Raw genomic sequence first — 57,671 nt, 5'->3', positions numbered from 1 at the left:
CGGTCCGTGCCGTCGACCGCGCCCCCGGCCGGACCAGCACCGCCCCCGCGTCGAAGGCCACGCACGCCACCAGGACGAGCGCGACCGCCTCCGCGAGGTCGGACCGCGAACCCGCGACCGGCACGGGCGTCTTGCCCACGACGTCCTGGGCGAGCGCGGCGATGCCCATCGCCATGTAGACGAACAGCCAGAAGGTGCCCTGGAGCAGCTTGCGGTGCCGGCCCAGGATCATCGCGGAGAGCCGGGCGCCCGCGTAGACGGTGAGCACCAGCTGGAGCCAGAACACCTGGTCGCGCAGACCGGTACCGGGCTGGAGCGCGACGAAGGCCGGCATGAGGACGGTGAGGCTGAGCACGAGGGGCAGTGCCAGGACACGGCGGAGCGCGCCGCGCGGTGAGCCGCCGGTGGCCTCGGCGGGCCGTCGCGCAGTCAGAGTTACCGCCGACATAAGCCCCCCTCTACGTTTAGTTCACAGAGTCTACGGATTTATGTGCGAGTGGCGGGCGGAATCCCTAGGGTGAGGGGACAGGGGGGTACAGGGGGTATCGAGGGGGGTAACTCTTGCGCGATCTGCGGACGTTCACGCTGACCGGGTACGACAAGGGGCGCGGGATCGCCGTCCAGGCTCTGTGGTTCTGCGTGCTGAACACGCTGTTCATGGCCTGGTTCTGCCCGGCGCGAGTACGGGTCGCGCTGCTGCGGGCCTTCGGCGCCGAGATCGGCGAGGGCGTGCTCATAAGACACCGCGTCCGGGTCCTGTGGCCCTGGAAACTGACCGTCGGCGACCACACCTGGATCGGCGAAGGCGCCTGGCTGCTCAACCTCGAACCGGTGACCCTCGGCTCCCATGTCTGCGTCTCCCAGGAGGCGCTGCTGTGCACGGGCAGCCATGACCACCGCAGCACCGACTTCCGGTACCGCAACGCGCCCATCCGCGTGGAGGACGGCGCCTGGATCGCCACCCGCGCGACCGTGCTGGCCGGAGTCACCGTCGGACGGCATGCCGTGGTCGCCGCCGGGACCGTCCTGGCGCGCGACCTGCCGGAACTCACCCTGCACACGGCCGAGGGCCCCCGCGCCTTGAAGGAGCCCACCCCGCACCCGGCCGAGGGCCCCCGCGCCCTGAAGGAGCCCACCCCGTGAGAGCCCTGCACGCCGTCACCCTGCACACCCCCACGCAGGCCTTCGGCGGCCCGGTCCGCGTCGCCGTGAACCTCACCGGAGGCCTCGCCGCCCGCGGTGTCGACACCCGGATCGTCGCCCTCGCGGACGGCTTCGACGGCCCGCTCCCCACCGACGTCGACGGCCGCCCCGCCCGCCTCTACCCGGCCCGCCGGGTGGTGCCCGGCGCCGGCTTCAGCGGCCTCACCTCGCCCGCCCTCCTCGCCGGCGCCCGCCGCCTGGTCAAGGCCGCCGACGTGGTCCATGTCCACCTCGCCCGCGACCTGGTCACCCTGCCGATCGCGCTGGCCGCCCTGAGCGCCCGCCGCCCGCTGGTGGTCCAGACGCACGGCATGGTCGACCCCAGCGACAAGGCACTGGCGAAGGTGCTGGACGCGGTGGCGGTCCGCCGGGTGCTGCGGCGCGCCGACGCGGTCCTGCACCTCACGTCGTACGAACGCAAGGGCCTGGACGCGGTGCTCGGCGGCCGGGACCCCGGCAACGGCATGCGGCTGGTCAACGGGGTGCCCGCGCAGGAGCGGCGGCCGCGCCCCGACGGGCCGCCCCGGGTGCTCTATCTGGCCCGGATGCAGGCCCGCAAACGCCCGTCGGACTTCGTCGCCGCCGCCCCCGAGGTGCTGCGGCGGCACCCGGACGCCCGCTTCGTGATGGCCGGCGCCGACGAGGGGGAGCTGGGGGCCGCCCTGAAGCTCGCCGACGCGCTCGGGGTGTCGGGTTCGGTCGACTATCTGGGCAGCCTCGCGCCCGGTGCCGTAGTGGACGAGCTGCGCCGCACCCATGTGCATGTCCTGCCCTCCGTGGACGAGCCGTTCCCGATGTCCGTCCTGGAGGCCCTGTCGGTGGGCGTCCCGTCGGTGGTGACCCCCACCAACGGTCTCGCCGACGACCTGGCGCGCTCCGGCGCGGGACGCGTGGCGAGGACCCCGGAGGCGCTGGCCGCCGAGATCCTCGCCCTGCTGGAACCCGCCGCCGCGGACACCGCCTCCGCGGCGGCCTGGCAGCTGTCCCGTACGTCGTTCTCGCTGGAGGCGGTCACCGACCGCCTCCACTCCCTCTACGAGTCCTTCGCCCAGGCGTAACACCCGCCGGAGGTGAAGGATCTGGTCCCCTTCTTGATGGTGATCCGGTGCTTGCCGCCGGTCGCCGAGTCGAGGGACCAGGAGCAGTCCTTCGCCGTGGTCAGTGCCCGGTAGGTGCCCGGCGCCGGGTCCTCGTGGGTGCCGTCGGCGTATCCGCCCTCGGCGTCCTCGATGAGCGGCTTCAGCTCGGGGCACAGGCCCTTCACCGCGCCCTCGGCGTCCTTGATGTCCCCGGCGATGATCGCCCCGAGCGTGGCGTCGCGGTCGATCTTCGCGGTGGCGGCGAGCCGGTCGCAGGTCTCCTGACCGGCCTGCAGGATGGCCGCGGGATCGGTGCCCTCGGGCACCCGCCCCGACAGGTACTTCTTCTCCTTCTTGGTGAACGACCCGGTGACCGGGGTGAGTTCGGCGTCGGGGACGGTGTTCTTCGGCCCCTGGGACGTCGCGGGCGCCTTGCCGGGAGCGGTACTGGACGGCGTACCGGCCGCGGGGGCGGGGGTGGACGGGGTCGCCGGGACGCCGGCCCCGTTTCCCGCCGCCCGCGTGGGCTGCTCACCGCTCCCGCCCCCGCCGCCGCACGCGGCGAGCAGGGGCAGGAGCAGCAGTGCCGCGAGGACGGGCCGCCTCATGGAGTCGTTCCGGTCGAGTAGTGCGAGGCCACCTGACTGGACGTCAGAACGCTGCCGTAGACGGCGACTTCGTCGATCTGCCCGGTGAAGAACCGGCTCGACGGACGGTTCGGCCAGCTGTCCAGGTTGTCACCGCCGACCCGCCAGAAGCCACTGCTCTGCTCGTTGCCGGTGACGAACGCGTTGGAGGCGCGCTGGGTGCCGTCGACGTACAGCCTCATGCCGTCGCCGCCCTGGGTGGCGACGACGTGGTGCCAGTTGCCGTCGTTGAAGGACTGCAGCGTGGTGATGGTGCGGACCGAGCCCGTGTAGACACCGAAGACCAGCCGCCCGTTGTTGGTCATGTAGATGTGCTTGTCGTACGACGTGGACGTCAGCTGCACCTTGTTGGCGAAGCCGATGAGCTTGCCGCCGCTGGTCGTGGTCGTCTTGAACCACAGTTCCAGGGAATAGGCCGACGGTGCCGGGTGGCGCCTGTCGCTGTACGTCCACTCGCTCTGCGAGCCCGTGTAGCCCACCGAGGAGCCGGAACCGGCGGCCCCGTCCGGGACGGCCTGGGTCGGGGCGTTCCAGTGGACGCCGCTGTCGTCGCCGCTGGAGCTGTCGGCGGCGTAGGCGTTCGCGGTCTCGTTGAACCGCCAGTACAGAGTGGCCCCGTCACCGCGCACCTTGGCGGCGTACGCGTCGGCCGTGCCCGCCACCGTCACCGACTGGGCGGTGGTCCTGGAGGTGGTGTTCGTGCCGTCCGAGGCGCTGATCCGGTAGGAGTGCGTCTCGCCCGCCGCGACCGCCGTGTCGGTCCAGGTGAGCTGGGGGCGCGACCAGGGCAGCGAGTCGCCCTGGACCTCGTACACCGGGGTGCTCGAGCCGTCCTTGTAGACGCGGTACGTCAGCCGGCTGTCGTCGGTGTCGTAGCTGGAGCGCCAGTGCACGGCGACCTTGCCGGCCTCGATGCTCTCCACCCGCACCTGCGGCAGGGTCGGCGCGCCGGTGTCCGGGCCCGACGAGACCCGGGTCAGACCCTGCTGGGCCGTGCCGCCGACGGTGGTGAACTCGCCGCCGATCCACAGGTAGTCGGTGCCGTTCTTGGGCGCCAGGGCGAACACGCGCGGGCCGATGCCTTCGCCGATGCCGTCGTTGGTGTCCGGGGCCCAGCCGAGCTTCGCCGGGTCGGCCGTGGTCTGGGCGAGCAGATGGCGGCGCTGCCCGTCCGGGTACTCGCCCATGGAGGAGCAGTCGTGGGCGTGCGAGGCGCTGTAGATCACGCCTTGGTAGAGCTGGAGGGCCTGGGTGGCGCCCAGGCAGGTGTCGCGCCAGCGCTGGGCGAAGGTGTCCGGTTCGAAGGCGGTGCGGCCGTCGAAGACGCCGCCGCCGGTGCCTTCGTTGGCGGTGTAGACGCCGGAGGAGTCGGCGGTGATGTCCTTGACGACGGAGGTGTTGGGGAAGAACCCGCTCGGATACGCCCGCGTCACCGCTCCGGTGGTGGCGTCGGTGATGGCCAGGGCGTGCGAGTCGGTGCCGTTGACGGTGAAGAAGTCCCCGCCGACCGCGACGTGCTGCCCGTCCGCGGTGACCTCGACGGCCCGCCCCGGTTCGTCGGCGTTCACCGTCCAGGCGGTCAGCGCCCCGGAGGTGTCCACGGCGGCGAACCGTTCCCGGGTCGCACCGTTGACCGTGCCGAAGTCCCCGCCCAGGTAGACGGTCGAGTCGGTCACGTCCAGCGCCCGCACGGTCGCCGTGACCGCCGGATGGAAGTCGGGACTGGGGGTGCAGGTGTCGATGTCGATCGCGGCGAGGCTGTTCACGCCGACGCCGTTCACGGCACCGAAGTACCCGCCCGCGTACAGGGTCTGCCCGTCCGGGGACACGGCGAGCGCGCGGACGGTCGCGGTGCCCGAGCCGACCGTGAACGACAGGGTGCAGCCGGTCGGCGCACCGGTCGCGGCGTCGAACGCGGCGAAGTTGACCGCCGGCTGCTCGGCGGGGTCCCCGGCGGCCGCGCCGGCCGGGCGGATCGCCGAGAAGGTGCCGCCGGCGAACACCACCCCGTCGGCCTGGGCGAGGGCGTACACGATGCCGTTGGTCTGCCAGGTGTCCAGATCGTCGGCGGTCAGGGCCACCGGGCTGGTGAGCGCGGCGGCGGGGGTGGCGGTCAGGGGAACGGTGAGAAGGGGCGCGGTGAGGGCGAGTGCCAGCGCCGCGACGCCTCTTCGTGAAACGGGTCTTCCGGTTCTGCGACTCTGTGATCTGCCGAGCATGTCTTTCTCCTTGTGCTGCGAGCGGTGCTCCGTGCGATCGGATGCGGGGGGTGGTGGTGAAGGGAGGGCCGGGCGGCCCGGGGAGGGATGACCGGGCCGCCCGGCTGTCTGAGGGGGCTCAGGACGGACCGAAGGTGAGCACCAGCTCCGGCCGGTAGTCCGCGGTCCCGGCCTCGCTGGACCACAGCCACAGGGCATCGGTGCCGCCACCGGTCAGCGCCAGCGACGAAGTCGTCCCGAGCAGTCCCCTCAACCCGTCGGTGTTCAGGGCGACTTCGTAGTCCGTCGACACCGCGCCGGGCGCGGCCAGCGTGCCCAGTACCGCCGCGGACAGCCCGGGACGGTTCGCGTACGTCACCCCCGCCTCGGTCCAGTCCCCGGTCACCGGTACGACGGTGAAGGAGTCCGCCGACCCGGCCGTGCTCAGCGAGGTCGTCCGCAGCCGCAGCACCGCGCCCGTCAGCTCGGTACCGCTGGGCGCGGCCGGCAGGGCGAAGCGCAGGTAGCTCTCGTACGCCGCGCTGCCGCGCACCGCCAGCGAGGTCGACGTCCCGTAGTTCGTCGTGGTCGCCGACCCGTTGACGTACGCGTCCTCGGTCGCGGCCAGCGTGACCGTGGTCTCCTCGCCCCCGCCGCCGGAACCGGTGCCGATCGTGTGGTGCTCGGCGATCTGCCCGGCGCTCAGCGCGCTCGGGTACACGGCCGTCTCGTCCACCGTGCCCGCGAAGAACATGCTCGTCGGGTTGGACGGCCACCCGGTGAGCGTGTCCGCGCCCACCCGCCAGAAACCGGTGGTGTTCAGCGCGGTCGTCACCGTGTTGGAGCCGACCAGCGCCCCGTCCACGTACAGCGCCATCCCGCCCGGCCCCTGGGTGGCGGCCACATGGTGCCAGGCACCGTCGTTGTACGCGGCGCTCGACAGGATCGTCGCCCGGTTCGCGAACCTGCCCGTGCCGAAGCCGAGCTGTCCCGCGTCCGTCATGTAGACGAGCCGGTCGGAGTTCCGGCTGAAGTACCCGTCCCCGGAACCGAAGTTGTCCCCGAACCCGATGATCCGCCCGCCGCTGGTGGTGGTCGTCCGGATCCAGGTCTCCGCGGTGAAGGCACCCGGCCGCGCATGCCGCTTCTCGCTGTACACGTACTCCGACGTGCCGTTGAGCCCGAGCGCCGTGCCGGCCCCCGGCACCGCGGCCGGAGTCTGCCGGTACGACGGGCTGCTCACATACGCCCCGCCGTCATCCCCGCCACTGCTGTCGGAGGCGAAGGTCCCGCCGGGTTCGTCGTACCGCCAGTACAGCGAGGCACCGTCCCTGCGCACGGCGGAGGCGTACGCGTCCGGCACCCGCGCCGCCGTGGCACTGCGGGCCGTCGACAGCGCGCTGGTGTTGGTGCCGTCGCTCGCCGTGATCCGGTACGAGTACGTCGTCCCGGCGGTCACCGAGGTGTCCGTCCACGACACCTGCGGCCGCTCCCACGGCAGCGAGTACACGGTCGTGGTGTGGACCGGCGTCGCCGAGCCGTTCCGGTAGACGTTGTACGTCAGGTCGCCGTCGTCGAGGTCCTGGCTCGCCTGCCAGCGGACGTTCACACTGCCCGGAGTGTCACTGGAGACCCACGCGGCCGGGGTGCTGGGCGCCCCCGTGTCGGGACCGGTGCCGAAACGGCTCAGGCTCTGCTGGGCCGACCCGTTGACGGTGGTGAACTCGCCGGCCAGCCAGAGGAATTCAGATCCGCCGCTGTTCGCGAGCGTCAGCGCCCGCGGGCCGAGCTGCTCGCCGGTGCCCTCGTTGGTGTCCGGCGCCCAGGCCAGCAGCGCCGGGTCGGTCACGCGCTGCGCCAGCAGATGCTTGCGCTCGACGTTGGGGTACTCGCCCATGGAGGAGCAGTCGTGGGCGTGCGAGCCGCTGTAGATCACGCCCTGGTAGAGCTGGAGGGCCTGGGTGGCGCCCAGGCAGGTGTCCCGCCAGCGCTGGGCGAAGGTGTCCGGCTCGAAGGCGGTCCGGCCGTCGAAGACCCCGCCGCCGGTGCCCTCGTTGGCGGTGTAGACCCCCGAGCCGTCGGAGGTGATGTCCTTGACGACGGAGGTGTTGGGGAAGAACCCGCTCGGGTAGGCCCGCGTGACCGCTCCGGTGGTGGCGTCGGTGATGGCCAGGGCGTGCGAGTCGGTGCCGTTGACGGTGAAGAAGTCCCCGCCGACCGCGACGTGCTGCCCGTCCGCGGTGACCTCGATGGCCCGCCCGGACACATCGGCGTCCGCCCTCCACGGGGTCAGCGCCCCGGCCGGCGTCAGCGCGGCGAACCGGGCCCGCGCGATGCCCCGTACGGTCGTGAAGTCGCCGCCCGCGTAGACCGTCCCGTCGGGCGCCACGTCCAGGGCCCGAACGGTCGCGTTGAAGGCCGGGTTGAACGCGGCCCGCGCGGTGCAGCTGCCGATGTCGATCGCGGCGAGCCCGTTGACGGCGACACCACTCACCGCGGTGAAGTAACCACCCGCGTACAGGGTCTGCCCGTCCGGGGACACGGCGAGCGCCCGCACGGTCGCCGTACCACTGCTCCGCGTGAACGACAGCGAACAGCTGGTCGGCGCGCCCGTCGCCGCGTTGAACACGGCGAAGTTCACCGCCGACCGCGTCCCGGCACCCCCGGAGGGGACCCCGGGCGGCCGGATGGTGGAGAAGGTACCGCCCGCGAACACCGTCCCGTTGCGCTCCGCGAGCGCCCACACGATCCCGTTGGTCTGCCAGGTGCTGAGACTGTCGGCGGTGAAGGCGACGGGGGCGGTGACGGCGGAGGCGGAGGGAGCGGCGGTGACGACCCCGCCCAACAGCCCGGCGACGAGGGCAAGCACGCATATGAGCGCCCGCCTGACCGGACCTCGCCTATTGACCGGCGGTTCAGTGACGTCCCTAAGGGGCGCGGGGAACTGCGCGACAAGCCACGACGCAGCCGCAGCCGCAAGACGGCATATCGCGGCACCCCCTATCGCGGCTCTTCCCACGGCATGCCGTCTCATCTGTCGACCCGAACTGCCGTACCCGCCAACTCCTGCTCCAGCCGGGCCACATCCGCGTCCACCATGATCCGCGCCAGCTCCTGCACCTTCACAGAGGGCTTCCAGCCCAGCAGCTCCTCCGCCTTGGAGGCGTCCCCGATGAGCGCGTCGACCTCGCTGGGCCGCTCGTACTTGGGGTCGTAGCGCACGAACTCCCGCCACTCCAGGCCCACATGGGAGAACGCGACCTCCAGGAACTGCCGCACACTCGCCGCCTCACCGGTGGCGACGACGTAGTCGTCCGGCACGTCCCGCTGCAGCATCCGCCACATCGCCTCGACGTACTCCGGTGCGTATCCCCAGTCCCGCACGGCGTCGAGGTTGCCCATGTACAGCCGGTCCTGCAGTCCGGCCTGGATCCGGGCGACGGCCCGGGTGATCTTCCGGGTCACGAAGGTCTCACCGCGGCGCGGGGACTCGTGGTTGAAGAGGATCCCGTTGACCGCGAACATGTCGTACGCCTCGCGGTAGTTGACGGTCGTCCAGTAGCCGAAGACCTTGGCGCACCCGTAGGGACTGCGCGGATGGAACGGCGTGTTCTCGTTCTGCGGCGGGGGAGTGGACCCGTACATCTCCGAGGACGAGGCCTGGTACAGCCGCGTCTCGATCCCGCTCGCCCGCACCGCCTCAAGGAGCCGGACAGCGCTCAGCCCGGTGACGTCACCCGTGTACAGCGGCGCGTCGAAGGAGACCCGGACATGGGACTGCGCGCCCAGGTTGTACACCTCGTCGGGCCTGAGATCCCGCAGCAGATTCACCAGCGCCACGCCGTCCGACAGATCGGCGTGATGGAGCACGAAGGACCGTTCCGGCCGGTCCGGACCCTGATAGATGTGGTCGATCCGCTCGGTGTTGAAACTCGACGACCTGCGGATCAGGCCGTGCACGGTGTACCCCTTGCTCAGGAGCAGCTCCGCGAGATACGAGCCGTCCTGACCGGTGACTCCCGTGATGAGTGCCGACTTGCCCATCAGTACCCCCCTCTGCACGGCCGAAATGACCGCGTTTTTTTGTTAATTGACCGGAATTAATGCGGAACGTCCCCCGAACGGGTCCGTCGCTGACACAATCCGCGCATGACAGCTGACGCTTCGCCCAAGCTCACGCCCGTGTCCGAGCCCGAGCGCACGCCGGGGCCCTCGCTGCTTCCCAGTCCGGCCCGGATCTTCGTCGCGGGCCACCGGGGCCTGGTCGGCTCCGCGGTGGCCCGGCGGCTCGAGGCCGACGGACACGAGGTGCTCACCCGCGGCAGGGACCAGCTCGATCTGCGCGACGCCGCGCGGACCGAGGCCTTCTTGCGCGACGTCCGCCCGGACGCCGTCGTGCTGGCCGCCGCCAAGGTGGGCGGGATCATGGCCAACAGCACCTATCCGGTGCAGTTCCTGGAGGACAACCTTCGTATACAGCTGAGCGTGGTGGCCGGCGCCCACTCCGCCGACGTCCCCCGCCTGCTCTTCCTCGGCTCGTCCTGCATCTACCCCAAGCTCGCCGACCAGCCGATCCGGGAGGACTCGCTGCTCACCGGCGCTCTCGAACCCACCAACGAGGCCTACGCCATCGCCAAGATCGCCGGCATCACCCAGGTCAACGCCTACCGCAGCCAGTACGGCCGCTCCTACATCAGCGCGATGCCGACCAACCTCTACGGGCCCGGCGACAACTTCGACCTGGCCACCTCGCACGTCCTCCCGGCCCTGATCCGCCGCTTCCACGAGGCGAGAGAGTCCAACGCCCCCCAGGTCACCCTGTGGGGCACGGGAACCCCGCGCCGCGAGTTCCTCCACGTCGACGACGTGGCGGCGGCGTGTGCCCTCCTGCTGAACCGCTACGACGAAGCGGGCCCGGTGAACATCGGCTGCGGCGAGGACCTGCCGATCAGCGAACTGGCATCGCTGGTCCGCGAGGTGACGGGCTATCAGGGCCAGATCACCTGGGACACGACGAAGCCGGACGGCACCCCGCGCAAGCTCCTGGACGTGACCCGCCTCACCGAACTGGGCTTCAAGCCGGCGGTCGAACTCAGGGACGGCATTGCGGCGACGTACGAGTGGTGGCTCAACCAGCACTGAACAAAGGCCGGTTCGACCGCGCCCCAAAGGGGCGCGGGGCCGTATTGAATCTGCGGCTACCGCCGCGCGGGCGCGACCAGCCCCCACCGGCCCGGAGCCGCCCGACGACCGGGCCCGGCACATCCCCCGGCGCACTCAGTACGCCCCGCGCCCGTCGACCACGGCCCGCAGCGTCCGAGTCATGATCTCCATGTCCGCGGACACCGACCAGTTGTCCACGTACCAGAGGTCCAGCGCCACCGTCTCGTCCCACGACAGATCCGACCGCCCGCTGACCTGCCACAACCCCGTCATCCCCGGCTTGACCGCGAGCCGCCGGTGCTCGACCTGGCTGTAGCGCGCCACCTCCTCGGGCAGCGGAGGCCGCGGCCCGATCAGGGACATGTCCCCACGAAGTACGTTGAACAGCTGGGGCAACTCGTCAAGGGACAGCCGGCGCATCACCGACCCCAGCCGCGTCACCCGCGGGTCGCGCCGCATCTTGAACATGTGCCCGTCGTTCTGGTTGCGCCCCGCCAGCGAGGCCCGCCGGGTCTCCGCGTCGACGACCATCGTCCGGAACTTCCACATGGTGAACGGCCGCCCACCGAGCCCGCAGCGCCTCTGCCGATAGAACACGGGGCCCGGCGAGGAGAACCGCACGGCCAGCGCGAGCGCCCCGAACACCGGCGCCAGCGCCACCACTCCGCACAGCGCGCCCGCCCGGTCCAGCAGTGACTTCAGCCAGGGCTGTCCGAACTCCTGCGCGGGCGGCGACACTTGAAGCACCGTCAGCCCCGCCGCCGACGTGGGCCGCACCCGAGCCTGCGCCACCTCCGCGAGGCCCGGCACCACCGCCAGCTGCAGCCCCGCCCCGTGCAGCGCCCAGGACACCTGCCGCAGCCGGTCCCCGGTCATCCGTAACCCCGGCACCACCAGGGCGACATCCGCCCCGGCCGCCTCCACGGCCCGCAACACGGCCGCGGCGTCCCGCTGATGGTCCGTGTCGAGCGACGCCAGCCGCTCCGACACCGGCATCCCGCACCCGAGCACCTGATGCCCGACGGGCACGACGCCCACCACGACGTACGCGTGATCCGTGCGTGAGGACAGCCGCTCGACGACCTGATCCACGGCGGCCGGCTCCCCGACCACGAGCGCCCTGCGCACCGCCCGCGCCTCACGCCGCTGACGATTGAGATGCAGCCGGGTGAGCGGAGTGACCGTGGCCGTCAACAGCAGCCCGGGCGTCAACGCGGCCAGCGCCAGGGTCGGTTCGGGCCCGTTCTCCACGTCCGACAGCACGAGCGCCAGCGCCAGGATGCCGGCCAGCAGCACCCAGTCCCGTACGGCGGCCAGGACGCCCCACGCCTCACCGAGCCGCTGGGCCGCGTACCGCTGCCGCAGCGCCCGGATCGTCGCCCACGTACCCGCGCCGACGAGTCCGCCGACGACCGGCAGGTCCTGCCCGTCAGCCGCCAGCACCGCGGCCAGAGGCACCCCGATCCCGAAGGTGTCGGTCAGCACCGCCAGTGGCCGGTACCACCGCGCCTTTCCGTCCCCTGCCCGCCCCTTCGGCCTGATGCGCTCCGGTCGGGGTTTCGCCGGGCCGTCCTCCGCGACGACCGCCCGGCCCCCCGGTTCCCCGGCCGATTCCGACACACCGACATCCCGCATGCGCTGCCCCCCAGCCATACGACGCCGTCAGCACGCCCGTTCGCGATGTCGAACTGTTCCCCACCGAACGGGTGTGCCCAAGTGATCGAAAAACGTAGGGCACGACCGTGACCGTTCGGCCGGAGTTTTCGTGGAATTCACACGAATCCGGTGAAGGTGACAGTGCGGGGCCTTCACGTAACCATCACGTGATGTGACGGAAAATACCGGGACAATCACGGATGGCTCACGGGTGAACGGCGCGCGAGGGGTGGTGGGGTCGTCCGGGATCGGGTACATACGATCGAGTAGCACCGGTCGGTAACGAAAACGGTCCAAGATCCCGATTCGCGGCGAGGTGAGCCTCTTGTCCGCCCCATCCACCAGCAAACCCTCCGTCTCCGAGCGCGAGGCCCGCGAGGTCGCCGAGGCGGCCCGGGAACAGGAGTGGCGCAAGCCCAGCTTCGCCAAAGAACTGTTCCTCGGCCGCTTCCGGCTCGACCTGGTCCACCCGCACCCCATGCCCTCCTCCGAGGCCGCCGAGCGCGGCGAGGAGTTCCTCGCCAAGCTCCGCGACTTCTGCGAGACGAAGGTCGACGGCGCCCTCATCGAGCGCGAGGCCCAGATCCCCGACGAGGTCATCAACGGCCTCAAGGAGCTCGGCGCCCTCGGCATGAAGATCGACACCAAGTACGGCGGCCTCGGCCTCACCCAGGTGTACTACAACAAGGCGCTCGCGCTGGCGGGCTCGGCGAGCCCCGCGATCGGCGTGCTGCTCTCCGCCCATCAGTCGATCGGCGTACCGCAGCCGCTGAAGCTGTTCGGTACCGACGAGCAGAAGGAGACGTTCCTGCCCCGGTGCGCCCGCACCGACATCAGCGCCTTCCTCCTCACCGAGCCCGACGTCGGCTCCGACCCCGCCCGCCTCGCCACCACCGCGGTCCCCGACGGCGACGACTACGTCCTCGACGGGGTGAAGCTGTGGACCACCAACGGCGTGGTCGCCGACCTCCTCGTCGTCATGGCCCGGGTGCCGAAGTCCGAGGGCCACCGGGGCGGCATCACCGCGTTCGTCGTCGAGACCAACTCGCCCGGCATCACGGTCGAGAACCGCAACGCCTTCATGGGCCTGCGCGGCATCGAGAACGGCGTGACCCGCTTCCACCAGGTCAGGGTCCCGGCCGCGAACCGCATCGGCCCGGAAGGCGCGGGCCTGAAGATCGCGCTCACCACACTCAACACCGGCCGGCTCTCCCTGCCGGCCTCCTGCGTCGCCGCCGGCAAGTGGTGCCTGAAGATCGCCCGCGAGTGGTCGGCGGCCCGCGAGCAGTGGGGCAAGCCCATCGCCCAGCACGAGGCGGTCGGCTCGAAGATCAGCTTCATCGCGGCCACCACCTTCGCGCTGGAGGCGGTCACGGACCTCGCGAGCCAGATGGCCGACGAGGACCGCAACGACATCCGCATCGAGGGCGCCCTGGCCAAGCTCTTCGCCTCCGAGCAGGCGTGGCTGATGGCCGACGAACTGGTCCAGATCCGCGGCGGCCGGGGCTTCGAGACGGCCGCGTCCCTGGCGGCCCGCGGCGAACGCGCGGTCCCGGCGGAGCAAGTCCTCCGCGACCTCCGCATCAACCGCATCTTCGAGGGCTCGACCGAGATCATGCACCTGCTGATCGCCCGCGAGGCGGTCGACGCCCACCTCTCGGTCGCCGGCGACCTGATCGACCCGGACAAGTCCCTGACGGACAAGGCGAAGGCGGGCGCCAACGCGGGCGTGTTCTACGCCAAGTGGCTCCCGAAACTGGTTGCGGGCCAGGGGCAACTCCCGTACTCCTACAACGAGTTCAAACACGAGGTCGACCTCTCCGTCCACCTCCGCTACGTCGAGCGCACGGCCCGCAAACTCGCCCGCTCCACGTTCTACGCCATGTCCCGCTGGCAGGGCCGCATGGAGACCAAACAGGGCTTCCTCGGCCGGATCGTCGACATCGGCGCGGAACTCTTCGCCATGAGCGCGGCCTGCGTCCGCGCCGAACTCCTGCGCACCACAGAGGCCCATGGCCGCGAGGCCTACCAGCTCGCTGACGCCTTCTGCCGCCAGTCCCGCATCCGGATCGAGGAACTCTTCGGCCGCCTGTGGACCAACACCGACGACCTGGACCGCAAGGTCGTCAAGGGCGTCATGTCCGGCACCTACACATGGCTGGAGGACGGCATCGTCGACCCCTCGGGCGAGGGCCCGTGGATCGCCGACGCCTCTCCGGGGGCGAGCGAGAAGAACAACGTCCACCGCCCGATCCGCTGACCGGCTCATGTCACCGCGTCCCCCGCACGTCCACCGTGAGGGGGACGCGCTGTCCTCACACACCGTCCTTACGGCAACAATGGGGGGATGAGTGACAGTCCAGCTCCCCTCGCGGATCCGCACCTCGTCTACGACCCCGTGGCGGGCGACGGCCCCAAGGACGTGGTGATCCTCGGCTCCACCGGCTCGATCGGCACCCAGGCCATCGACCTCGTCCTGCGCAACCCGGACCGCTTCCGGGTCACCGCGCTGTCCGCCCACGGAGGCCGGGTCTCCCTGCTCGCCGAGCAGGCCCACCGGCTCGGGGTGCGGACCGTCGCGGTCGCCCGCGAGGACGTCGTACCGGCGCTGCGGGAGTCACTCCAGGCCCGGTACGGCACCGGCGAGCCGCTCCCGGAGATCCTGGCCGGTCCCGAGGCGGCCGGCCAGGTCGCCGCCTCCGACTGCCACACCGTCCTCAACGGCATCACCGGCTCGATCGGCCTCGCCCCGACCCTCGCCGCACTGGAGGCGGGCCGCACCCTCGCGCTCGCCAACAAGGAGTCGCTCATCGTCGGCGGCCCGCTGGTCAAGGCCCTCGCCAAGCCGGGGCAGATCATCCCGGTCGACTCCGAGCACGCGGCCCTGTTCCAGGCCCTGGCCTCCGGGACCCGGGCAGACGTGCGCAAGCTGGTCGTCACCGCCTCCGGCGGCCCGTTCCGCGGCCGTACGAAGGACGAACTGGCGAACGTCAGCGTCGAGGACGCCCTCGCCCACCCCACCTGGGCCATGGGCCCGGTCATCACCATCAACTCCGCGACCCTCGTCAACAAGGGCCTGGAAGTCATCGAGGCGCACCTCCTCTACGACATTCCCTTCGACCGCATTGAGGTCGTCGTGCATCCCCAGTCGTATGTCCACTCGATGGTTGAGTTCACGGACGGATCGACAATCGCCCAGGCGACGCCCCCCGACATGCGCGGGCCGATCGCCATCGGCCTCGGCTGGCCCGAGCGCGTCCCCGACGCGGCTCCCGCCTTCGACTGGAGCAAGGCGTCGACGTGGGAGTTCTTCCCGCTCGACAACGACGCGTTTCCTTCGGTCAACCTTGCGAGGCACGTGGGAGAGCTCGCGGGCACGGCCCCGGCGGTGTTCAATGCCGCCAACGAGGAGTGCGTGGAGGCGTTCCGGGTCGGCGCGCTGCCCTTCAACGGGATCATGGAGACCGTGACACGCGTCGTGGAGGAGCACGGCACGCCGGCCACGGGAACCTCGCTCACCGTGTCGGACGTCCTCGAAGCGGAGACCTGGGCCCGCACCCGGGCCCGGGAACTGGCGGCACAGACGGCGGAGGCCCGTGCATGACGACCCTGATGTTCATCCTCGGCATAGCGGTCTTCGCGTTCGGACTCCTGGTCTCGATCGCGTGGCACGAGCTCGGCCACCTCTCCACGGCCAAGCTCTTCGGCATCCGCGTGCCCCAGTACATGGTCGGCTTCGGCCCGACCATCTGGTCGAGGAAGAAGGGCGACACGGAGTACGGCGTCAAGGCCATCCCCTTCGGCGGCTACATCCGCATGATCGGCATGTTCCCGCCCGGCCCGGACGGCCGCCTGGAGGCCCGCTCCACCTCACCCTGGCGCGGCATGATCGAGGACGCCCGCTCGGCCGCCTTCGAGGAACTCCAGCCCGGTGACGAGTCCCGCCTCTTCTACACACGCAAGCCGTGGAAGCGCGTGATCGTCATGTTCGCTGGCCCGTTCATGAACCTGATCCTGGCGATCGGCCTGTTCCTGACGGTCCTGATGGGCTTCGGCATCCAGCAGCAGACCACCGACGTCGCCTCGGTCTCCCCGTGCGTGATCTCCCAGAGCGAGAACCGCGACACCTGCAAGAAGACCGACAAGGCCTCCCCGGCCGCGGCGGCCGGCATGAAGAAGGGCGACAAGATCGTCTCCTTCGCCGGGGTGAAGACGGACGACTGGAACACGCTCTCCGACCTCATCCGCGACAGCGCCGGCAAGACGGTCCCGATCGTCGTCGAGCGCGACGGCAAGCAGGTCTCCCTCACGGCCAGGATCGCCACCAACCTCGTCGCGAAGAAGGACTCCAGCGGGGCCTACGTCCAGGGTGAGTACGTCAAGGCCGGCTTCCTCGGCTTCAGCGCCGCCACCGGCGTCGTCAAACAGGACTTCGGCGAGTCGGTGACCTGGATGACGGACCGCGTCGGCGACGCCGTCGACTCCCTCGCCGCCCTGCCCTCCAAGATCCCGGCCCTGTGGGACGCCGCCTTCGGCGACGGCCCCCGCGAACCGGACTCCCCGATGGGCGTGGTCGGCGCGGCCAGGGTCGGCGGCGAGATCGCCACCCTCGACATCCCGGCGTCCCAGCAACTGGCGATGTTCGTGATGCTCCTCGCGGGCTTCAACCTCTCCCTGTTCCTGTTCAACATGCTCCCGCTGCTGCCGCTCGACGGCGGCCACATCGCGGGCGCCCTGTGGGAGTCGCTGCGCCGCAACCTGGCCAAGCTCTTCCGCCGCCCCGACCCGGGCCCGTTCGACGTGGCGAAGCTGATGCCGGTGGCCTACGTCGTGGCGGGCATCTTCATCTGCTTCACGGTCCTGGTCCTCATCGCGGACGTCGTCAACCCGGTGCGAATCTCCTAGCCATACGGCGTTCACGACGACCCGGCACGCTTCGTGCCGGGTCGTCTTCGTTCGGGTGGCTCCGTGGGACGGATGTGCTCCGGCCCGCGCGCGTGCCGTAATCTCGAAGCCTGGAGCCCACTGTTCCGTTGGCGCCGGACCTTGATCCACGACTTGGGGTTGCACAGCAGATGACTGCGATTTCTCTCGGCATGCCGTCCGTTCCGACCAGGGTTGCCGAGCGCCGCAAGAGCCGGCAGATCCAGGTCGGCACCGTCGCCGTCGGTGGCGACGCCCCGGTCTCCGTCCAGTCGATGACCACGACCCGTACGTCCGACATCGGCGCGACCCTCCAGCAGATCGCCGAGCTGACCGCGTCCGGCTGCCAGATCGTGCGCGTCGCCTGCCCGACCCAGGACGACGCCGACGCCCTGTCCACGATCGCGAAGAAGTCCCAGATCCCGGTCATCGCGGACATCCACTTCCAGCCCAAGTACGTCTTCGCCGCCATCGAGGCCGGCTGCGCGGCGGTCCGCGTGAACCCCGGCAACATCAAGCAGTTCGACGACAAGGTCAAGGAGATCGCGCGGGCCGCCAAGGACCACGGCACCCCGATCCGCATCGGCGTCAACGCCGGCTCCCTCGACCGCCGCCTGCTCCAGAAGTACGGCAAGGCCACCCCCGAGGCCCTCGTCGAGTCCGCCCTCTGGGAGGCCTCGCTCTTCGAGGAGCACGACTTCCGGGACATCAAGATCTCGGTGAAGCACAACGACCCGGTCGTCATGATCGAGGCGTACAAGCAGCTCGCCGCCCAGTGCGACTACCCGCTCCACCTCGGCGTGACGGAGGCGGGCCCGGCGTTCCAGGGCACGATCAAGTCCGCGGTGGCCTTCGGCGCGCTGTTGAGCCAGGGCATCGGTGACACGATCCGCGTCTCCCTGTCCGCCCCTCCCGTCGAGGAGGTCAAGGTCGGCAACCAGATCCTGGAGTCCCTCAACCTCAAGCAGCGCGGCCTGGAGATCGTCTCCTGCCCGTCCTGCGGCCGCGCCCAGGTCGACGTCTACAAGCTGGCCGAGGAGGTCACGGCGGGCCTGACCGGCATGGAGGTCCCGCTCCGCGTCGCCGTCATGGGCTGCGTCGTCAACGGCCCCGGCGAGGCCCGCGAGGCCGACCTCGGCGTCGCCTCCGGCAACGGCAAGGGCCAGATCTTCGTCAAGGGCGAGGTCATCAAGACCGTCCCGGAGTCCAAGATCGTCGAAACCCTGATCGAGGAAGCCATGAAGCTGGCCGAGCAGATGGAGGCGGACGGCGTGGCCTCCGGCGAGCCGTCGGTGGCGGTGGCGGGCTGAGGGACCTGGCTGCAACGCCTTAGGGGCGCGGGGAACTGCACGACCGGCCACACACAACCCGCACCCGCGAACTGCACGCAACCCCCCGATCTATTGGGCGCCCGGCAACACGAACCCCGGGCACCCGATAGCACCCGGCACCACCACAGGGCGACGCTGCTCAGCTTCCGCGGGTACAGTGCGGAGATCAGCGCAGTCCCCAGTGTGAGGCCCCGCCCGTGTTGACCCAGACGACCTCCCGGGTCCTCGAACCGAGCGACCTGGACGCCGCGCTCGCCGTCCTCGACCGCGAGCCGGTCGCGAACGCCTTCGTGACCTCCCGCGTACAGGTCGCCGGCCTCGACCCATGGCGGCTCGGTGGCGAGATGTGGGGCTGGTACGAGGACGGCCTGCTGACCTCCCTCTGCTACGCCGGCGCCAACCTGGTCCCCATCTGCGCCACCCCGCGAGCCGTCCGCGCCTTCGCCGACCGCGCCCGGCGCGCGGGCCGCCGCTGCTCCTCGATCGTCGGCCCCGCGGAACCCACCGCGGAGCTGTGGCGGCTGCTGGAACCCAGCTGGGGCCCGGCCCGTGACGTCCGCGCCCACCAGCCCCTGATGGTCACCGACCGGCCCTCCGCCGACATCGCCCCCGATCCGTACGTCCGGCGCATCCGCAAGGACGAGATGGAGACGATCATGCCGGCGTGCGTGGCGATGTTCACCGAGGAGGTCGGCGTCTCCCCGATGGCCGGTGACGGCGGACTCCTCTACCAGGCCCGGGTCGCCGAACTCGTGGGCTCCGGCCGCTCGTTCGCCCGCCTCGACGCCGACGGCAAGGTCGTCTTCAAGGCGGAGATCGGCGCCGCGACCGACCGCGCCTGCCAGATCCAGGGCGTGTGGGTGGCACCCGAATACCGGGGCCAGGGCTACGCGGCCCCCGGCATGTCGGCGGTCCTGCGCTACGCCCTCGCGGACGTGGCCCCGGTGGTCAGCCTGTACGTGAACGACTTCAACACGGCGGCGCGACGGACGTACCGACGGGTGGGGTTCGAAGAGGTCGGCGCGTTCATGAGCGTCCTGTTCTGAACCCTCGAAGTGCCCAGCCTCTGAAACCCTCGAAGTGCCCAGCCTCTGAAACCCTCGAAGTGCCCGGCCTCGGAAACCCCCGAAGTCCCCGGCCTCGTCCGGCGAACCGCCCTGTACGCTCCCCACATGCGATTCCCCGGTCACGGACACCGCCGCCACCCCGACGACGACATCGTGATCGGCCCCTTGGACCTCTCCGCCCGCGTCGACGAGGCCCTCGCCGTCCAGGCCGTCGCCTTCGGACTCGGTGCCGACGAGGTCGCCGTACGACGCCAGATCGTCCTGCGCCACATGACGTACCCGGGCGCACGGGCCCTCGGTGCCACCGCGGCGGGCCGTCTCGTGGGTTTCGTCTACGGCATGCCCAACGACCGCACCCACTGGTGGTCCACGGTCGTGGAGCCGTACCTCCGTGCCCAGGGCCACGAGACCTGGCTGGACGACTCCTTCGTGATCACGGAGCTGCACGTCCACCCGCACCACCAGAACCAGGGCATCGGCCGCTCCCTGATCACCACGATCACCGACGGCGCCACCGAACCCCGCTCGATCCTCTCCGCGATCGACACCGACAGCCCGGCCCGCGGCCTCTACCACTCGCTCGGCTACCAGGACCTGGCCCGCCAGGTCCTCTTCCCGAGCGCCCCGAAGCCGTACGCCGTGATGGGCGCCCCCTTGCCGCTGCGCCGCCGATAACCGATTTCCACCACAACCGGCCCCCCGGCTAACCTCCTAGCCATCACCGTTTTCCCGGCAGGAGTACGAGAACCATGGCCAACGCACCGGTCCAGCGCATGTCCCAGTTGATGGCGAAGACGCTGCGCGACGACCCGGCGGACGCCGAGGTCCTCAGCCACAAGCTCCTCGTCCGCGCCGGCTACGTCCGACGCACCGCCGCCGGCATCTGGAGCTGGCTGCCCCTCGGCATGCGGGTCCTGCGCAACGTGGAGCGGGTGGTCCGTGAGGAGATGGACGCCATCGGCGCCCAGGAGGTGCTGCTCCCCGCCGTCCTGCCGCGCGAGCCGTACGAGGCGACCGGCCGCTGGGAGGAGTACGGCCCCGAGCTGTTCCGCCTCCAGGACCGCAAGGGCGGCGACTACCTCCTCGGCCCGACCCACGAGGAGATCTTCACCCTGCTGGTGAAGGACCAGGCGTCCTCCTACAAGGACCTGCCGGTCATCCTCTACCAGATCCAGAACAAGTACCGCGACGAGGCCCGCCCGCGGGCCGGTGTCCTGCGCGGCCGTGAGTTCCTGATGAAGGACTCGTACTCCTTCGACACCGAGGACGAGGGCCTGGCCCGGTCCTACGCGCTGCACCGCCAGGCCTACCAGAAGATCTTCACGCGCCTCGGCCTCGACTACCGCATCTGCGCCGCCACCGCGGGCGCGATGGGCGGCTCGAAGTCGGAGGAGTTCCTGGCCCCGGCCGGCGCCGGCGAGGACACCTTCGCCGACTGTCCGAACTGCGACTTCGCGGCGAACACCGAGGCGATCTCCTACGAGCTCAAGCCGGTGGACGGATCCGCCGTCCCCGCCGCCGAGGACATCCCGACCCCCGACACCCCCACCATCGAGACCCTCGCCGCCCAACTCGGCGTCCCGGCCTCCGCGACCCTGAAGAACCTCCTCGTGAAGGTCGACGGCGAGATCGTGGCCGTCGGTGTCCCCGGCGACCGTGAGGTCGACATGGACAAGGTCGAGGCGCACTTCGCCCCGGCCGTCGTCGAGATGGTCACCGAGGCCGACTTCGCGGGCCGCCCGGACCTCGTCCGCGGCTACGTCGGACCGCAGGGCCTGGGGGAGAAGGTCACGTACATCGCCGACCCGCGCGTGGCCCCGGGCACCGCGTGGATCACCGGCGCCAACAAGGTGAACACCCACACCAAGAACGTCGTCGCGGGCCGGGACTTCGAGGTCGCCGAGTACGTCGACGTCGTGGTCGTGCAGGACGGCGACCCGTGCCCCAAGTGCGGCACCGGCCTCGTCCTGGACCGGGCGATCGAGATCGGCCACATCTTCCAGCTGGGCCGCAAGTACGCCGACGCCCTCAAGCTCGACGTCCTCGGCCAGCAGGGCAAGCCGGTCCGCGTGACCATGGGCTCCTACGGCATCGGCGTCACCCGCGCGGTCGCGGCCATCGCCGAGCAGACCGCCGACGAGCAGGGTCTGTGCTGGCCCGCCGAAGTCGCCCCGGCCGACGTCCACGTGGTGGCCGCGGGCAAGGCCCTCCAGACCGAGCTGGCCCTGGAGGTCTCCGAGAAGCTGCGCGCCGCGGGCCTGCGGGTCCTGGTCGACGACCGCGCGGGCGTCTCCCCGGGCGTGAAGTTCACGGACGCCGAGCTCATCGGCGTACCGAAGATCCTTGTCGCGGGCCGCCGTTCCGCCGAGGGCGTCCTGGAGCTGAAGGACCGCAAGACCGGTGAGCGCGAGGAGCTGACGGTCGACGAGGCGATTGCCCGGCTGTCCGCCTGACCCGCCTGCCGTCCGGCCCGTTCCCCGTCCGCGCACTCCGCAGGACCGGGGACGGGCCGACGCGTGCCCGGTCCGGGTCAGCCGGCTTCCGCTCCGTGGACGCAGGGGAACAGTTCCCGGGGAAGCTCCACACGCATCCCGCAGAAGCAGCGCAGCGGGCCGCCGCGGGAAGCGGGGGCGCCGAGATCGACGATGAGGATGTCCGCCACCTCCCGCAGCGCATCACCCGTGGACGCACTTCGGGAGACTCGGATGCTGACCTCGTCCGAGTCCCAGACCGCGATGCTCGCCAGACCGTCGGCAACGGCAATGTGGACGCACACAACTGTCTCCCCAGGAAAGCGCTACGGCATGAGCGTTCCGCTCCGGGAGGCCAGCGGCTGACTGATGGTACCGACGGCGGCCGGATGCATGCACTGTTTCGGCATATTCACCCGTCGCATCCGGACCGTGCGTCACAACCGGCGGATGTCGGCGCGACCGGCCGGGCAGCCGGTCGCGCGGCGCTGGCCTCACACGATGCGACTGACCTGAAGCATCGCCTCGGCGTCCTTCAGTAGTGCGCGCTGACGTGCCTCCGGCAATTGCCGGTAGAGCTTCAGGAGCCGGGCCTCGCGCTCGTCCGCGCTGGGGCCCGGCACGGGGCGGCCGACCGCCTCGAAGAACTCCTTCGGCGTCGTGCGGACGCCCCAGCGCCGGAACACCTCGACCATGACACGGAGTTTCTCCGGGTCGATGCGCGAGGTGCCGCGGGTGCGGTTCATCCAGGCGTTGAGCGTCGGGTAGGCGATGCCGGTCTCCGCCGCCAGGTCCTTCTGGGTCCTGTCCGGCACCTGTGCCAGCAGACGTTCGAGCAGGGCCGCCAGATCCTCGTCACGGCGCGGCGGGTCCTGGCCGGTCTCGGGGGATGCTGGGCGGCTCGCCTCGTTCGTCACGCCTCCGAGGATCGGTCATCGTTATCTACAAGCGCAAGTAGATCGCAGATCGGGCCTGTGGGGGTCCCGTGTGCACGCCGTAACTCTCCTGTCACAGAAGCACCTTGACACGATCTACATCTACATGAAGACTGCGGAGCGCATCCGGAATCTACATCTACATGGATAACGAAGATACGGGGCTTGCCGCTCCGCACCTCTGCATCGATGCCGACGGGAGAGCGATCATGTCGTTACCGGCCCACCCCATCGTCCCGGCCACCCCGGAACCCGAACTGGTCACACGTGCTCGCGCCGGGGACCGTGAGGCGTTCGCCGCGCTGTACCACCAGCACTACCGCGCCGTGTACGGCTTCCTCCTCGTCCGGACGCGCAACAGACATCTGGCGGAGGACCTGACCCAGGAGGCCTTCGTCCGCGCCCTGCGCCGGATCGACGGCTTCACCTGGCAGGGCGTCGCCTTCGCCGGCTGGCTCACCACCATCGCCAAGAACCTCTGGCTCGACGAACTCGGCCGTGGCCGGACCCGGTGGGAGACCCCGGTCGGGGAGTTCGACGACCCCCGCGGGGTGAGCACCGGCACGGGAGACCGGGTCCCGCGCGACCTGGAGGCTGTCGAGGCACGGGAAACGGTCCGCGCCGCCCTGAAAACCCTCAACGCCCGGCAGCGGCACTGTGTGGAGCTGCGTTACCTGGACGAACTCACCCCGCAGGAAACGGCGTTGGTGACGGGTCAGACGGTCGGAGCCGTGCGCACGCTCACCTGCCGGGCCCTGCTGAAGCTGCGCTGGTCCATCGGGGCGGTGTCCGCGTGAACAGCAACCTCACCCATGCCGCCGGCGTGATCCGCGCCGTCCTGGGGTCCGTCCCGCCGGAACAGGCGGCGGCCGTCGCCCACGCGCTCGACTGCGCCCGGCTCCTCGTCGACCCCCGCCGCCCCCCGGGCGCCCTCCTGTACCGCACACCCGGCGGAGGCTGGTCCCGCTTCCCGCGTCCGCTGACCGAGCTGGAGCGCAAGGCGCTGGACTGGGACGCCGCCTGCGCGCGGGCGCGGCAGGTCGCCCAGGTCATCGGCCGTCATCTCGCCGGCCATCTGAACCCCACCGACATCCGCGTCGACGGCGACCGGGTACGGGTCGTGCTCCGCGTCGACGGGCCCACGCAATGGACCCGCTGGCGCGCCTACTTCGGCATCACGATCGTCGGCGAGGGCACCCGCCCGCACACCGTGATCGGCGAGGGGATGCGGGACGGCGTACGCATGACGGTGGTGGCTCACGGAGCCGCGGCGACACTGCCCTCCGCCGCCCCCACCGCCCCGACCCGCCCCTTCCGCATGGGCGACCGGGTCTACGACCTGGCGCTCCCGTTGCGCGACGCGCACGGGGACGTCTGGTACTTCCAGGGGTGCAGGCGTCAGGACGGCATGCCGCTGATGTCCGTGGACGGCCGGCCCGAGCGCTGCTCCCTGGCCAACGTGGCGGCCCACCTGGGACCGCTGACACCGGTACGGGCCGTGCCCCCGGACGACGTGGACCCCGCGGCGTCGGCGCTCGCCCCGGTACCGGCGCCGCCCGCGTACGGACCGGCGGGACCGGTCCGATGAGCCTGCGCGCACCCACCGCGGAGACCTGGGCGGACGCGGGTTCGCGGGCCTGGGAGACGAGCGCGGCCTGCCGGGGGCAGGACGCCGACCTGTGGTTCACCCAGCGGTACACGTCCACGGCGCTGGCGATCTGTGCGGCCTGCCCGGTGCTCGACCCCTGCCGGACCGCGGTGCTGCACCGGGAGAGGAGCCTCCCGCGCTGCGACCGCCAGGGCATCATCGCCGGCCTGACGGGCGCCCAACGCCACGCCCTGGCCCAGACGGCGGACGGCCCGCCACGCCGGAACACCGAGCCGCCTCCCGCCCCGCCGGACGACGACGTGCCACCGACCCCGACACCCGACCGCTCCACGGGCCCCTCCCGCCGACCACCCACGGGGAGCCGACGTCCACACCCGGCCGCACGGCCCCTCCGGGCCGCCGCCCCTCCTCCCCGGACGGCCGCCGCCCCTCCTCCCCGGACGGCCACCGGCCCGCCGTCCGTCCGGGTCGACGACCCCGTTCCGCCCGAGACGCCGCCCTCCGGCGACGGGCCGTACGGGCGCGACGCCCGGGACCCGAGGCCCCGCCTCGCGCCCTGCGGGACTCGGGCCGCCTACCAACGGCACCTGCGCCGGGGCGAGTTCGTCGACGAGGCGTGCCGGGACGCCAACGCCCGTGGTGCCGGGCGATACCGGCGCACCGGATCCACCCGCGACCGTACCGACGAGACCCGCCCCCGTGCGGCCACCGTCGCCGCGGCCGACGGACCGTGCTGAGACCTGTTCACCGTCACCGGAGTACCTGATGTCCACGCCCCCTCCGATCACCCCGCACGAGGCAACGGACGCCCCCGGTCCAGGGCTGCCCGGCGCGCTGGGACGGACGGCCGCCGCCCTGCGCCGTGCGCTGCGCCCCGGCCGCCTGCCCCGCTCCGAGCGGCGCGACCTGGACGACTGCCGTCGGGAACGCGACCGCTGGCAGCGTCACGCCGACTCCTACGAGCGGGAGCTGACCCGCGTCCGGCTCGACCACGCACACCTGCTCGCCTGGCTGGCCGCGCTGCACCCCGCGAGCGCCGTCCTCGCCCCCGACAGCGAGGCCGGCCCCGACGGCGTCCATCATCTGCGCATCGAGGCCGGCGGGCGGCAGCTGTCCTGGCGGCTGCACCCGGCCGACCTCCCGCTGTTCGCCCACACCCCGTACGCCCCGCACGCCCTCGCCGCGGACGGCCCTCCGGCCACCGACCAGGCGGCCCACCTGCGCCGTCACACCCGGCTTCTGGCACTGGAGGGAACGCTGCTCACCGAGCCTGCCGAACCCACCGCAACCGTCACCGGCCCCCGCCGGCCACCCAAGGCCCCCACCCACCCGCCGCCCTCCCCGTGAGACTCCGGTCGGCAGGCTCGGGAGGCACGTCGGCCGGACCCACCACGCCCCCCTGCGACGACCCTCGGCAGGGGGGCGTGTTCCGTCCGCAACGGCGCCCGGCTACAGCCAGCCCGCGAACTCCAGCAACAGCTCCGCGTCCTGGGCCCGGCCGACCCTGAGCGCCCGCACCCCGGACTCCACGGCCCGGAACAGCGTCCACCCCCGCAGCCGCTCCTGATCCACGTCCAAGGACTCCGCGAGCCGCTTCACCCGACGCCGCGTGATGGACGCCCCCGAGGGCGAGGCGATCAGGTCCTCCACCCGGTCCCGCACCAGCCGGGCCAGATCGAACGCGCACTCACCCACCACCGGGTCCGGCCCCACCGCCAGCCACGGCGTCCGCTCCCCGGCCAGCACCTTGCTCTGCCGGAACGTGCCGTGCAGCAGCCGCTCCTCGGGCGGCGCGGCCAGCAGCTCCTCCCGCGCGGCCATCGCCGCGGCGACCAGCGGCCCGACCTCGGCTCGTTCCGACGCGGTCGCCCGCATCGCCTGCGCCTGCCGTCCCGTCCGCTCGGCCACCGTCTCGAACGCGTGTCCGGCGGGCGGTTCGACCCACAGCCGCCGCAAGGTACCCGCCGCCTCCAGCAGCGCCTTCGCCTCGGGCAGTGACCGCACCGACACATCGGGATGCAACCGCTCCAGCAGCAGCACCCCTTCCCCCGCGAAAGGCTCCAGCAGCTGTACGGCCCCCAGCCCGTCCCAGTGCGCCAGGGCCGCCCGCTCGGCCTCCGGCCGGAACCGCGGCGGGGCCAGCTTGAGCACGGCGGGAGTGCCGTCGGCCCGCCGGACCAGCACGACCAGGCTGCTGCGGCCGCCGGGCACCTGCACCCGCTCCACGGTCAACTCGCGTAGCGCGACGGCCTGCTGAGCCGCCTCGGGCAGCTTCTCCAACCAGTCGTCACCGTCAGGTGCCGTCTCACCGAGCGCCCTGACCAGACGCTGCGGCGGTGCGAAAGCCATACCCGAGTTCTTCCTTCCGTACGTGTTACGCCGTGGGAGTCGGCTTGGCCGTGGCCGCCGCCGCCCGCTCGGCGAGACCAGGGAAGGCTACGCTCTCCCCGCGCCAGCGCACCGCCCGCACCGCCGCCTCCCGCAGCGCCTCCGCGGCCATGGACCGCCGCCCGTCCACGGTTGCCCGTACGAGGTCGGAGTACACCCCGGCGACCCGGTCCTCCAGCTCCGCGGCCAGCCGTACGGCCGCCTCCGAGTCCGGCACCGGGAACGGCAGCGCGTATCCGGCCGCCGCGGCGGCCGGCTTGCCGCCCAGGTCCCGCACCTCCCGGACCAGCAGGTCACGCCGGGCGCGATGGGCGTCGTACGCGGACCGCGCCTCGGTGCGCCGGCCCTCGCGGATGCGGCCGCCGACGACGCCGTAGCCGTAGACGGCCGCGTGCTCGGCCGCCAGGGCCGCCTGGAGCGCGGTCAGGGTCCGCTTCTCGTCCTCGTCGCTCACTTGGCCCCCTCCTTCAGCAGATACGCGTGCGCCGCACCGGCCGCGGCCACCGACGCCAGCAGCCGGGCCAGCTCGCCCGGCACGTCGAGCAACGCCTTCGCCCGCGCGTCGGCGAGCGCCCGCTCGGCGTCGGCCAGCTCGACCAGGGCGTCCTTCTCACTCACCGGCGCGGTGGCCGAGGGCGACGGCCGCGACACCGTGGGGGAGGCCGCGGTGACGGTTCCTCCGAACGCCTCCACATGCCGTACGGCCGCGTCCCGCAGCGGTGCCAGCCGCTCCGCCAGCGCCGGATACGCGGCGAGGACGACGTCGTACCGTTCGACGATCCCCCTGCTGTCCCGCGCCGCACGCGTGCGTGCCCGCTCGGTGACCGACGGGCTGCCCCCGGTGCTCTCCTCGGAGTCGGAGTCGTCGGACCCGGAGGAGCAGCCCGTCAGGAGGGCGGCTCCGGCGGCCGAGGCGAGGAGGGTTCTTCTGCGCGGCCCCGAGGGGGTGCGCGGCGGCGGGGGGTACGGCACGGCAGACGTCCTCGGGGGCTCGTACGAACATGCGGGCGGGAAGGGCGGCCCCGCCGGTGATCACGGTACCCGCGCACCGGTCCGCAGCCACTCATCGGCACCGTTGCCGGGCCCCCGGCGGCGCACGATGGACGGCAACAGTCCTTCGGACCGGATACCCTTTGACCAGACACGCGACCTTCCCACAACAGCACACGCGGCCGAGGAGTCACCCGGATGAGCACCACCCAGAGCGAGAGGCTGCGAGAGCTCCTGGAACCGCTCGTCACCTCCCAGGGACTGGATCTCGAAGAGATCGCCGTGGACTCCGTCGGACGCAAGCGCGTGCTGCGTGTCGTCGTCGACTCCGACCAGGGCGCCGATCTGGACGCCATCGCCGATGTGAGCCGCGCGCTCTCGGCGAAGCTCGACGAGACGGACGCGATGGGCGAGGGCGAGTACACCCTCGAGGTCGGCACCCCGGGCGCGGAGCGCCTCCTCACCGAGCACCGGCACTACGCCCGCGCCGTCGACCGGCTGGTGAAGTTCCAGCTGGCCGAGGGCGGGGAACTGGTCGCCCGGATCCTGACGGTCGACGACGACGGCCTGGACGTCGAGGTCCCCGGAGTGAAGGGCCGCAAGGCCACCAGCCGCAGACTCGGCTTCGCCGAGATCGACAAGGCGCGCGTCCAGGTCGAGTTCAACCGCAAGGACAAGAAGGAAGAGGAGGCGTAGCCGTGGACATCGACATGAGTGCCCTGCGGGGCTTGGTACGGGAGAAGGAGATCTCCTTCGACCTGTTGGTCGAGGCGATCGAGTCGGCCCTCCTCATCGCCTACCACCGCACCGAGGGAAGCCACCGCCACGCGCGCGTGCGCCTCGACCGGGAGACCGGCCATGTGGTCGTGTGGGCGAAGGAAGACCCCGAAGACCTCGAAGAGGGCCAGGAGCCCCGCGAGTTCGACGACACCCCGTCCGACTTCGGCCGTATCGCCGCCACCACCGCCAAGCAGGTCATCCTGCAGCGGCTGCGCGACGCCGAGGACGACGCGACGCTCGGCGAGTACGCCGGGCGTGAGGGCGACATCGTCACCGGTGTGGTCCAGCAGGGCCGCGACCCGAAGAACGTGCTCGTCGACATCGGCAAGCTGGAGGCCATCCTGCCGGTGCAGGAGCAGGTCCCGGGTGAGACGTACCCGCACGGCATGCGGCTGCGGTCGTACGTCGTACGAGTGGCGAAGGGCGTGCGCGGTCCGTCCGTCACCCTGTCGCGCACCCACCCCAATCTGGTGAAGAAGCTCTTCGCGCTGGAGGTGCCGGAGATCGCCGACGGGTCCGTCGAGATCGCCGCCATCGCGCGTGAGGCCGGTCACCGTACGAAGATCGCGGTGCGGTCCACCCGCAGCGGGCTCAACGCCAAGGGCGCCTGCATCGGCCCCATGGGCGGCCGGGTGCGCAATGTCATGGGTGAGCTGAACGGCGAGAAGATCGACATCGTCGACTGGTCGGACGACCCGGCCGAGATGGTGGCGAACGCGCTGTCCCCGGCCCGCGTCTCTAAGGTCGAGGTCGTGGACCTCGCGGCCCGCTCCGCGCGCGTGACCGTGCCGGACTACCAGCTGTCCCTGGCGATCGGCAAGGAAGGGCAGAATGCCCGGCTCGCGGCCCGCCTGACCGGCTGGCGGATCGACATCCGTCCGGACACCGAGCAGCCCGCCGAGCAGGACTGAGGAATAGATCCAAGCCGCGGTTGGCTTAGATCACGACAACAACCGTTCGATTCCTGCCCCAAAGGGGTGAGGTCGGTACGGGGAGGTAGACTTAGCAGTGTCTGGCCGGACGCGCGCCCGCGCATGCCCTGAACGCACCTGTGTGGGGTGCAGGCAGCGAGCGGCCAAGACCGATCTGCTGCGCACCGTGGCGATCAAGGACGCATGCGTCCCCGATCCAAGCGGTACGCTGCCCGGCCGGGGCGCCTATGTGCACCCCGCCCTGGTCTGTCTCGACCAGGCGGTACGCCGCCGGGCGTTCACGCGGGCGCTTCGCGCCCCGGGAGCGCTCGACGTAAAGGCGTTGCGCCAGTACGTCGAGCAGACAGACAGTTGCTGAGCAGGCAACACCGCAAGGAGTGTCGTACGGAACCCCCGTGCGGCCCTGGTACCCCGCGAGTTGGAAGTAGGTCGAGATTGCGATGAGCACTCGATGAGCACGCGATGAGTACGCCCATGAAGTAGCGACGGTCCGGACGCAACCCGGACCTAAAAGGAGCGAAGTGGCTAAGGTCCGGGTATACGAACTCGCCAAGGAGTTCGGGGTTGAGAGCAAGGTCGTCATGGCCAAGCTCCAGGAACTCGGTGAATTCGTCCGTTCGGCGTCTTCGACCATCGAAGCGCCCGTCGTCCGTAAGCTGACGGACGCCCTCCAGCAGGGCAACGGAGGCGGCAAGCCCGCCCCGCGCAAGGCTGCCCCGGCGAAGCCGGCAGCCCCCTCTCCGGCGCAGGCTGCCCGTCCGGCCGCCCCGCGCCCGCCGGCTCCCAAGCCGGCCGCCGCCGAGACGCCCGCGGCTCCCGCCGCGCCGGCTGCTCCCGGCCCCCGTCCCACCCCGGGCCCGAAGCCCGCGCCGCGCCCCGCGCCGGCGTCCCCGGCTCCGACCACGCCCGAGTTCACGGCGCCCCCGTCGGCCCCCGCCGCACCGGCCCCCGCGCAGGGCTCCGGCCCCCGTCCGGGTGCCCCGCGTCCGGCCGGCCAGCAGGCCCCGCGTCCGGGTGCCCGCCCCGGCGGCCCCGCACAGGGCGGCCAGGGTCGTGGCGACCGTCCCGCTCCCGGCGCCCAGCGTCCGGGTGGCCAGGCGCCGCGTCCCGGTGCCCGTCCGGCCGGTCCCCGTCCGGGCAACAACCCCTTCACCTCTGGTGGCTCCACCGGCATGGCGCGCCCGCAGGCGCCCCGTCCGGGCGGTGCCCCGCGACCCGGCGGCCCCGGTGCCCCCGGTGAGCGTCCCGGCGGCGCCCCGCGTCCGCAGGGCCAGGGCGGTCCCCGTCCCCAGGGCGCGGCGGGCGGTCCCCGTCCGCAGGCTCCGGGCGGTCCGCGTCCGACCCCGGGTGGCATGCCCCGTCCGCAGGGCGGTCCCCGTCCCGGCGGCGGCCCCGGCGGCCCGCGTCCCAACCCCGGCATGATGCCGCAGCGTCCTGCTGCCGGCCCGCGTCCCGGCGGCGGTGGCCCCGGTGGCCGTGGTCCCGGTGGCGGCGGTCGTCCCGGTGGCGGCGGCGGTCGCCCGGGTGGCGGCGGCGGCTTCGCCGGCCGTCCCGGTGGCGGCGGCGGCTTCGCCGGTCGTCCGGGCGGTCCCGGTGGCGGTGGCGGCGGCTTCGCCGGCCGTCCCGGTGGTCCGGGTGCCGGTGCGGGCGGCGGCGGTCGTCCCGGCTTCGGCGGTCGTCCCGGTGGTCCGGGTGGCCGTGGTGGCACGCAGGGCGCCTTCGGTCGTCCCGGCGGTCCCGCGCGTCGCGGTCGCAAGTCGAAGCGGCAGAGGCGCCAGGAGTACGAGGCCATGCAGGCCCCGTCGGTCGGCGGCGTGATGCTGCCTCGCGGCAACGGCGAGACCGTTCGCCTGTCGCGCGGTGCCTCGCTCACCGACTTCGCCGAGAAGATCAACGCCAACCCGGCGTCGCTCGTCGCGGTCATGATGAACCTCGGCGAGATGGTCACGGCCACGCAGTCCGTCTCCGACGAGACGCTCCAGCTCCTCGCCGACGAGATGAACTACACGGTTCAGATCGTCAGCCCGGAGGAGGAGGACCGCGAGCTGCTCGAGTCCTTCGACATCGAGTTCGGCGAGGACGAGGGCGACGAGGAGGACCTGGTGGTCCGCCCGCCGGTCGTCACCGTCATGGGTCACGTCGACCACGGTAAGACCCGACTCCTCGACGCCATCCGCAAGACGAACGTCATCGCGGGCGAGGCCGGCGGCATCACCCAGCACATCGGTGCCTACCAGGTCTCGACCGAGGTCAACGACGAAGAGCGCAAGATCACCTTCATCGACACCCCGGGTCACGAGGCGTTCACCGCCATGCGTGCCCGTGGTGCGCGGTCGACGGACATCGCGATCCTCGTCGTCGCGGCCAACGACGGCGTCATGCCGCAGACGGTCGAGGCGCTGAACCACGCCAAGGCGGCCGACGTGCCGATCGTCGTCGCGGTCAACAAGATCGACGTCGAGGGTGCCGACCCGACCAAGGTGCGCGGTCAGCTCACCGAGTACGGCCTGGTGGCCGAGGAGTACGGCGGCGACACCATGTTCGTCGACATCTCCGCCAAGCAGGGTCTGCACATCGACTCCCTGCTGGAGGCCGTGGTCCTCACCGCGGACGCCTCGCTCGACCTGCGGGCCAACCCGCACCAGGACGCGCAGGGCATCGCGATCGAGTCCCGTCTCGACCGCGGCCGTGGTGCCGTGTCGACGGTCCTCGTCCAGCGCGGCACCCTGCGGGTCGGCGACACCATGGTGGTCGGCGACGCGTACGGCCGAGTCCGGGCGATGCACGACGACAACGGCAACAACGTGGCCGAGGCCGGCCCGTCGACGCCGGTCCAGGTCCTGGGCCTGACCAACGTCCCGGGCGCGGGCGATAACTTCCTGGTGGTCGACGAGGACCGTACGGCCCGTCAGATCGCCGAGAAGCGCGCCGCCCGTGAGCGCAACGCCGCGTTCGCCAAGCGCACCCGCCGCGTCTCCCTCGAGGACCTGGACAAGGTGCTCAAGGCCGGCGAGGTCCAGCAGCTCAACCTCATCATCAAGGGTGACGCTTCTGGTTCCGTCGAGGCGCTCGAGTCCTCCCTGCTCCAGCTGGACGTCGGCGAAGAGGTCGACATCCGCGTCCTGCACCGCGGCGTCGGTGCGGTCACGGAGTCGGACATCGACCTGGCGATGGGCTCCGACGCCATCGTGATCGGCTTCAACGTCCGCGCGGCCGGCCGCGCGGCGCAGATGGCCGAGCGCGAGGGCGTGGACGTCCGGTACTACTCGGTCATCTACCAGGCGATCGAGGAGATCGAGGCGGCCCTCAAGGGCATGCTCAAGCCGGAGTACGAAGAGGTCGAGCTCGGTACGGCGGAGATCCGCGAGGTCTTCAAGTCGTCCAAGCTGGGCAACATCGCCGGTGTCCTCATCCGCTCGGGCGAGGTCAAGCGCAACACCAAGGCGCGCCTCATCCGCGACGGCAAGGTGGTCGCGGAGAACCTCAACATCGAGGGTCTGCGTCGCTTCAAGGACGACGTCACCGAGATCCGCGAAGGCTACGAGGGTGGTATCAACCTCGGAAACTTCAACGACATCAAGGTCGACGACGTCATCGCGACGTACGAGATGCGCGAGAAGCCGCGCGTCTGACCGTCACAGCACGCGATCGGGGCCGATCGGCGGGGAAGTTCCTCCACGGAATTTCCGTCGATCGGCCCCGGCCGTTGCGTGTACGGTTCCCGTATCGGCGTCCAAGCGCGGCGCCCGTACCCCGAACCGGCGGGACATCCGGACACACACATGTATGTGGGGACTCTGTCCTTCGACCTGCTCCTCGGCGACGTCCACTCGCTGAAGGAGAAACGCTCACTCGTCCGTCCGATCGTGGCCGAGCTCCAGCGCAAGTACGCGGTGAGTGCGGCGGAGACGGGCAATCAGGACCTCCATCGGCGGGCCGAGATCGGGCTCGCGGTGGTATCCGGGGACACAGGCCACCTCACCGACGTACTGGACCGCTGTGAGCGGCTGGTGGCCGGGCGGCCCGAGGTGGAACTGCTGTCGGTTCGACGCAGGCTCCACAGCGACGAAGACTGAAGCAAGCGGCAAGAAGAAGTAACTAAGGAGACGGACCAGTGGCCGACAACGCGCGGGCGAAGAGGCTGGCGGACCTCATCCGGGAGGTGGTGGCCCAGAAGCTGCAGCGGGGGATCAAGGACCCGCGGCTCGGCAGCCACGTCACCATCACGGACACCAGGGTCACCGGTGACCTCCGGGAGGCGACCGTCTTCTACACGGTGTACGGGGACGACGAGGAGCGAGCGGCGGCGGCGGCCGGACTGGAGAGCGCCAAGGGCGTGCTCCGTTCCGCGGTCGGCGCGGCGGCGGGCGTGAAGTTCACCCCGACGCTGACGTTCGTGGCCGACGCCCTCCCGGACACCGCCCGGACCATCGAGGACCTCCTCGACAAGGCCCGCCAGTCCGACGAGAAGGTGCGCGAGGTCTCGGCCGGCGCCACCTACGCCGGCGAGGCGGACCCGTACCGCAAGCCGGGCGAGGACGAGGACGACACCTCCGAATGAACCGGAAGAGCACCACGCCCGACGGACTTGTCATCGTCGACAAGCCGTCGGGCTTCACTTCGCACGACGTGGTCGCCAAGATGCGCGGGATCGCCAGGACCCGCCGCGTCGGCCACGCCGGCACCCTCGACCCCATGGCGACGGGCGTGCTCGTCCTCGGCGTCGAGAAGGCGACCAAGCTCCTGGGGCATCTCGCCCTCACCGAGAAGGAGTACCTGGGCACGATCCGGCTCGGCCAGACGACCCTGACCGACGACGCAGAGGGCGAGATCACGGGGTCGACAGACGCCTCGAAGGTCACCCGCGAGGCCGTCGACGCCGGGATCGCCAAGCTGACCGGCGACATCATGCAGGTGCCGTCCAAGGTCAGCGCCATCAAGATCGACGGCGTGCGCTCCTACAAGCGGGCGCGCGAGGGCGAGGAGTTCGAGATCCCCGCCCGCCCGGTGCGGATCTCGTCCTTCGCGGTGTACGACGTCCGGGACGCGGTCGCGGCCGACGGCACGCCGGTGATGGACCTGGTGGTGTCCGTGGTCTGCTCCTCGGGCACCTACATCCGGGCGCTCGCCCGTGACCTGGGCGCGGACCTGGGCGTGGGCGGCCACCTCACCGCGCTGCGCCGCACCCGCGTCGGCCCGTACAAGCTGGACGCGGCCAAGACCCTGGACCAGCTCCAGCAGGAGCTGACGGTCATGCCGATCGCCGAGGCCGCCGCGGCCGCGTTCCCCCGCTGGGACGTGGACGCCAAGCGGGCGAGGCTGCTCCTGAACGGTGTACGCCTGGAGATGCCCGACGCGTACGTGGGCCGCGGCGCGGTCGCCGTCTTCGACCCCGAGGGCCGTTTCCTCGCCCTGGTCGAGGAACAGAAGGGCAAGGCCAAGAGCCTGGCCGTCTTCGGCTGAGCTCCTCGATGACGCTCCGTCCGTGGAGCGGCGGTCACGGAGTACTCCGCCGCTCCACGGTCCCCCCTCGGTTCCCCCACCCCTAGGGTGTATCCACCCGTCCCCGCCCATTCACCCGTCCGGGCAGGCGCTCGGAGTGAACCGGGGGAGCGGAAGGGGGCGCGTTCACCACGCGATCTGTCCCGCCGATCAGCCGGTGCCTACCGTCAAGAACGGGCCTGTCCCACGGACCACCCGACCGAGAGACGGCCCCGCGAGCACGGCAGCGCCACGGCGGGGAGGTTCGACCATGACGGGACGGGGCTCACGGACGGCGGGGGGCCGTGGGCGGGAGTCGGAACGGCGGGACGGGGGAGTCCCGGGGGCGACGGGCCGCGCGGGTGGACCGGGAGGACTCCCGCAGCCGGGGCACGAGGCGGGAGCCCCGGGCGCGGATCGCGAGGCAGGGGCCTCGGGGTCGGATCGCGGGTTGGGGTCGTCGGGGGCGGATCTCGGGGCGGGTTCCTGGGGGGCCGGTCGTGAGGCGGGCTCGTCGGGGGCGGACCTCGGGGCGGGTTCCTGGGGGTCGGATCGCGGGGTGGGGTCGTCGGGGTCGGATCTCGGGGCGGGTTCCTGGGGGGCCGGTCGTGAGGTGGGCTCGTCGGGGGCGGACTTCGGGGCGGAATCCTGGAAGTCGGATCTCAGGGCGGGGCTTTCGGAGGCGGGGAGCGGAGCAGGGGTCTCGGGGGCGGCTCACGGCTCCCTTTCGGGGTGGACGGCCGATCATGTGCTCGTCCGGGTGCGTGATCTGGCCGGGCGGCCCCGGGGCGTCGGGTTCGTCGCCGATCACCGGGGCACCGTGATCACCAGTCATGAGGTCGTCGACGGACTGCCCCGGCTGCTGCTGCACGCCGCCGAGGACCGGCACTGCGTGGTGACCGCCGACGCGGTGACCGCCCTGCCCGAGCTGAACCTGGCGCTCGTACGGACCGAGGGCCTGGGGGTCGACCCGTTGCCCGTCGGAGGGCGGGACGGCGTCGAGACCGGTGCCTATGTGCGCATCGCCGCCGGGTGCTGGCGCGAGGCGCGGGTGCTCGGGACCGGCTCCGTGACGTACACGGCCACGGATCGCTTCCATCTCCTCGACGGCGTACTGGAGTTGGCGATCGGCACGGCGGGGCAGGACGCGCTGCGGCTCGGCGGCGGCGCGGCCGGGGGACCGGTCGTCGACGCCGCGACCGGCGCGGTGGTCGCCGTACTGGGGACCGCACTGCAGAGCGGCCGGCGCGAGACCGGGTTCGCGGTGCCCCTCTTCCCACCCCCGGACGGCCCCCTCGCCGACCTGCTCGCCGAGAACGCGGCGACCGTCCCGGCGTACGGCACCGACCTCAACCTGGCGGGCGTCCTGGAACTGACGGCCACCTCGGTGGGCCAGGACGGGCCGCCGGGCGCCCTGGCGGGATACGTGGGCCGGGCCGCCGACACCCTCGGCCCCGGCGCGGTGGAACCGGTCCAACGTGCGGCCACGGCAGCGGAGTTCGAGGCGTTCGTCGAGGGCGACGCGGCCGTCCTCGCGCTCGTCGGACCGCCCGGCAGCGGTCGTACGACAGAACTCGCGTCCCTCGCCGCCCGCCGCAACCGGGGCCCCCACCCCGCCCCCACCCTCTGGCTGCGCGGCGCCGACCTGCGGGACGAGGACGCGTCGGTCGCCGACGCCGCCGAGAGGGCGGTGACACGCGCCGCGAGGATCGTCGCCGCCTCGCACTCCGCGGACCTGACCGACCTGGGCGACCTCACCCCCGCCCGCCTCTCCCGCCTGTCCCGCACGGCCGGCCGCCCGCTGCTCCTGCTCCTGGACGGCCCGGAGGAGATGCCCCCCGTACTGGCCCACCGCCTGCCCGAGTGGACCGACGGCACGGCCCGCTGGCTCCGCGAGTCGGGGGCGAGGCTGGTGGTGGCGTGCCGAGCGGAGTACTGGGAGGGGGCGGGAGCCGGATTTCCCGGGGAGATGCTGTACGGCAGCGCCGAAGGGGCGGCGGAGTCGCCGGAAGGAAGCACGGGCGGGGACGCGACGCCCTGCGTCCACCTCGCCGACCTCCAGGACGACGAGGCCCGCACAGCACGCGCCCGCTACCGCATCCCCGACGGCACCCTGCGCGACCCCGACGCCCGCCACCCCCTCACCCTCCGCCTCCTCTCCGAGGTCCGCACCGCCCTCCCCGACGCCCCGCACGCGCCTGTCGAGCGCGACGACGTCTTCGCGGCCTACCTCGACCTGATGTGCCTGCGCATCGCCGTCCGCCTCGCCGCCGAGAACGGCCTGCGCGGCACCGCCGTACGCCGCCTCGCGGCCAAGGTCTCCGGCCAGGTCCACGAGGCGGCCCGCCGCAGCCTCGGCCCCGGACAGGGCGAGCTGGACCGGGAGTCGTTCGAGGCGGTGTTCCCCTGGGGCCCCGCCCCGGCCCGCCTCGGCGGCGGCACCGGCTGGGCCTCCGCGGTGCTCACCGAGGGCCTGCTCGTCCCCGCCGGCAGCGGCTACCGCTTCGCGCACGAGGAACTCGCCGACTGGATCCAGGGCATCCACCTCGACCTGGACGAGGCCCTGCTCGCCCTCGTCCACCGCCGCCGCACCCACCCGGCCGACCGCCACCCGCTGCCCGTGCCGCACCACCGGATCGGACCAGTCGTCCAGTCGCTGCTCCTCCTCGCCCGCCAGCAGGGCACCCCGAGCCTCGCCTTCCGCCTGGAGGAACTGATCCAGGCGCTGGACGCGGATCCGCACTCCTGGTGGGCGGCCCGTCTCCTCACCGAGCCCCTCCTGCGGGTGCCCGACGCGACCCCGTACACAGGGCTGTTGAGGCTGCTGGCGGACCGGGTGGTGGACTGGCGCGGACGGGAGCGGGAGGGCGTGTGCGAGGGCCCTGACACGGAGGCGGCACGCCCCCTCACCTCCCACTTCCCGCCCGCCTTCTGGCTGGCCCTCCCCCTCCCCCCGGTGACCCTCCTCGACCTCCTCCGCCGGCTCGTCCTCGCCGACGGCCCCCCGCAGGACACCGCCCCCCGCTTCCTGGACGCGGTCTCCCGTCTGCTCGCCGACGCCCCCGGCGCCGTACAGCCGCATCTCACCCGCTGGTTCGACGACGAGCGCCCGCTGCCCGCGACCCCGCACGCGACCGTCGCGAAGGCGGCGCAGGCGTTGCTGCACACCCACCGGCGGCTGGCACTGGACGACCTGACGGAGGTGCTGGTCGACAGCGCGCACCGGCGGGCCGACGAACTGCTGGCGGTGCTCGCGGAGGACGAGCCGTCGGCGGTGTGCCGGGCGGTGGACCGGTGGGCGCACGACGAACGGCCCGACCGGCGGGTCGCGGCGGTCGCCTACGGCCTGCGCGCGGCCCCGCACGTGACCACCGAGGCCGACCGCGAACTGCTCCGCTACGCCGCCCTCACCCTCCTCGCCCGCCCCGCCGACTGCACCCTGCACGGCGGCGCGCTCGCGCTCCTCGTCCGCGACCCGCACACCCGGGCCCGCCATCTCCCGCAGGCCCTCGGCCACTTCGCGGCCGGCGACCCGCACTTCCCGCCGAGCGCGCTGGTCGCCGCCCTCACCACCCACCCCGAGCCGGTTCTCGACGCCTTCCGGGCCCGGCTGCGCCGCCCCGGTGCCGGAGAGGCGCTGCGCACGCTCGCCGATGTCACGCTGCCCACGCCGGCCCGCCGGATCGCCGTACTCGTACGGGAGGCCGTGGAACAGCGCCCGGAGACCGCGGCGGACGTGGCCGCGTACGTCGACCGGCGCCTCGACCAGGGGCCGGGCACCCGGGCCGTGCTCTTCCCGCTGGTCACCGGACTGCTGGACGACGGCCCTGAGGAGGTGCGGACGGCCCTGGCCGCCGTCCTCGTCGCACCCGGAACCGCCGCCTCGCACCCGCTGCGGCGGGAACTGCTCGAACACCTGCTGAGCCACGAGCGCGAACCGGTGGTACTGGACGCGCTCCTGCGGGCCGCCGCCCGCCGGGCCACCGAGGGCGACGGCCTGCGCGAGCTCGTCCACCGCATCGGCGTGCTGCTCGTGCGCACCCCGGACGGAGCGGCCCGTTTCGACCGTACGCTGGTCGATCTGGGGCGCCGGACCCCCGGCTTCGCCGCCCAGGTGGCGGGCTGGCTGACCGATGCCCCGCGGCGGTGGGCGGCCGTGGTCGGCCCCAGCAGCCGCCGCATGATCGAGAACCTGGCCGGGGTCAGGGTCCCCGCCTGAGCCACGTGCGTCGAGTCACAGCGCCGATGCCGATGCGGGCCAGGCGGGCGCGGCATGGCACCCTTAGACCTGCGTAAGAGGTAAGCCGTAAATACGGACACGGGTTCGATGAGGAGCGGTCACAGTGCAGCGCTGGCGTGGCTTGGAGGACATCCCCGAGGACTGGGGACGCAGCGTCGTCACCATCGGCTCCTACGACGGAGTCCACCGCGGACACCAGCTGATCATCCGGCACGCCGTCGACCGCGCCCGTGAGCTGGGCGTTCCCTCGGTCGTCGTCACCTTCGACCCGCACCCCAGCGAGGTCGTCCGCCCCGGCAGCCACCCGCCGCTGCTGGCCCCGCACCACCGCCGAGCCGAACTCATGGCCGAACTGGGCGTGGACGCGGTCCTGATCCTCCCCTTCACCACCGAGTTCTCGAAACTCTCTCCCGCCGAGTTCGTCGTCAAGGTCCTGGTCGACAAGCTGCACGCCAAGGCGGTCGTCGAGGGCCCCAACTTCCGCTTCGGCCACAAGGCCGCGGGCAACGTGGAGTTCCTCGCCGAGCAGGGCAAGGTGTACGACTTCGAGGTCGAGATCGTCGACCTGTTCGTCTGCGGTGAGGCGGGCGGCGGCGAGCCGTTCTCGTCCACCCTCACCCGCCGCCTGGTCGCCGAGGGCGACCTGGAGGGCGCCCGTGAGATCCTGGGCCGCCCGCACCGGGTGGAAGGCGTGGTCGTGCGCGGCGCACAGCGCGGCCGCGAACTCGGCTTCCCGACGGCCAACGTCGAGACCCTCCCGCACACCGCCATCCCCGCCGACGGCGTCTACGCCGGCTGGCTGCACGTGGCGGGCGAGGCCATGCCGGCCGCCATCTCCGTCGGCACCAACCCCCAGTTCGACGGCACCGAGCGCACGGTGGAGGCGTACGCCATCGACCGCGTCGGCCTCGACCTGTACGGGCTGCATGTCGCCGTGGACTTCCTGGCGTACGTCCGCGGCCAGGCGAAGTTCGACTCGCTGGAGGCTCTGCTGGAGCAGATGGCGGAGGACGTGAAGCGCTGCCGGGAACTGGTGGCGGAGGCGACCGCGGGCTGAGGGCCTGCGGCGGAAGCGACAACGCCGAAGGGCGGCCGGTGCGCATGAGCACCGGCCGCCCTTCTGTGTCGTGCGACTGCCTACTGCTGGGGCGGCTGCGGGGGCTGCCCCGGCTGACCCGGTTGCTCCGGTTGCGCGGGCTGTCCCGGCTGTCCCGGCTGTCCCGGCTGGGGGTAACCGGGGCCGGCCTGCTGCTGTTGCGGATACGGCTGTCCGGCTTGCTGCGGCGGGTAGGGCTGTCCGGGCTGCTGCGGCAGGTACGGCTGACCGGGCTGCGGCTGCGGCTGTGGCTGGGGGTACGGCTGTCCGGGCTGCGGATAGCCGGGGCCGGGCTGCTGCTGTTGTTGCGGGTAGGGCTGTTGCGGGTACGGCTGCTGCGGATATGCCTGGCCGGGCTGGGCGTACTGCTGCTGACCCGGCATCGGCGGAGCCGCCACCGGAGGCGGGTTGCCGTCGCTGGTCCACAGGCCGTGGGACTGCTGGTGGCGTACGAAGTCCTCGGCGACCATCGCCGCCAGGTTGAAGTACGCCTCGCGCACCTTGGGCCGCATCATGTCGAGGTCGACCTCGGCACCGGCGGCGAGATGTTCGTCGAAGGGCACGACGACGACGCCGCGGCAGCGGGTCTCGAAGTGGCTGACGATGTCCTCCACCTTGATCATCTTGCCGGTCTCGCGCACCCCGGAGATGACGGTGATGGACCGCGAGACGAGGTCGGCGTACCCGTGCGCGGACAGCCAGTCCAGTGTCGTACTGGCGCTGGAGGCGCCGTCGACGGACGGGGTGGAGATGATGATGAGCTGGTCGGCGAGGTCGAGCACACCGCGCATGGCGGAGTAGAGCAGACCGGTACCCGAGTCGGTCAGGATGATCGGGTACTGCTTGCCCAGCACGTCGATGGCGCGCCGGTAGTCCTCGTCGTTGAAGGTCGTGGAAACGGCCGGGTCGACGTCGTTGGCGATGATCTCCAGCCCGGACGGTGCCTGGGAGGTGAACCGCCGGATGTCCATGTACGAGTTGAGGTACGGGATCGCCTGGACGAGGTCACGGATGGTCGCCCCGGTCTCACGCCGGACGCGCCGCCCGAGGGTACCGGCGTCGGGGTTGGCGTCGATCGCGAGGATCTTGTCCTGCCGCTCGGTGGCGAGGGTGGAGCCGAGGGCGGTGGTCGTGGTCGTCTTGCCGACACCGCCCTTGAGGCTGATGACCGCGATCCGGTAGCAGGACAGCACGGGCGTCCGGATCAGCTCCAACTTCCGCTGCCGCTCGGCCTCTTCCTTCTTGCCGCCGATCTTGAAGCGGGAGGGCTGGGCCGCGGGGCGGCTGCTCTTGGCCTTCTGCTTCTTGTTGTTGAGCAGCCGGTCGGACGACAGCTCCACGGCCGCCGTGTAACCGAGCGGCGCAGCACCGGGGTTGGTCATCTGCCGCTGGTCATGCTGGATGGGCTGGGGCCAGGCGGTGCCGGTGCGGGGGTCGACAGGGGGGACCTGGGGGGTCGGGGCCTGGGCCGGGGGTTGTGCGTCGGCTTGGGGCTGGAGTGCGGCGGGTTGGGGCTGACCGGGCTGGCCCGGCTGGGCGGGGGGCTGGGGGAAGCCGTAGCCGCCTTGGGGGTTGGGGGCGGGAGCTGGGGCGCCGGGGTGCGGGAAGCCGTAGCCGGGCTGCGGGTTCGGCGCGGGCGTGGGCTGAGCCTGGGGTACGCCCGGCTGCGGGTGGCCCGGTTGCGCCGGGGGCTGGGGGAAGCCGTAGCCGCCCTGGGGGGTCGGAGGTACGGGGGGCTGGGGGGCCTGGGGCGCGGGAGCGGCGTCGGCCTGCGGCTGCGGCTGCGGCTGCGGCTGCGGCTGGGCCTGGGGTGCGGCCGGCTGCGGCTGGCCCGGGTGTGCGAGGGGCTGGCCGTTGTCGGGGGCGGCGGCCGAGGGCGGGAAGCCGTATCCGCTGGGCTGCGGGGCGGGCGCGGGGGTTCCACCCGGGTGGGGGAAGCCGTAGCCGCCTTGGGGGTTGGGCGTGGGGGCGGCGGGGGCTGGGGTGCCGGGGTGCGGGAAGCCGTAGCCGGGCTGCGGGTTCGGAGCTGCCGGGGGCTGAGCAGCGGGTTGCTGGGCTGCCGGCGGAGTGGAGGGGGTGGGCTGCGGATAGCCGTAGCCGTCCTGCGGGTTCGGGGGCGCCGGGGGCGTGGCGGTGGGCTGAGGGAAGCCGTAGCCGGCCTGTGGGGCCGGGGCTGCCGGGGCCTGGCCGGCGGGCTGCTGGGTGGCCGGCGGGTTCCACGCGGCAGGCGCGGGCTGCGGCGCCTGCGGCTGGAACGGCGGCTGCTGCTGCGGCACGGCCGGCTGGTTCTGAGCGACCGCGGGCTGCGGCTGGGCGGGAGCCGCCGGGGCCGGCTGCTGCTGCGGCTGCGCGGGCCACTGCGCCGCGGACGCGGGAGCGGCGGGCTGATACGACGGTGGCAGCGGCGGCATGCCGGGCTGCGGCGCGGGCGGGGGAGTCCAGGCGGGCGGAGCGTCCTGCGGGGCGGAGTCCTGGGGTGCGCTGTCCTCGGGGCCGGCGTCGGACGGCGCGGTGTCGGTGGGGGGCTCGGAGGGCGTGGCGTTGGAAGGCGCGGCCTCCGCGGGGTCCGCGTATGCCGGTACGGCGTCTGCGGGGCCCGCGTCGGAGCGGCCGGAGTCGGCGAGGCCCGAGTCGCTGGGCTCGGCGTCAGCGGGTACGGCATCCACTGGTTCCGCGTCAGCATCCACGGAGGTCACCAGCTCACCGTCAGCAGGCGCGGCAGCCACCGGCTCCACATCACCAGGCACGGCGTCGCCAGACTCGGCGTCCGCAGTCTCCGCGGCCGCAGGCTCCGCGTCCACAGTCACCGGGTCCGCAGCCCCCGTGTCAGACTCCTCCGCGTCAGACTCCTCCGCGTTCGCCGTCCCCGCGTCGGACTCCTGCCCGTCCGCCGGTGTCACGGCGGCGTCGGGTTCCGGAGCCAGGGCGAGCGGGGCCGTCGCGACGGCGTCATGAGGCTCGGCGTCGGTCGAGTCGGCGTCCGTCAGCTCCGCGTCCACCGCGTCGGCGTCCTCCGGCGCGGCACCTTCCTGCTCCGACTCGCCCTCGGCACCGGCGTCTTCCGCCTCGGCCTCTGAAGCCTCCGTGGCCTCGATGTCGGCGTCCCCGGCCGGGGGAACGTCGCCGAAGGAGTCCGCGTCGAGGCCGGAGTCCTCGCCGGCACCGTCCTCGTCGGCCACGACCGCCGCCTCATCGGCGTCACCGTCCGCATCGGCGCCGGACACGACCCCCTGCTCGGCGTCGACATCGGCAGCGGTTTCGGTTTCGGTCTCGGTCTCGTCAGAGTCCCCGTCCGCCTCCGCCGCAGCGGAGTGCTCCGCGATCTCCCGCTTCAGGGCGACAGGGGAGAACCGCATCGTCGCGCCACTTTCGAGGTCACCGTTCCCGGACTCCTCCGGCTCCTCGGCCATGGGGGCGGCGGCAGGAGGCGCCTCGGGCGCAGGCACCGGCGCCGGTGCGGGCAGCGTGAAGCTCGCCGGGGACGAGGAAGGAGCCGAGGAAGGAGCAGACGCCGGAGCGCCCCACGGCCCCTGCTGTCCGGGCACGTTCGGCGCGGCCGCAGGCGAAGCGGGGTCCGCGGCAGGAGCCTCGGTCCCGGCGTCGGCCTGCGAAGCCTGCGGAGGCTGCGGCTCGAACCCGCTCCCGACCGGAAGCCTCGGCACCGCTCCTGCCCCACCGTTCGGCGGCGCGGGCGGCTGGAAAGGCGCGCCGGGAGCGGACGCGGGTGGAGTGAACGGTGCCCCCGGTCCGGAGGACGCCGGCGGAGTGAACGGCGCACCCGGCCCCGATGACGGAGGCGTCGGCGGAGTGAACGGCGCACCCGGCCCCGACGACGGAGACGCGGGCGGAGTGAAAGGAGCCCCAGGCCCGGAAGAAGGCGGTGCCGGAGGAGTGAAGGGAGCCCCCGGACCAGCCGCCGGCCCGGCCGCAGGCGGCGTGAACGGAGCCCCAGGCGCCGGAGAGGCACCCTGCGGACGTGAATGCGCGGGAGGAGTCAGCCCCGGCAACGAGGACGCGGCCCAGTCGACCGGAGAGGGAACGCCACCGGAAGCGCCACCAGAAACGCCACCGGCCGCACCCCCGGTCGCCGACCCCGCCGTACCCGAAGAACCCCCCGCGCCCGACGAACCCGCAGACTCCGACGAACCTCCCGAATTCCCCGCATTCCCCGCATTCCCCGCGTCGTTCGACCCCCCAGACGCGTTCTGCGTGTACCAGGCAGGCGGCGCGTAGTCGATGGTGAACTCGCCCGTCATCTCGCTGGCGGACTCCGCGTCGGGCTGGTCATCGCCGGGTGTGGCCCAGCCCCCGCGGATCCCGTCCCGATCGCTGCTCACAATTCCTCCTGGTGTGGTCGAGCACCCTCATACCGTGCTAGGGGCGACCTGTTCTTGTCGTCTTCTAGTCGTCCGAAGTCGTTCGAGGTCGTCCGATCCCACCGGCTCTCCCCCTGGTACGCCGACGCCCGCTCCACGGGTTCTGGCGCCGCGCCCGGTACCAGCCTAATCACCACAAGCCCCACCCCGGCAGGCCCGTCCACCCCCCAGCAACCGTCCGCTGCGTCACAACCTGCCCAGAAGTGGGCGATGTCGGTGAATACCCCGAACACGAACGGAAGGTGACCACGGTCGGCCCGACAGCCGCCCCGAAGCACCTTGCTCCGCAAGGGCGTTGACCGGAACGGCGAGCCACCCCACTCCCGGCCCGCGACCGGCCGACGGGCATAGTGGGGCCGATCCGAACATGATCAGGTCAGATTCAGGCCAGAAACAGAAAGGGCGCTTCCGCGTGAGCTTCGGCCCGCCTCCCTCGATCTACACCCAATCCGCACTCGCGGCCGACACCGCCCGCAAGCGCCGCCGCACGAAGCTGCTGGGCGCGGTGGCGGTCGTCGTGGCCCTCCTCGTGCTGGCCGGGGGCGGCTGGTTCCTCGCCTCCGGCGACGACAGCGCACCCGCCGCCGCCGAGAGTCCCGTCGTACAGAGCGCCGACGCCGTCAGGGAGACGACCGAGAAGGTCCCGGGCTCACCCGAGGGCCGGCTGATGCTGGAACACGACGAGGAGAACCTCTCCAAGGTCACCGACGCCGCTCCCCGTTACGCCCCCGGCACCTGGGCCACCGACAAGGTCATGGTCAAGGGCGTCGCCAACCGCCTGGAGGGTTACAACATCGCCCTCGACGCCGACGAGAAGGCCTGGACCCTCAAGCTGGACGGCCACATCTGCGCCACCAGCCGACACGTCACCGCGGACGGCCGTACCGCCGTCGTCATCCAGCCCCCGCGGCCCGAGAACTCGGAGAAGAGCGGCGTCTGCGACCAGGTGGTGTTCTTCGACCTGAACACCGGCAAGAAGCTGTGGCAGAAGAAGATGCCGGCCGCGAACTCCGCCTTCGTCACCAACACCAACCTCACCCTGACGAAGGGCGTCGTCGCCGTCGCCTGGGGGCAGGGCTCGGTGGCGTACGACATGAAGACCGGCGCGAAGCTCTGGAACAGCGCCCTCGGCGACGAGTGCCAGGACAAGGCCTTCGCCGGCGGCCGCGCCCTGCTGGCCCTGCGCGCCTGCGGCTCGCTGCCCGACGTCAGGTACCAGGTGCAGAAGGTCGCCCCGCGCACCGGCAAGCCCGTGTGGACGTACAAGGTCTCCGACGGGGTCCAGAGCGTCTACCTGCCCTCGTCCGACCCGCCGGTGCTCGTCGTCGCCGCCGGGGACAGCCTCCCGACCGACGTGATCACCCTCGACGGGAGCGGCACGTATCGCACCACCATCTCGCTGGACGGCTACGAGGCGAAGTGCGGCGAGCGGTACTTCGGGTCGCCGTACTTCGGCGTCTACGAGAACTGCGACGGCATCGTCGTCGGACGCACCCAGGCCTATCTCCTGAGCAAGGAGAACATCGCCACCGGCGAGCCCTCCGACTGGATCGTGGCGTTCGACCTCGCGACCGGCCGGACGGCGGGCAAGTTCGAGGGCCGCGAGTTCCAGACGGTCCAGCCCCTCCGGACGAGCGGCGACGACCTCCTCATCTACCGCCGCGGAGCGGGCACCGTCGCCCCGGCGGCCGTGGTGCGCTGGAACCCGCGTACGGACAAGGAGACCCCGCTCCTCCTCTTCACGCTCCCGGAGGAGGACGACGCCGACTTCAGCGACCCGGACGCGTCGGACATCCTCTACCAGCAGGGCCGGGTCTTCTTCGGCAAGCGCGAACTGGTCCGCGACGACAAGTCCCCGACCGACCCCGTGCTCATGGCCATCGCCTTCGGAAGCGCCGGCCTGAAGCACTGACGTACAGGTGAAACAGGTGAGGGGGCGGCACGCGCGCGTACCGCCCCCTCGCTCGCCCTACTTCTCCGCCGATTCTTCGGGCGCCGGGTCCAGATCGAACTCGCCGTCCCGCGCCCCCAGCACGAAGGCCGTCCACTCCGCCTCCGTGTAGCGCAGCACGGTGTCCGGGTCGAGCGAGGACCGCATGGCCACGGCGCCCTCGGGCAGGTAGGCGATCTCGACCCGCTCCTCGTGCTCCTCCGTGCCCGGCGCGCAGTGCCACTCGACGCCGGAGATGTCGAGCGCGTAGAGCTCGTCCCGCTCCCGCTCCTTGCGCGCCTTGATCTCCTCTGCCGTCTCCGCCATGCCCAGCGACCCCTTCCCGACGTCGTACGATCTGCCGTCACCCTAGTGGCCTCACATCCCCGTTCCGGGTGGTTACGGAACCCGGGAGAAGGTGCCCACCTGTGCCTGGTACCCTGAGTGACGGCCGTTTGTGTACGCACCCCCGGAGTCCCTCGAAGGACCCTGGAGGCCGCGCCCAGCGGATCCCCGCCTCCCGAGTAACGGAAGCTCCCCCGAGACACAGACCGGGGGCACTCGGTGGCCATTTTCAGACTACGAGGAGTTTCGAGTGCCGCTCGACGCCGCAGTGAAGAAGCAGATCATCGCCGAGTTCGGTCAGAAGGAGGGCGACACCGGCTCCCCCGAGGTCCAGGTCGCCATGCTTTCGCGCCGGATCTCGGACCTGACCGAGCACCTCAAGACCCACAAGCACGACCACCACTCCCGCCGTGGTCTGCTGATCCTGGTCGGTCAGCGCCGCCGCCTTCTCCAGTACCTGGCGAAGAAGGACATCCAGCGCTTCCGTGCGCTGGTGGACCGCCTCGGCATCCGCCGTGGTGCGGCGGGCGCCAAGTAAGACGCCGTGAAGGGAGCGGTTCCCACTTGTTCGGGGGCCGCTCCCTTTGCTGTACGTGCGGAGTGTCACTGCCTCTTTGTAGTGTGGTAGGACGACGCAATACGTACGACACAGCGTGATACGGCGTACCCGTAGGGGTATGGCGCATCACAAGAAGTAACAAGAAGAACAAGACGAACGAGGAGATGCGCACCTCGCCGCCGCCGGTCCTCGGTAGTGGCCCCCGGGGGAAGTGAGCCCGGGTGCTTCGATCGAAGACCGGCCCGCACTGAACGGAGCGCTTCTCCGCAACCGTCCCCCCGCCACACGGGCGTAAGGGACGAAGACGAGGAGAAAACGCTAGTGGAGAACGAGACCCACTACGCCGAGGCCGTCATCGACAACGGCTCCTTCGGCACCCGCACCATCCGCTTCGAGACGGGCCGCCTGGCCCGCCAGGCCGCCGGCTCCGCCGTCGCCTACCTGGACGACGACACCATGGTGCTGTCGGCCACCACCGCCTCCAAGAACCCCAAGGACCAGCTCGACTTCTTCCCCCTCACGGTGGACGTCGAGGAGCGGATGTACGCCGCCGGCAAGATCCCGGGTTCCTTCTTCCGCCGTGAGGGCCGGCCGTCCGAGGACGCGATCCTCACCTGCCGCCTGATCGACCGCCCGCTGCGCCCGTCCTTCAAGAAGGGCCTGCGCAACGAGATCCAGGTCGTCGCCACGATCATGGCGCTCAACCCCGACCACCTGTACGACGTCGTGGCGATCAACGCCGCGTCCGCGTCCACGCAGCTGGCCGGCCTGCCCTTCTCGGGCCCGATCGGCGGCGTCCGCGTCGCGCTGATCAACAACCAGTGGGTGGCCTTCCCGACGCACTCCGAGCTCGAGGACGCCGTCTTCGACATGGTCGTCGCCGGCCGCGTCCTGGAGGACGGCGACGTCGCGATCATGATGGTCGAGGCCGAGGCCACCGAGAAGACCATCCAGCTGGTCAAGGGCGGCGCCGAGGCGCCGACCGAGGAGGTCGTCGCCGCCGGTCTGGACGCCGCGAAGCCCTTCATCAAGGTGCTCTGCAAGGCCCAGGCCGACCTCGCGTCGAAGGCCGCCAAGCCGACCGGAGAGTTCCCGATCTTCCTCGACTACCAGGACGACGTCCTGGAGGCGCTCTCCGCCGCCGTCCGCCCGGAGCTCGCCTCCGCGCTGACCATCGCCGGCAAGCAGGAGCGCGAGGCCGAGCTGGACCGCGTCAAGGCGCTCGCCGCCGAGAAGCTCCTGCCGGAGTTCGAGGGCCGCGAGAAGGAGATCTCCGCCGCGTACCGCTCCCTGACCAAGCAGCTCGTCCGCGAGCGCGTGATCAAGGAGAAGAAGCGCATCGACGGCCGTGGCGTCACGGACATCCGTACGCTCGCCGCCGAGGTCGAGGCCATCCCGCGTGTGCACGGCTCGGCGCTGTTCGAGCGTGGCGAGACCCAGATCCTGGGCGTCACCACCCTCAACATGCTCCGCATGGAGCAGCAGCTGGACACCCTCTCCCCGGTGACCCGCAAGCGCTACATGCACAACTACAACTTCCCGCCGTACTCCACCGGCGAGACCGGCCGCGTCGGCTCCCCGAAGCGCCGCGAGATCGGCCACGGCGCGCTCGCCGAGCGCGCCCTGGTCCCGGTCCTGCCGACCCGCGAGGAGTTCCCCTACGCGATCCGTCAGGTGTCCGAGGCCCTCGGTTCCAACGGCTCGACGTCCATGGGCTCCGTCTGCGCCTCGACCATGTCGCTGCTGAACGCCGGTGTGCCGCTGAAGGCCCCCGTCGCCGGTATCGCCATGGGCCTGATCTCCCAGGAGATCGAGGGCGAGACGCACTACGTCACCCTCACCGACATCCTCGGTGCGGAGGACGCCTTCGGCGACATGGACTTCAAGGTCGCCGGCACCAAGGAGTTCGTCACCGCCCTCCAGCTCGACACCAAGCTGGACGGCATCCCGGCCTCCGTCCTGGCCGCGGCCCTCAAGCAGGCCCGTGACGCCCGCCTCCACATCCTCGACGTGATGATGGAAGCGATCGACACGCCGGACGAGATGTCCCCGAACGCCCCGCGGATCATCACCGTCAAGATCCCCGTGGACAAGATCGGTGAGGTCATCGGCCCCAAGGGCAAGATGATCAACCAGATCCAGGAGGACACCGGCGCCGAGATCACGATCGAGGACGACGGCACCATCTACATCGGTGCCGCCGACGGCCCGGCCGCCGAGGCCGCCCGCGCCACGATCAACGGCATTGCCAACCCGACCATGCCGGAGGTCGGCGAGCGCTACCTGGGTACGGTCGTCAAGACCACCACCTTCGGCGCGTTCGTCTCGCTGCTCCCGGGCAAGGACGGTCTGCTGCACATCTCGCAGATCCGCAAGCTCGCCGGCGGCAAGCGCGTGGAGAACGTCGAGGACGTCGTCGGCGTGGGCCAGAAGGTCCAGGTCGAGATCGCCGAGATCGACTCCCGCGGCAAGCTCTCCCTGATCCCCGTGATCGAGGGCGAGGAGTCGGCTGACGACAAGAAGGACGACACCGACAAGTGACGTCGAGTAGCTCCACGGCGACGGCCCGCACCTCCTCGGAGGCGCGGGCCGTCGCCCGTACCCAAACCCTGATCAAGGGCGAGAACGGCATCGGTACGGTCCGCAAGACCACCCTCCCGGGCGGCCTGCGCATCGTCACCGAGACGCTGCCCTCGGTCCGCTCCGCGACCTTCGGCATCTGGGCCCACGTCGGCTCCCGCGACGAGACGCCGTCCCTGAACGGCGCCACGCACTACCTGGAGCACCTGCTCTTCAAGGGCACCACCCGCAGGTCGGCGCTGGACATCTCGTCCGCCCTCGACGCGGTCGGCGGCGAGATGAACGCGTTCACGGCGAAGGAGTACACGTGCTACTACGCGCGCGTGCTCGACACCGACCTCCCGCTCGCCATAGACGTCGTCTGTGACATGCTCACGGGCTCCCTCATCCTCGAAGAGGACGTCAACGTCGAGCGGGGCGCGATCCTCGAAGAGATCGCCATGACCGAGGACGACCCGGGCGACTGTGTGCACGACCTGTTCGCGCACACCATGTTCGGCGACAACCCCCTCGGCCGCCCGGTCCTCGGCACCGTCGACACCGTCAACGCCCTGACCGCCGACCGCATCCGCCGCTTCTACAAGAAGCACTACGACCCGACCCACCTGGTCGTGGCCGCCGCGGGCAACATCGACCACAACAAGGTCGTACGACAGGTCCGCGCGGCCTTCGAGAAGGCCGGCGCCCTCAAGAACACCGACGCCACCCCCATCGCCCCGCGCGACGGCAGGCGTGCCCTGCGCACCGCGGGCCGCGTGGAGCTGATCGGCCGCAAGACCGAGCAGGCCCATGTCGTCCTCGGCATGCCGGGCCTGGCCCGCACGGACGAGCGCCGCTGGGCCCTCGGCGTCCTCAACACGGCCCTGGGCGGCGGCATGTCCTCCCGCCTGTTCCAGGAGGTCCGCGAGAAGCGCGGCCTGGCCTACAGCGTGTACTCGTACACCTCGGGCTTCGCCGACTGCGGCCTCTTCGGCGTCTACGCCGGCTGCCGGCCCTCGCAGGTCCACGACGTGCTGAAGATCTGCCGCGACGAACTCGACCACGTCGCCGAGCACGGCCTGTCCGACGACGAGATCGCCCGCGCCATCGGCCAGCTCCGGGGTTCGACGGTCCTCGGCCTGGAGGACACCGGCGCGCTGATGAACCGCATCGGCAAGAGCGAGCTGTGCTGGGGCGAGCAGATGTCCGTCGACGACATGCTCACCCGGATAGCCTCGGTCACCCCGGACGACGTCCGCGCGGTCGCCCGCGACATCCTGGGGCAGCGGCCCTCGCTGTCGGTCATCGGCCCGCTCAAGGACAAGCAGGCCTCCCGACTGCACGAGGCCGTGGCCTAACCCCCTTCTGTTCTGGCTTAAGGAAGCAAGAGATGAGCAAGCTGCGCGTGGCGGTCCTCGGTGCCAAGGGCCGGATCGGCTCCGAGGCGGTCAAGGCCGTCGAGGCGGCCGAGGACATGGAGCTGGTCGCGGCCCTGGGCCGGGGCGACAAGCTGGAGACCCTGGCGGAGACGGGCGCCCAGGTCGCCGTCGAACTGACCACGCCGGCCTCGGTGATGGACAACCTCGAGTACTGCGTCGGCCACGGCATCCACGCCGTCGTCGGTACGACGGGCTGGACCGACGAGCGCCTCGCGCAGCTGAACGGCTGGCTGGCCGCGTCCCCGGAGACGGGCGTCCTCATCGCGCCCAACTTCTCCATCGGCGCCGTCCTGAACATGAAGTTCGCGCAGATCGCCGCCCCGTACTTCGAGTCGGTGGAGGTCGTCGAACTCCACCACCCGAAGAAGGTCGACGCCCCGAGCGGTACGGCGACCCGCACGGCCCAGCTCATCGCCGCGGCCCGCACGGCGGCGGGCACGGCTCCGGCCCCGGACGCCACGGAGACGGCCCTGGACGGAGCGCGCGGTGCGGACGTCAACGGCATCCCCGTCCACTCCGTCCGCCTGCGCGGTCTGCTGGCCCACCAGGAGGTCCTGCTGGGCGGCGAGGGCGAGACGCTGACGATCCGCCACGACTCGCTCCACCACAGCAGCTTCATGCCGGGCATCCTGCTGGGCGCCCGCAAGGTGGTCACGACCCCGGGACTGACCTTCGGCCTGGAAAACTTCCTGGACCTGGGCTGACACCACCATGCGCGCCAAGCTGTCGTACGCCGTAACGGCCGCCGTCCTGGTCTTCTACTTCGTCCTGGTCGGCAGCCGCGGCGTCATGCTCATCCAGTCCGGCACCCTCATCACCGTCACCTTCGGCGTGGCGGTGCTGATCCTGCCGGTCATCGGTCTGTGGTTCCTGTGGAAGAACACCGAGTTCGTCCGCAAGGCCAACCGGCTCGCCGCCGAACTCGATGCCGAAGGCGGCCTGCCGGTCGACGAGTTGAGGCGCCTGCCCAGCGGCCGCATCGACCGCGACTCGGCCGACGAGGTCTTCGCCAGGCGCAAGGCCGAGACGGAGGCCCAACCAGACGACTGGCGCAGCTGGTTCCGCCTCGCCATCGCCTACCACGACGCCCGCGACACCCCGCGCGCCCGCAAGGCGATGCAGCGCGCGATCGCCCTGCACGACGGCAAACCCGTCCAGGCCTGAAACGCCGTACGCCGAAGGGGCCGGCCCGCACGCACGCGGACCGGCCCCTTCGGCGTCGTTCGTCGTCTTCGGGCGGTGACTCAGCCCCGCTGGTACTCCGCGCCCCACGCCTCCACCGCGTCCGCGGCCCGGTCGAACGCCTCGGTCCGCCCCAGGAAGTCCGCGTTGTGCGTGGTCAGCAGCGGCGACGTGTCCTCCGCCGCGCGATCACGGCGTACGACGGTCAGCGCCTGCCCCTGAACGGTCCGCGGCAGACCCAGCCAGCGCACCGGCTGCTGCACCGTCCGCACGGCGACGACCTGCTCCCACCGCACGGTCCGCGTGCGGAAGAACCCGACATGGCGCACCCCGCGCGCGCTCACCCACACGCCCACCCGCAACAGCCGCAGCGACACGGCGATGACGACCAGTGCGCCGCCGAAGACCACGCCGCCCTCGGACACCGAGCCGGTGAGGGCGATGATGACCGCCGCGAACAGCACGTACGACGCGAGCAGCAGCAGAAGCGCCGCCGTGCCCACCCGCCAGGGGCCGGGGCGGTACGGGCGCCGCCAGTGGTCGCGGTCGTCGAAGGGCAGCGCGATGTCGTCGGCTGTCTCGAAGGCGCGGTCGGCCGTCAGGAAGGGCAGGGGCACGGCTGGTCCTCACTCAGTGCATGCGCGGGCTGTGCCCGGTGAGGCTATCCGTCAGTGTCCCCGCGAGCCACCTTTGGGGGCTCGGTTGAGTCAGTGTCCTTGGGACGCCTGTGACTGCTGGGTGTCCGTGGCGGAGTGATCGACGGTCAGCGCCGGCATCCCGAGGACCAGGGAACCCACCAGCGCGGCGATGATGGTGACCCCCAGCAGCCAACGCCCGGCTATCTGCCCGGCCGAGGACTTCTCCGGGGGCGGGGGAGTGACATTGCTGCGGAACCTGTCGGCCTCGGCGACGAAGGCGAACGGGACGGGCTCACGCCGGCTGAACATCGGGGAGACGCTCCTCTCAAGCTCGAAAAAGTGACTGTTGTTGATACAGACGCACGAGTGCCCGAAAAGGTGCCCTGATGCCCCGAATTCAAGGAACTTCACCGAAGATGTCGCGTCCCGGCACCGAACGCCCCGATGTCAGTGCCGGGCCGTAGAGTGGGCGCCGCCCCAGAGAAGTGATGGAAGGACCCTCCGAGCCGTGACCGACACCCCAGTCGACGACCTCAAGCCCAGCTTCCGCAGTGATGTCAGCGTCGAGCTGGTGAAGCACAGCGCGGCCGACTCCGACGTGCTGTGGGCCGCCCGTGTCTCCACCGCGGGCGAGCAGTCCCTGGACGAGCTGAAGAAGGACCCCGAGCGCTCCAAGGGCCTCATCAACTACCTGATGCGGGACCGGCACGGCAGCCCGTTCGAGCACAACTCGATGACCTTCTTCATCAGCGCCCCGATCTTCGTCTTCCGCGAGTTCATGCGGCACCGCGTGGGCTGGTCGTACAACGAGGAGTCCGGGCGTTACCGGGAGCTCCAGCCCGTCTTCTACGTCCCCGGCGCCAACCGCAAGCTGGTCCAGGAGGGCCGCCCCGGCAAGTACGTCTTCGTGGAGGGCACCGAAGCCCAGCAGGAGCTGGTCTCCCGCACCATGGAGGACTCCTACCGGCAGGCGTACGAGGCCTACCAGGAGATGCTCGCCGCCGGCGTCGCCCGCGAGGTCGCCCGCGCGGTCCTCCCGGTCGGCCTCTTCTCCTCGATGTACGCCACGTGCAACGCCCGCTCGCTGATGCACTTCCTCGGCCTGCGCACCCAGCACGAACTGGCGAAGGTCCCGTCCTTCCCGCAGCGCGAGATCGAGATGGTCGGCGAGAAGATGGAGGCCGAGTGGGCCAAGCTCATGCCGCTCACGTACGCCGCCTTCAATGCGAACGGCCGTGTGGCCCCGTAACGGACCCGCGTTCCCCGACCGGGCACAGATGTACGGTTCAGCCTCGCGAGGTGTCCGTATTGCGGCATTTGGAGAAGTTCATCTAGCCTGATCAAACGGACCCGGCACTGCTTGAACCCCCGAGCAGGCAGTGCCGGGCTCCTCCTTTGTCATGACTTTTCACGCCCCCCGAGGGCAGACCACGTCTTGAGCAGCGAGTAGCGTGTTACCCATGGCTCCGACCTCCACTCCGCAGACCCCCTTCGGGAGGGTCCTCACCGCCATGGTCACGCCCTTCACGGCGGACGGCGCACTCGACCTCGACGGCGCACAGCGGCTCGCCACCCACCTGGTGGACGCAGGCAACGACGGCCTGATCATCAACGGCACCACCGGTGAGTCGCCCACCACCAGCGACGCGGAGAAAACGGACCTCGTACGAGCCGTACTGGAGGCGGTCGGCGACCGGGCCCACGTCGTCGCCGGCGTCGGCACCAACGACACCCACCACAGCCTGGAGCTGGCCAAGGCCGCCGAACAGACCGGCGCCCACGGCCTCCTGGTGGTCACGCCGTACTACAACAAGCCCCCGCAAGAGGGCCTGTACCGGCATTTCAAGGCCATCGCCGACGCCACCGGGCTGCCGGTCATGCTCTACGACATCCCCGGCCGCAGCGGCGTCCCGATCAACACCGAGACGCTGGTCCGGCTCGCCGAGCACCCGCGCATCGTCGCCAACAAGGACGCCAAGGGCGACCTCGGCCGCGCCAGCTGGGCCATCGCCCGTTCGGGCCTCGCCTGGTACTCCGGCGACGACATGCTGAACCTGCCGCTCCTCTCCGTGGGCGCGGTCGGCTTCGTCTCCGTCGTCGGCCATGTCGTCACCCCGGACCTGCGCGCCCTCGTGGACGCCTTCGTCTCGGGCGACGTCCAGAAGGCCACGGAGATCCACCAGAAGCTGCTCCCGGTCTACACCGGCATGTTCCGCACCCAGGGCGTCATGACGACCAAGGCAGCGCTCGCCCTCCAGGGCCTGCCCGCCGGACCGCTGCGCGCCCCGATGGTGGAACTCGCTCCAGAAGAGATCGAGCAGCTCAAGATCGATCTTGCCGCCGGCGGGGTACAGCTCTGACAACAGACTTCGCGCGCCCCCGGCGCGCAACGGACTTCACAACTGAATACGCGGGCCACCGGTGCCCGCACCACACAACGACAACTGCTACACGCACGAACGTCATGCGCGCCACGTGCCCTACCGGTACGTGGCGTGTGTGGTGAGGAGAGTCTTTTGAGTCATCCGCATCCTGAACTCGGCCCGCCCCCGCCGCTCCCCGAAGGCGGCCTGCGCGTCACCCCACTCGGCGGTCTCGGCGAGATCGGCCGAAACATGACGGTCTTCGAGTACGGCGGCCGTCTGCTGATCGTCGACTGCGGAGTGCTCTTCCCCGAGGAGGAGCAGCCCGGAATCGACCTGATCCTGCCGGACTTCTCGTCCATCCGGGACCGTCTCGACGACATCGAGGGCATCGTGCTCACGCACGGCCACGAGGACCACATCGGTGCCGTCCCGTTCCTGCTCCGCGAGAAGCCGGACATCCCGCTGATCGGCTCCAAGCTGACCCTCGCGCTGATCGAGGCGAAGCTCCAGGAGCACCGCATCCGCCCGTACACCCTTGAGGTGGTGGAGGGGAACCGCGAGCGCATCGGCCCCTTCGACTGCGAGTTCGTCGCGGTCAACCACTCCATCCCCGACGCCCTCGCCGTGGCGATCCGCACCCCCGCCGGCATGGTGGTCCACACGGGCGACTTCAAGATGGACCAGCTCCCGCTGGACAACCGTCTGACGGATCTACACGCGTTCGCACGTCTGAGCGAGGAGGGCATCGACCTCCTCCTCTCCGACTCCACGAACGCCGAGGTCCCCGGATTCGTCCCGCCCGAGCGCGACATCTCCAACGTCCTGCGCCAGGTCTTCGCCGGCGCCCGCAAGCGGATCATCGTGGCCAGCTTCGCCAGCCACATCCACCGCATCCAGCAGATCCTGGACGCGGCCCACGAGTACGGCCGCCGGGTCGCCTTCGTCGGCCGCTCGATGGTCCGCAACATGGGCATCGCGCGGGACCTCGGCTATCTGAAGGTCCCGCCGGGCCTGGTGGTCGACGTGAAGACCCTGGACGACCTCCCGGACAGCGAGGTGGTCCTCGTCTGTACGGGTTCCCAGGGCGAGCCGATGGCGGCCCTGTCCCGCATGGCCAACCGGGACCACCAGATCCGCATCGTCTCCGGCGACACGGTGATCCTGGCGTCGTCCCTGATCCCCGGCAACGAGAACGCGGTCTACCGCGTGATCAACGGCCTGACCCGCTGGGGCGCCAACGTCGTCCACAAGGGCAACGCCAAGGTCCATGTCTCGGGCCACGCCTCCGCGGGCGAGCTGCTGTACTTCTACAACATCTGCCGCCCGAAGAACCTGATGCCGGTCCACGGCGAATGGCGCCACCTGCGGGCCAACGCCGAGCTCGGTGCCATGACCGGCGTTCCGCACGACCGGATCGTCATCGCCGAGGACGGCGTCGTCGTCGACCTCATCGCGGGCAAGGCCAAGATCTCCGGCAAGGTCCAGGCGGGTTATGTGTACGTCGACGGCCTCTCGGTCGGCGATGTGGGCGAGCCGGCGCTGAAGGACCGCAAGATCCTCGGCGACGAGGGCATCATCTCGGTCTTCGTCGTCATCGACTCATCGAGCGGCAAGATCACGGGTGGCCCGCATGTCCACGCCCGCGGCTCGGGTATCGAGGACTCGGCGTTCGCCGACGTCATCCCGAAGGTCAAGGAGGTCCTGGAGCGCTCGGCGCAGGACGGCGTGGTCGAGCCCCATCAGCTCCAGCAGCTGGTGCGGCGGACCCTCGGCAAGTGGGTCTCCGACACGTATCGCCGCAGGCCGATGATCCTCCCGGTGGTGGTGGAGGTCTGACGGTCCGTCGGCCCTCGTACGTGTGATCCCGGAGCGGGGCGCCTCGATTTGCATCGAGGCGCCCCGCTCCAGTACGTTTACGGCTCCGCCCGAACGGGAACCCGGCCGCCTCGCGTGCCGGAACCAGTCCCCGAAGCGGGTGGGAATTCCGACTCAGAACTTCTGATAAAGTCGGAACCGCCGGAAAGGGAAACGCGAAAGCGGAAACCTGGAAAGCACCGAGGAAATCAGAACCGGAAACGATCTGATAGA

Annotated in this window: 47 protein-coding genes and 1 pseudogene (1 of these 48 running past the window's edge); 32 read left to right on the top strand and 16 right to left on the bottom strand. The window is 71.4% G+C overall.

What is annotated here, in order from left to right:
* Positions 1 to 448, bottom strand: partial view of a hypothetical protein gene (locus tag ACFUO4_RS34905; protein WP_383492383.1) — the 5' portion only. It extends 1,022 nt beyond the left edge of the window; 448 of the gene's 1,470 nt are visible here — the first part of the coding sequence; it begins with the start codon at positions 446 to 448; its stop codon lies off the left edge, out of view.
* Between the two features lie 113 nt (positions 449 to 561).
* On the opposite strand from ACFUO4_RS34905, the gene ACFUO4_RS34900 reads away from it, so the two are divergent.
* On the top strand, positions 562 to 1,143 hold the full coding sequence (locus tag ACFUO4_RS34900) for a WcaF family extracellular polysaccharide biosynthesis acetyltransferase (protein ID WP_383492380.1): 582 nt from the start codon (positions 562 to 564) through the stop codon (positions 1,141 to 1,143).
* Positions 1,140 to 2,261 (top strand): glycosyltransferase, encoded by a 1,122-nt coding sequence (locus ACFUO4_RS34895; RefSeq protein ID WP_383492377.1) that lies wholly within the window; start codon positions 1,140 to 1,142, stop codon positions 2,259 to 2,261. Before ACFUO4_RS34900 ends, ACFUO4_RS34895 begins: the two co-directional genes overlap by 4 nt.
* On the opposite strand, the gene ACFUO4_RS34890 is transcribed toward ACFUO4_RS34895, so the two are convergent.
* The 4 genes from ACFUO4_RS34890 to gmd form a co-directional block, all read right to left on the bottom strand.
* Complete coding sequence (locus tag ACFUO4_RS34890; protein WP_383492374.1) at positions 2,237 to 2,890, bottom strand: hypothetical protein; 654 nt, start codon at positions 2,888 to 2,890, stop codon at positions 2,237 to 2,239. The two genes, ACFUO4_RS34895 and ACFUO4_RS34890, sit on opposite strands and share 25 nt — an antisense overlap.
* The gene (locus ACFUO4_RS34885; protein WP_383492371.1) at positions 2,887 to 5,148 is read right to left on the bottom strand and encodes a LamG-like jellyroll fold domain-containing protein; all 2,262 of its coding nucleotides are present in this window, start codon (positions 5,146 to 5,148) and stop codon (positions 2,887 to 2,889) included. Before ACFUO4_RS34885 ends, ACFUO4_RS34890 begins: the two co-directional genes overlap by 4 nt.
* 118 nt (positions 5,149 to 5,266) lie before the next feature.
* Positions 5,267 to 7,996: a LamG-like jellyroll fold domain-containing protein gene (locus ACFUO4_RS34880; protein WP_383492368.1), complete on the bottom strand. Its 2,730-nt coding sequence runs from the start codon at positions 7,994 to 7,996 to the stop codon at positions 5,267 to 5,269.
* 161 nt (positions 7,997 to 8,157) lie between these two features.
* On the bottom strand, positions 8,158 to 9,171 hold the full coding sequence (gmd, locus tag ACFUO4_RS34875; protein WP_383492365.1) for a GDP-mannose 4,6-dehydratase: 1,014 nt from the start codon (positions 9,169 to 9,171) through the stop codon (positions 8,158 to 8,160).
* Between the two features lie 105 nt (positions 9,172 to 9,276).
* Here gmd and ACFUO4_RS34870 point away from each other — a divergent pair, with 105 nt between their 5' ends.
* Positions 9,277 to 10,269: a GDP-L-fucose synthase family protein gene (locus ACFUO4_RS34870; protein WP_383492362.1), complete on the top strand. Its 993-nt coding sequence runs from the start codon at positions 9,277 to 9,279 to the stop codon at positions 10,267 to 10,269.
* A gap of 135 nt (positions 10,270 to 10,404) precedes the next feature.
* Here the strand turns inward: ACFUO4_RS34870 and ACFUO4_RS34865 are convergent, their stop codons facing one another.
* Positions 10,405 to 11,925 carry a sugar transferase gene (locus ACFUO4_RS34865; protein WP_079310272.1) on the bottom strand — a complete coding sequence of 507 codons (1,521 nt, stop codon included), beginning with the start codon at positions 11,923 to 11,925 and terminating at the stop codon, positions 10,405 to 10,407.
* Between the two features lie 346 nt (positions 11,926 to 12,271).
* On the opposite strand from ACFUO4_RS34865, the gene ACFUO4_RS34860 reads away from it, so the two are divergent.
* The 7 genes from ACFUO4_RS34860 to ACFUO4_RS34830 all read left to right on the top strand — a co-directional run bounded on the left by ACFUO4_RS34860 (position 12,272) and on the right by ACFUO4_RS34830 (position 21,720).
* Positions 12,272 to 14,206, top strand: coding sequence for an acyl-CoA dehydrogenase family protein (locus ACFUO4_RS34860; protein ID WP_383492358.1), 1,935 nt, complete (start codon positions 12,272 to 12,274; stop codon positions 14,204 to 14,206).
* 87 nt (positions 14,207 to 14,293) lie between these two features.
* The gene (gene dxr, locus ACFUO4_RS34855) at positions 14,294 to 15,550 is read left to right on the top strand and encodes a 1-deoxy-D-xylulose-5-phosphate reductoisomerase (RefSeq protein ID WP_079310273.1); all 1,257 of its coding nucleotides are present in this window, start codon (positions 14,294 to 14,296) and stop codon (positions 15,548 to 15,550) included.
* An 8-nt stretch (positions 15,551 to 15,558) separates the two neighbouring features.
* A complete protein-coding gene (locus ACFUO4_RS34850; RefSeq protein ID WP_383492885.1) occupies positions 15,559 to 16,851 on the top strand; it encodes a M50 family metallopeptidase in 1,293 nt (430 codons plus the stop codon).
* Between the two features lie 170 nt (positions 16,852 to 17,021).
* Positions 17,022 to 18,179, top strand: coding sequence for a flavodoxin-dependent (E)-4-hydroxy-3-methylbut-2-enyl-diphosphate synthase (gene ispG, locus ACFUO4_RS34845; RefSeq protein WP_079310275.1), 1,158 nt, complete (start codon positions 17,022 to 17,024; stop codon positions 18,177 to 18,179).
* 218 nt (positions 18,180 to 18,397) lie between these two features.
* On the top strand, positions 18,398 to 19,246 hold the full coding sequence (locus ACFUO4_RS34840; protein WP_079310276.1) for a GNAT family N-acetyltransferase: 849 nt from the start codon (positions 18,398 to 18,400) through the stop codon (positions 19,244 to 19,246).
* Between the two features lie 126 nt (positions 19,247 to 19,372).
* On the top strand, positions 19,373 to 19,942 hold the full coding sequence (locus ACFUO4_RS34835) for a GNAT family N-acetyltransferase (protein WP_383492354.1): 570 nt from the start codon (positions 19,373 to 19,375) through the stop codon (positions 19,940 to 19,942).
* Between the two features lie 74 nt (positions 19,943 to 20,016).
* A complete protein-coding gene (locus ACFUO4_RS34830) occupies positions 20,017 to 21,720 on the top strand; it encodes a proline--tRNA ligase (RefSeq protein ID WP_383492351.1) in 1,704 nt (567 codons plus the stop codon).
* A gap of 77 nt (positions 21,721 to 21,797) precedes the next feature.
* Here the strand turns inward: ACFUO4_RS34830 and ACFUO4_RS34825 are convergent, their stop codons facing one another.
* Complete coding sequence (locus ACFUO4_RS34825) at positions 21,798 to 22,043, bottom strand: hypothetical protein (RefSeq protein ID WP_383492348.1); 246 nt, start codon at positions 22,041 to 22,043, stop codon at positions 21,798 to 21,800.
* 189 nt (positions 22,044 to 22,232) lie between these two features.
* Positions 22,233 to 22,655, bottom strand: a complete 423-nt coding sequence (locus ACFUO4_RS34820) for a helix-turn-helix transcriptional regulator (RefSeq protein ID WP_079310280.1) — start codon at positions 22,653 to 22,655, stop codon at positions 22,233 to 22,235.
* Positions 22,656 to 22,882: 227 nt separating this feature from the next.
* On the opposite strand from ACFUO4_RS34820, the gene ACFUO4_RS34815 reads away from it, so the two are divergent.
* The 4 genes from ACFUO4_RS34815 to ACFUO4_RS34800 are packed head-to-tail and all read left to right on the top strand — an operon-like array spanning position 22,883 to position 25,629.
* Positions 22,883 to 23,470 (top strand): RNA polymerase sigma factor, encoded by a 588-nt coding sequence (locus ACFUO4_RS34815; protein ID WP_383492345.1) that lies wholly within the window; start codon positions 22,883 to 22,885, stop codon positions 23,468 to 23,470.
* Entirely contained in the window at positions 23,467 to 24,261 is a 795-nt protein-coding gene (locus ACFUO4_RS34810; RefSeq protein ID WP_383492342.1) for a BN159_2729 family protein, read from the top strand. The genes ACFUO4_RS34815 and ACFUO4_RS34810 overlap by 4 nt, the downstream gene beginning before the upstream one ends.
* Positions 24,258 to 25,019 (top strand): WhiB family transcriptional regulator, encoded by a 762-nt coding sequence (locus ACFUO4_RS34805; RefSeq protein WP_383492339.1) that lies wholly within the window; start codon positions 24,258 to 24,260, stop codon positions 25,017 to 25,019. Before ACFUO4_RS34810 ends, ACFUO4_RS34805 begins: the two co-directional genes overlap by 4 nt.
* Before the next feature lie 28 nt (positions 25,020 to 25,047).
* Positions 25,048 to 25,629, top strand: a complete 582-nt coding sequence (locus tag ACFUO4_RS34800) for a hypothetical protein (RefSeq protein ID WP_383492336.1) — start codon at positions 25,048 to 25,050, stop codon at positions 25,627 to 25,629.
* A 102-nt stretch (positions 25,630 to 25,731) separates the two neighbouring features.
* On the opposite strand, the gene ACFUO4_RS34795 is transcribed toward ACFUO4_RS34800, so the two are convergent.
* The 3 genes from ACFUO4_RS34795 to ACFUO4_RS34785 are packed head-to-tail and all read right to left on the bottom strand — an operon-like array spanning position 25,732 to position 27,642.
* Positions 25,732 to 26,631, bottom strand: coding sequence for an aminoglycoside phosphotransferase family protein (locus ACFUO4_RS34795; protein ID WP_079313057.1), 900 nt, complete (start codon positions 26,629 to 26,631; stop codon positions 25,732 to 25,734).
* Between the two features lie 25 nt (positions 26,632 to 26,656).
* Positions 26,657 to 27,124 carry a ferritin-like domain-containing protein gene (locus ACFUO4_RS34790; protein WP_383492332.1) on the bottom strand — a complete coding sequence of 156 codons (468 nt, stop codon included), beginning with the start codon at positions 27,122 to 27,124 and terminating at the stop codon, positions 26,657 to 26,659.
* Entirely contained in the window at positions 27,121 to 27,642 is a 522-nt protein-coding gene (locus ACFUO4_RS34785; RefSeq protein ID WP_383492329.1) for a hypothetical protein, read from the bottom strand. Before ACFUO4_RS34785 ends, ACFUO4_RS34790 begins: the two co-directional genes overlap by 4 nt.
* 216 nt (positions 27,643 to 27,858) lie before the next feature.
* Between ACFUO4_RS34785 and rimP the strand changes: the two genes are divergently transcribed.
* The 9 genes from rimP (at position 27,859) to ACFUO4_RS34740 (ending at position 40,150) form a co-directional block, all read left to right on the top strand.
* Entirely contained in the window at positions 27,859 to 28,356 is a 498-nt protein-coding gene (gene rimP / locus ACFUO4_RS34780; protein ID WP_079313061.1) for a ribosome maturation factor RimP, read from the top strand.
* A gap of 2 nt (positions 28,357 to 28,358) precedes the next feature.
* Positions 28,359 to 29,351 carry a transcription termination factor NusA gene (nusA, locus tag ACFUO4_RS34775; RefSeq protein WP_079313063.1) on the top strand — a complete coding sequence of 331 codons (993 nt, stop codon included), beginning with the start codon at positions 28,359 to 28,361 and terminating at the stop codon, positions 29,349 to 29,351.
* Positions 29,352 to 29,448: 97 nt separating this feature from the next.
* On the top strand, positions 29,449 to 29,730 hold the full coding sequence (locus tag ACFUO4_RS34770; RefSeq protein WP_079313065.1) for a YlxR family protein: 282 nt from the start codon (positions 29,449 to 29,451) through the stop codon (positions 29,728 to 29,730).
* 163 nt (positions 29,731 to 29,893) lie between these two features.
* Positions 29,894 to 33,004 carry a translation initiation factor IF-2 gene (infB, locus tag ACFUO4_RS34765; RefSeq protein ID WP_383492324.1) on the top strand — a complete coding sequence of 1,037 codons (3,111 nt, stop codon included), beginning with the start codon at positions 29,894 to 29,896 and terminating at the stop codon, positions 33,002 to 33,004.
* Positions 33,005 to 33,154: 150 nt separating this feature from the next.
* Positions 33,155 to 33,448: a DUF503 domain-containing protein gene (locus ACFUO4_RS34760; protein ID WP_018531172.1), complete on the top strand. Its 294-nt coding sequence runs from the start codon at positions 33,155 to 33,157 to the stop codon at positions 33,446 to 33,448.
* A gap of 38 nt (positions 33,449 to 33,486) precedes the next feature.
* On the top strand, positions 33,487 to 33,933 hold the full coding sequence (gene rbfA / locus ACFUO4_RS34755) for a 30S ribosome-binding factor RbfA (RefSeq protein WP_079313069.1): 447 nt from the start codon (positions 33,487 to 33,489) through the stop codon (positions 33,931 to 33,933).
* Positions 33,930 to 34,835, top strand: coding sequence for a tRNA pseudouridine(55) synthase TruB (truB, locus tag ACFUO4_RS34750; protein ID WP_383492320.1), 906 nt, complete (start codon positions 33,930 to 33,932; stop codon positions 34,833 to 34,835). Before rbfA ends, truB begins: the two co-directional genes overlap by 4 nt.
* 778 nt (positions 34,836 to 35,613) lie before the next feature.
* Positions 35,614 to 39,072, top strand: a complete 3,459-nt coding sequence (locus ACFUO4_RS34745) for a trypsin-like peptidase domain-containing protein (protein WP_383492316.1) — start codon at positions 35,614 to 35,616, stop codon at positions 39,070 to 39,072.
* A 124-nt stretch (positions 39,073 to 39,196) separates the two neighbouring features.
* On the top strand, positions 39,197 to 40,150 hold the full coding sequence (locus tag ACFUO4_RS34740; RefSeq protein WP_079312027.1) for a bifunctional riboflavin kinase/FAD synthetase: 954 nt from the start codon (positions 39,197 to 39,199) through the stop codon (positions 40,148 to 40,150).
* 80 nt (positions 40,151 to 40,230) lie between these two features.
* Here the strand turns inward: ACFUO4_RS34740 and ACFUO4_RS34735 are convergent, their stop codons facing one another.
* The gene (locus tag ACFUO4_RS34735; protein ID WP_383492882.1) at positions 40,231 to 43,599 is read right to left on the bottom strand and encodes an AAA family ATPase; all 3,369 of its coding nucleotides are present in this window, start codon (positions 43,597 to 43,599) and stop codon (positions 40,231 to 40,233) included.
* A gap of 798 nt (positions 43,600 to 44,397) precedes the next feature.
* A pseudogene (locus ACFUO4_RS34730) lies at positions 44,398 to 44,526 on the bottom strand (SCO5717 family growth-regulating ATPase); the annotation flags it as partial.
* A 451-nt stretch (positions 44,527 to 44,977) separates the two neighbouring features.
* Between ACFUO4_RS34730 and ACFUO4_RS34725 the strand changes: the two are divergent.
* Positions 44,978 to 46,477 carry a PQQ-binding-like beta-propeller repeat protein gene (locus tag ACFUO4_RS34725; protein WP_383492312.1) on the top strand — a complete coding sequence of 500 codons (1,500 nt, stop codon included), beginning with the start codon at positions 44,978 to 44,980 and terminating at the stop codon, positions 46,475 to 46,477.
* A 57-nt stretch (positions 46,478 to 46,534) separates the two neighbouring features.
* Here the strand turns inward: ACFUO4_RS34725 and ACFUO4_RS34720 are convergent, their stop codons facing one another.
* A complete protein-coding gene (locus ACFUO4_RS34720) occupies positions 46,535 to 46,822 on the bottom strand; it encodes a DUF397 domain-containing protein (RefSeq protein ID WP_079312021.1) in 288 nt (95 codons plus the stop codon).
* 268 nt (positions 46,823 to 47,090) lie between these two features.
* Here ACFUO4_RS34720 and rpsO point away from each other — a divergent pair, with 268 nt between their 5' ends.
* The 5 genes from rpsO to ACFUO4_RS34695 all read left to right on the top strand — a co-directional run bounded on the left by rpsO (position 47,091) and on the right by ACFUO4_RS34695 (position 52,561).
* On the top strand, positions 47,091 to 47,378 hold the full coding sequence (gene rpsO, locus ACFUO4_RS34715) for a 30S ribosomal protein S15 (RefSeq protein WP_059197935.1): 288 nt from the start codon (positions 47,091 to 47,093) through the stop codon (positions 47,376 to 47,378).
* A gap of 342 nt (positions 47,379 to 47,720) precedes the next feature.
* Entirely contained in the window at positions 47,721 to 49,940 is a 2,220-nt protein-coding gene (locus ACFUO4_RS34710; protein ID WP_079312019.1) for a polyribonucleotide nucleotidyltransferase, read from the top strand.
* Positions 49,937 to 51,316: a M16 family metallopeptidase gene (locus ACFUO4_RS34705; protein WP_383492307.1), complete on the top strand. Its 1,380-nt coding sequence runs from the start codon at positions 49,937 to 49,939 to the stop codon at positions 51,314 to 51,316. The genes ACFUO4_RS34710 and ACFUO4_RS34705 overlap by 4 nt, the downstream gene beginning before the upstream one ends.
* A gap of 32 nt (positions 51,317 to 51,348) precedes the next feature.
* Positions 51,349 to 52,101, top strand: a complete 753-nt coding sequence (dapB, locus tag ACFUO4_RS34700; protein WP_383492304.1) for a 4-hydroxy-tetrahydrodipicolinate reductase — start codon at positions 51,349 to 51,351, stop codon at positions 52,099 to 52,101.
* Positions 52,102 to 52,108: 7 nt separating this feature from the next.
* Positions 52,109 to 52,561: a hypothetical protein gene (locus ACFUO4_RS34695; RefSeq protein ID WP_383492301.1), complete on the top strand. Its 453-nt coding sequence runs from the start codon at positions 52,109 to 52,111 to the stop codon at positions 52,559 to 52,561.
* An 80-nt stretch (positions 52,562 to 52,641) separates the two neighbouring features.
* Here ACFUO4_RS34695 and ACFUO4_RS34690 read toward each other — a convergent pair whose 3' ends face one another.
* On the bottom strand, positions 52,642 to 53,196 hold the full coding sequence (locus ACFUO4_RS34690) for a PH domain-containing protein (protein ID WP_383492298.1): 555 nt from the start codon (positions 53,194 to 53,196) through the stop codon (positions 52,642 to 52,644).
* Between the two features lie 90 nt (positions 53,197 to 53,286).
* A complete protein-coding gene (locus tag ACFUO4_RS34685; protein ID WP_079312011.1) occupies positions 53,287 to 53,526 on the bottom strand; it encodes a hypothetical protein in 240 nt (79 codons plus the stop codon).
* 199 nt (positions 53,527 to 53,725) lie between these two features.
* On the opposite strand from ACFUO4_RS34685, the gene thyX reads away from it, so the two are divergent.
* The 3 genes from thyX (at position 53,726) to ACFUO4_RS34670 (ending at position 57,419) form a co-directional block, all read left to right on the top strand.
* Entirely contained in the window at positions 53,726 to 54,466 is a 741-nt protein-coding gene (thyX, locus tag ACFUO4_RS34680; RefSeq protein WP_079312009.1) for an FAD-dependent thymidylate synthase, read from the top strand.
* Between the two features lie 211 nt (positions 54,467 to 54,677).
* Positions 54,678 to 55,577, top strand: coding sequence for a 4-hydroxy-tetrahydrodipicolinate synthase (gene dapA, locus ACFUO4_RS34675; protein WP_383492294.1), 900 nt, complete (start codon positions 54,678 to 54,680; stop codon positions 55,575 to 55,577).
* 156 nt (positions 55,578 to 55,733) lie between these two features.
* A complete protein-coding gene (locus ACFUO4_RS34670; protein WP_079312005.1) occupies positions 55,734 to 57,419 on the top strand; it encodes a ribonuclease J in 1,686 nt (561 codons plus the stop codon).
* The last annotated feature ends 252 nt before the right edge of the window (positions 57,420 to 57,671 follow it).

This window comes from Streptomyces sp. NPDC057280, from assembly GCF_042668605.1.
In the GTDB taxonomy this organism is placed as follows: Bacteria; Actinomycetota; Actinomycetes; order Streptomycetales; family Streptomycetaceae; genus Streptomyces.
Note: the sequence above shows the minus strand (reverse complement) of the source record. Positions and strands in the feature narration are given on the sequence as shown.

Bases quoted from the DNA above. Each gene is read 5' to 3' on its own strand.
- ACFUO4_RS34885 (WP_383492371.1), bottom strand. From the start codon at position 5,148: ATGCTCGGCAGATCACAGAGTCGCAGAACCGGAAGACCCGTTTCACGA.
- ACFUO4_RS34850 (WP_383492885.1), top strand. From the start codon at position 15,559: ATGTTCATCCTCGGCATAGCGGTCTTCGCGTTCGGACTCCTGGTCTCG.
- rimP (WP_079313061.1), top strand. From the start codon at position 27,859: ATGAGCACCACCCAGAGCGAGAGGCTGCGAGAGCTCCTGGAACCGCTC.
- ACFUO4_RS34815 (WP_383492345.1), top strand. From the start codon at position 22,883: ATGTCGTTACCGGCCCACCCCATCGTCCCGGCCACCCCGGAACCCGAA.
- ACFUO4_RS34720 (WP_079312021.1), bottom strand. From the start codon at position 46,822: ATGGCGGAGACGGCAGAGGAGATCAAGGCGCGCAAGGAGCGGGAGCGG.
- ACFUO4_RS34835 (WP_383492354.1), top strand. From the start codon at position 19,373: ATGCGATTCCCCGGTCACGGACACCGCCGCCACCCCGACGACGACATC.
- ACFUO4_RS34870 (WP_383492362.1), top strand. From the start codon at position 9,277: ATGACAGCTGACGCTTCGCCCAAGCTCACGCCCGTGTCCGAGCCCGAG.
- dapB (WP_383492304.1), top strand. From the start codon at position 51,349: ATGAGCAAGCTGCGCGTGGCGGTCCTCGGTGCCAAGGGCCGGATCGGC.
- truB (WP_383492320.1), top strand. From the start codon at position 33,930: ATGAACCGGAAGAGCACCACGCCCGACGGACTTGTCATCGTCGACAAG.
- ACFUO4_RS34685 (WP_079312011.1), bottom strand. From the start codon at position 53,526: ATGTTCAGCCGGCGTGAGCCCGTCCCGTTCGCCTTCGTCGCCGAGGCC.
- ACFUO4_RS34695 (WP_383492301.1), top strand. From the start codon at position 52,109: ATGCGCGCCAAGCTGTCGTACGCCGTAACGGCCGCCGTCCTGGTCTTC.
- ACFUO4_RS34890 (WP_383492374.1), bottom strand. From the start codon at position 2,890: ATGAGGCGGCCCGTCCTCGCGGCACTGCTGCTCCTGCCCCTGCTCGCC.
- ACFUO4_RS34795 (WP_079313057.1), bottom strand. From the start codon at position 26,631: ATGGCTTTCGCACCGCCGCAGCGTCTGGTCAGGGCGCTCGGTGAGACG.
- dapA (WP_383492294.1), top strand. From the start codon at position 54,678: ATGGCTCCGACCTCCACTCCGCAGACCCCCTTCGGGAGGGTCCTCACC.
- ACFUO4_RS34830 (WP_383492351.1), top strand. From the start codon at position 20,017: ATGGCCAACGCACCGGTCCAGCGCATGTCCCAGTTGATGGCGAAGACG.
- ACFUO4_RS34800 (WP_383492336.1), top strand. From the start codon at position 25,048: ATGTCCACGCCCCCTCCGATCACCCCGCACGAGGCAACGGACGCCCCC.
- ACFUO4_RS34805 (WP_383492339.1), top strand. From the start codon at position 24,258: ATGAGCCTGCGCGCACCCACCGCGGAGACCTGGGCGGACGCGGGTTCG.
- gmd (WP_383492365.1), bottom strand. From the start codon at position 9,171: ATGGGCAAGTCGGCACTCATCACGGGAGTCACCGGTCAGGACGGCTCG.
- ACFUO4_RS34865 (WP_079310272.1), bottom strand. From the start codon at position 11,925: ATGCGGGATGTCGGTGTGTCGGAATCGGCCGGGGAACCGGGGGGCCGG.
- dxr (WP_079310273.1), top strand. From the start codon at position 14,294: ATGAGTGACAGTCCAGCTCCCCTCGCGGATCCGCACCTCGTCTACGAC.
- ACFUO4_RS34735 (WP_383492882.1), bottom strand. From the start codon at position 43,599: ATGGCCGAGGAGCCGGAGGAGTCCGGGAACGGTGACCTCGAAAGTGGC.
- ispG (WP_079310275.1), top strand. From the start codon at position 17,022: ATGACTGCGATTTCTCTCGGCATGCCGTCCGTTCCGACCAGGGTTGCC.
- ACFUO4_RS34760 (WP_018531172.1), top strand. From the start codon at position 33,155: ATGTATGTGGGGACTCTGTCCTTCGACCTGCTCCTCGGCGACGTCCAC.